Here is a 46,127-nt window from a genome sequence, read left to right on the forward strand (position 1 = left end):
GTCCACGCGGGCGTGCGGGCAGGTGGTGGCCCCGCGCCAATATCGACGAGTTCACCGAGACCACCTCGCACGCCATCGAAACCGTGGGTGGTGCCGAACGCGGCAAGGCGGTGATCATCCTGAATCCGGCGGAGCCGCCGCTGATCATGCGCGATACCGTCTTCTGCCTGGTGAACGCCCCCGACGAGGATTCCCACGACCGGATCAAGGCGTCGGTGGTGAAGATGGTCGAGGATGTGGCCGCCTACGTCCCGGGTTATCGGCTGAAGCAGGAAGTGCAGGTCGACGCGATCCCGGCCGATCAGCCGGTGCACACACTGCTGGCGAAGGACAACGACAAGTTCCCGACCCACCGGGTGTCGGTATTCCTCGAGGTCGAGGGCGCGGCCCATTATCTGCCCGCCTACGCCGGCAACCTCGACATCATGACCTCGGCCGGACTGCAGGTCGCCGAGCGAATCGCGCAGAACAGCCAGACCGCGTGAACGCCGCGCCCGATACTCAAGGAGAATCCACGATGACCTCGACCGAAGCGGCGCCGTCGGTTTTCGTCCAGGACGTGACGCTGCGTGACGGTATGCACGCCATCCGGCACCGGATCACCCCGGAGAACGTCGGCAAGATCGTGGCCGCGCTCGACGACGCGGGCGTCGACGCCATCGAAGTGGCCCACGGTGACGGCCTCGCGGGCGGTTCGGTGAACTACGGTCCCGGCTCACACAGCGACTGGACCTGGCTCGAGGCCGCCGCGGCCAACCTGAAGAACGCCCGGCTCACCAGCCTGCTGCTGCCGGGTGTCGGCACCGCCGAGGACCTGCGCCGGGCGTGGGGGCTCGGGGTGCGGTCGGTGCGGGTCGCGACCCACTGCACCGAGGCCGATGTCGCCGCCCAGCACATCGCGACCGCGCGTGAGATCGGTATGGACGTCTCGGGATTCCTGATGATGAGCCATATGGCCGAACCGGCGCAGCTGGCCGCGCAGGCCAAGCTGATGGAGAGTTACGGCGCGCACTGCGTGTACGTCACCGATTCGGGTGGCCGCCTGACCATGAACGGTGTGCGCGACCGGCTCCGCGCCTACCGCGATGTGCTGAACCCGGAGACCGAACTCGGTATCCACGCGCACGAGAATCTGTCGCTGTCGGTGGCGAATTCGGTGGTCGCGGTGGAGAACGGCGTCCGGCGCGTGGACGCCTCGCTCGCCGGTCACGGTGCGGGCGCGGGTAATACGCCGATCGAGGCGTTCGTCGCGGTCGCCGATGTGCTCGGCTGGCAGCACGGCTGCGATGTCTTCAAGCTCCAGGACGCCGCCGACGATCTGGTCCGGCCGCTGCAGGACCGGCCGGTGCGGGTGGACCGCGAAACCCTCACCCTCGGCTACGCGGGCGTGTACTCGAGCTTCCTGCGCCATGCCGAGGCCGCCAGCGAACGCTACGGCATCGACGTCCGCACCCTGCTGATGGAGGCCGGTCGCCGCCGCCTGGTGGGCGGGCAGGAGGACATGATCGTCGATATCGCGCTGACGATGGTCGCCGACCGGGAGAAGCAGGCGGTCTGAGTTCTGTCCCGGATTGCCGCCGGGGTCCGCGGTCGACGACCATAGGCCCCGGCGGCTTCCGCGTTTCCGGGCCGTCTCGGTGCCTACTCGTGAGCGCCGTGGGCCAGTTCGTACTCCCGGACGGATCCGCCATCCGTAAAGAGTCGGCGCGCGGCCGTTAGGCTCGCGTCAGGAATCCTTCCGGCGGGCTGGATTCCCGAAATAGCTTGAAGTGTGGGCATTTTCGGGTTCACCTGGGCCGACGGCGGTGCGTTCGTCGGCGGCGCGCTGGGCGCGGCGTTCTTCGGGCCGCCCGGCGCGATGCTCGGCTCTGCGGTCGGGTCCTTTGCCGGGGGCGCGCTGGGCGACGACAAGAGCGCGGGCGCGGCATTCGAAGAAGCGCTGGTCGCCGGTATCGGCGCCGCCGGTGGCGCGTGGGCGACGAATCTCGGCGGGAACCTGCTCAAGGACGGGATCACCTCGGCCGCTACGAAAACGCTCTCGGCGAACGCGGCGCAACGGGTCGACGGGATCGCGTCCAGGGCGCTGCTGCCGTGGAACAAGCACGGCGGCGGGCCGGTCGCGGCCTTCGGCGGCGCGTTCGGCGGATACGAGGTGTCGACGCAGGCGCGGCCGCTCGTCCAGGTCGCCACCACCGATATCGGTAACGGGGGTTGTCCCGCGCAGATGTCGAATCTGCGGATGCCGGCCGGCCTCACCGGCAGCGTCGGCGAACTGTATATCGGGCTGCCCGGATATCTGTGCGAGGTGTGGCGCGGTTTCGGTACCGGGACCAGGAAGGCGCCACCGGCGCCGAAGGTGCCGAAAGAGATGGACGGCGTGGCGGCGAGCGGTATCGCCGGCTATCGCGCGAAAGCGCGACGCCTCGACACCGTGATGGCCGGATTCGCGGACCTGGACGCGCGGGCCGTGGCGCTGATCGGCCGTGACTCCGAGCGGATCTCGCGTGAGGGGCGGCTCGCGGTGGGGTCGTTGATCGACACCGTCAACACCCGCGCCGCCCAGACCCCGGCCGAGGGCGTGGCCGGGGAGATCCACGCGATGGATCTGCTCGACGCGGCATTCGGCCGCGGCAGGGAGATCCTGAGCCAGGCGGTGACCGCCAGCGATCGGGTGGCGGCCGAGGTCGACGATCTCTCGAAGGAACTGAAGGCGCTGCGCGACGAGTTCGCCGATTACCGTGAGGAACACGAGCGTGAACACCCGCCGGGCGGCCGGCCCGTGCTGCCGCCCGCCCCGGTGTACCCGCTTCCGCCGGGCACACCCGCGCCGATGCCCGCGCCCACGCCCGGCGCGACGCCTGGCACCGCGTCCGCGCCCGGGACACCCGCGACCGGGGCGGCGTCCGGCACCTCACAGCCTCCCGGAACGGAAGTCGGACCGGGAGCCGGTACGTCGTCAGGTGTCCCGGACTCCTCCCCGGCCTCCGGTACCGAAACACCGGGTCCGGTCGGCGTGCTGCCGACTCCGTGGGCGCAACGGCCCGGAACCGATTCCGCCGCTGCGCAACCCGGCGTGTCGCGGATCGCGGCTCCGGAAGCCGCGTCCGGTGGGGTGACTTCGGCCGATCGGGCCACGCGCTGGACGGTCCCGTCCTATGTACCCGCCGGATGGTCCGGTGCGGAAGCCGCGGGAGCGGCTCCGGCCGGTCCGCGAACGGCGGGCCCGCAGGTGGCCGGTTCACAGGTGGCCGCCCCCGCCGGCCGCACCCCGTGGACGGATCTCGCGGCCGTGAGCGCGCGCTCGGATCACGGGGCGCTCTGGGCTTCCGGACCGGTCCCGCCGGGAACCCGTTCCGGAGATTCCGGAGCGCGGACGAAGACCGCGGAGACCCCGGCTATCCCGGTCGAGTCGCCGTCCTACGAATACGAACCGGAGCCGTCGCCGGTCGTCTCCGTCGTCCCACGGTGACGGCCACCGGAATCGGCTACAGCTCGCGCGACCAGTTCTGGCCGAGGAGATCCTGTCCGAAACTGTGGTGGCGGTTCTCGTCGACCAACCGGAACCCCTGGGACCGGTAGATCCGCCGGGCCGAATCCAGCACGCTGTTGGTCCACAGGGTGATGCGCCGGTAACCGGCCGTGCGGGCGAAGTCCAGGCAGGTCGTCACCAGCCGCTCGCCCAGGCCGTGGCCGCGGGCTTTCGGGTGCACCAGCAGGATGCGCAGTTTCGCGGTCTCGTCGTCTTCGCGCACACAGAGGACGCATCCGACCCGTTCGCCGTCGAGGGTGGCGATCCAGCCCGCGTCCCGATCGGGGACCGAGTTCTTCGCGTAGTCCGCGACGATCCCCGCGACGAGGGCCTCGAAATCGGTGTTCCAGCCGAACTCGGTCGCGTAGAGCTCACCGTGAGCCTGGATCGTCCAGCCCAGATCGCCGGGTTGGCCGATCGGCCGGATCTCCGGCCGTGCCCCGGTGGCAGCGTATGCCTCGGTCATTCGTCTCCTCCTCGTTCGGCATCATCGCCACCCGCGCCGAAACGCAGTTTCACCATTCGGTCCGAACGCCGTTTCACGATTTCGGTCGTAACGCGGCTGTACCGGGTCGATCGAACGCGGTTTCACCAACCCGACTGAAACAAGTGTTTCAGTAGTGTCAGAATGCTCCTATGGCGGACTCCGGCGCAACTCCCTCGGCTCGGCGCACCGAACTACTGGACGCCGCTTACCGGTATGCGCTCGACCACGGGCTCGCGGAGTTGTCGTTGCGGCCGCTGGCCAAGGAGATCGGGTCCAGCCCGCGGGTGCTGCTGTACCTGTTCGGAAGTAAGGACGGGCTGGTCCGGGAACTGCTCGGCCGCGCGCGGACCGAAGAGCTCGCGCTGCTCGGGGAACTCGGCGCCGGCGACCCGGCCGGGGATACCGACCGGCTACCGGTGGTCGCCGGGCAACTGTGGACCTGGCTCGCCGATCCCCGGCACCGGCCGCTGCTCACCCTGTGGCTGGAGGGTTACACGCGGTCGCTGGTGGAGCCGCGGGGTACGTGGGCGGGGTTCGCGCGCGCGACGGTCACCGACTGGCTGGCGCTGCTGGCCTCGGCCCAGCCGGCCCGCATCCGCGATACCGAGGCGGGACAGGCCGAACGCACCCGTGTGCTGGCCCTGCTGCGGGGTGCGCTGATCGATCTGCTGGCCACCGGCGAGGCCGAACGGGTGGGTGCGGCGGTTCGCCGCGACCTCGCCGGTTCGCCGGCCGGGCCCGGCGTGCCTGAATGAATCGGTCTCGATTCCCCGGTTCGCCGGTTATGCGTCGCCGCTCAGCGCGGGCCGAGGAAGAGGGTCTGGGTGCTGCGGCCCAGCGGGCCCTTCTCGTCGAAGAGTTCCGATTCGGCCAGTCCGATGCCGTGCGGCTGCGGGTGGGTCACCGCGTCGAGGCAGACCCATTCCCCGGCCGGTTGCCGGTGCAGCGTAACGGTCAGATCGGTGTTGATGAACAGATAGCGGTTCCAGTCCAGGACCGAACTCACGCCGTTACCGGAGTCGGCGGCCGCCAGGGTGCGTTCCAGCGGGCTCGGGGTGGTGCCCGCGACGATCGGGTAACGCAGCCGGATCCAGCAGACCGCGGGCCCGGGTGCGGCGAAGGTGCCCGAGACGAAGCGGTATTCGATACCGGTGTGGAAACCCACCGGCTGGGCCGAGGGGAACGGTTCCGGGTCGGGTGCGCGATCCGGGCCGGGGCGTGCGCCGGTCGGCAGGAACTGCTCGGGTAGCTCCAGTTCCGGGTCGGCGAGTTTGAATCGCCACGCGTTCGCCCGCATCACCGGGCCGCGGTCGGTGGAGAGGGTGGCCTCGATCATCTCGACGCTGCGCCCGGGGCGCACCAGCCGGGCCTCGGCGGTGAGCGGCGCGAGTGGCACCGGGCCCAGGATCTCCACCGCGACCCGGCCGACCTGGAAACCCGGTCGCGGTTCGCAGCGTTCGATCACGTGGCCGAGCAGCGCGGATGGCGGACCGGCGTGCTGGGCGTCCGGTGACCACGGGCCGCGGGTCAGTTCGGTGGATTCGAACCGTCGCGGGTCCGCCGGATCGGGGAGGTAGAAGGCCTCGTGCACGTCGGTGTCCGTTTCTTCCGGTCGGCGCTCGCCGTCTGATGGGGACTGTGACACGACCGTACCGATGTCTCACCCGGGTCCGGTGGGCGGCGTCCCGGTCCGGATGGAAAGCGTGGAGTGAGCTGGCGTACATGCTTGCATACAAGCTTGCATCTATGGTTACAGTGGCGGGGTGCGTAAATCATCGGATGAATCGGCTGCCGGCACGAGCGCGGCCGAGCGGGCATACGCGCTCACCAAGGAGCTGGTTCTCTCGGGCGAGTTGCCGGGCGGTCATCTCTTCAGCGAGACCGAGATCGCCGGCCGGCTGGGTCTGAGCCGGACGCCGGTGCGGGAGGCGTTCGTCCGGTTACAGGCCGAGGAACTGCTGACCCTGGTGCCCAAACGCGGCGCGATCGTCGCGCCGGTACCGCCCGGTGAGGCCGAGGATGTGCTCGACGCCCGCGAAGCGGTGGAAACCGCCGCCGTGCGCCGGCTGCTGCGCACCCCGGAACGCATCCCGGCCGCGGTCGCGGAGTTGCGCGCGGCGCTCGACGTCCAGCGCGACCGCGCCGCCGGTGACGATCTGCACGCTTTCGCCGAGGCCGACGAACGCTTCCATCGCACCCTGGTGGAGGCCGGCGGCAACGCGCTGCTCATCCGCTTCTACACGAGCCTGGCCGACCGGCAGCGCCGGATGAATGTCGCCGCGCTGGGGCCGGTGCCCGGCCATATCCCTGTCATCCTGCGCGAGCACGCCGCACTGATCGAGATCATCGAATCGGGCGACGCCGCCACCTTCGCCACCGCACTCCGGGCACACCTGGACGGGACGCACCGGCGATGAGAAACGGTTCCTGGCACGCGGCGGTGGCCGCGATCTTCGTCTGCGCCTGGGGCGGTAACCAGTTCACGCCGCTGCTGGTGATGTACCGCGACGCCGGCTATTCGCCGCTCGTGGTGAACGTGCTGCTCGGCGCGTATGTGCTCGGGCTGGTACCCGGTCTGCTGACCGCGGGGGCGCTGGCCGCCCGGTTCGGCAGGCGGCCGGTCGCGGTCGCCGGTGTGGTCGCCTCCATGCTCGCCAGTCTGCTGCTGGCGGGCGGCGCGGCCGGTATCGGCTGGATCGCCGCGGGGCGGTTGGTCACCGGGTTCGGGGTCGCCGTGGCGATGGCGGTGGGCACGACCTGGGTCACCGAACTCTCCGTCCGGGCCGGCGCGCCCGCGGCCACCGGGGCCCGGCGGGCCGCACTGTGGATGACCCTCGGGTTCGTCTTCGGGGCGGGTGTGGCGGGTGTGCTGGCGCAGTGGGGCCCGGCGCCGATGGTGCTGCCCTACCTCGTGCACGGGGCGCTGGCCTGCGCGGTACTGCCGATGGTGTGGCGGGCGCCGGAGACCGGTGGCGCCGGAATCCGCGCCGGTCACGGCTTCTCGGGACTGCGGCATCCGCGGTTCCGGCGGGTGGTTCTGCCGATGGCGCCGTGGATCTTCGGCTCGGCGGGCGTGGCCTACGCGATCATGCCGCAACTCGTCGGCGACCGGGTCGGTGAATGGGGTCTGCTCTACGCGACCGCGATCACCGTCGCCACCCTGGCCGTCGGAGTGCTCGTGCAGCCGTTCGCCAAACGGCTGGACCGGACCACCAGCGCGCGGGCGGTCGTCGTCTCCATGACGCTGGTGCCCGCCGGGCTCGGCGTGAGCATTCTCGCCGCCGCCGTGCGCTCGCCGGTACTCGCGTTCGCCGCCGCGCTGTCGCTGGGATGCGGCTACGGTATCGCGCTGGTCTCCGGCCTGCTCGAACTCCAGCGCCTCGCCGATCCCGCCGAATTGGCCGCGCTGACCGGCGCCTACTACGCCCTGGCCTACCTCGGCTTCCTGCTGCCGTCGCTGCTCAGCCTGCTGGAGCCGTTGGCCGGATACCCCGTGCTGCTCGGGGGACTGGTCGTGGTGGCGCTCGCCGGTACCGCGGTGATCGCGCGGCACTCCCGATCCCACCTGCCGGTCGCGGAGCCGGCCGGGCGGCAGCTCGTCCGCGCCGGATAGTCCGATCCCCGGCCCTCCGCCGAACCCGGCAGGCCGTATCTCCCGGGCGAACCGGCGGGCCGGTCCTCTTACACCCGTTCCGGTTCGCCGAGCCGCCGGACCGAGAACCGGTAGTCGGCCTGCCGGAGCAGTTCCTCCGGGTCGTCGGTGGGGGGATAGATGAACAGTTCGTTGACCTTTCGCTTCCGGGCCTTGGCGGTATCGCCGGTGGCGACCACCCGGCGGTCCCACCCGTTGGTGAAGACCGCTCCGGCCGAACCCAGATCGAGGCAGGTGACGTACGGCGTCGCGGTGAACGGTGCGGCGGGTAGACCCAGTGCGTTCGCGGCGGCGTTGTGGCCGGCGTATTTGCCCAGTTGCAGGGCGTGCTGGCAGCACTGCAGTACCCGGTGGCCCGGTTCGGCCTCGGCGGCGGCGGTATCGCCGGCCGCGTAGACGCCGGGCACCCCGGTGACCTGGAGGTTCGCGTCGACCTCGAGCCGGCCCAGCCGGTCGTGGGTGCCGGGGATCGCGGCGGTGAGCGGCCCGGCCTGCACCCCGGCGGTCCAGATCACCGTGCGGGCGGGCAGCGAGGTGCCGTCGGAGAGCGTGACGCCCGCCGGGTCCACCGCCGACAGGCTCACGCCCAGGCGCCGCCGCACCCCCAGGGCATCCAGGGCGTCGAGGATCGGCTGCCGGGGTCCGGGGCCCAGCTCCGGGCCGACCACCTCGGACCGCTCCACCAGTACCACCCGCGCCTGCTCGCCGTCGGCCCGTGCCGCGGCGAGTGCGCCCAGCCGGTCCGCCAGCTCGGTGGCGATCTCGAGCCCGGTGAACCCCGCGCCGACGACCACCGCGGTGAATCGTCCGGCGCCGGAGGGCAGTTCCGGGAGCCGGTTCAGGTGGGCGTCCAGTGCTGCCGCCGACGGGAGGGTGTCCACATCGTGGAGCAGTTCGGCACCCGGCAGTGCGGGCCGGACGAGTGTGCTGCCGGTGGCGAGAACGAGCCGGTCCCAGCCGATTTCCTCGTGACGGCCGCCGGTGCCGGCCACGGTCACCGTGCGGTGGGCGGTATCGATCGCGGTGGCGGCGGCCGTGGTCCGGTGCACGCCGATGGGGTCCAGGACCCGGTCCAGCGGGACCCGCATTCGATCGGGTCCGGCCTGATACAGCCGGGGCCGGATCACCAGATCGGCGCCGGGTGAGATCAGGGTGACCGGTAGGTCGCGACCGGCGCCGCGGGCGAGCCGCACGGCCGCGGCGGCCGCCCACACTCCGGCGAAACCTCCACCCACCACAACGATTCCGGGCATGTGCTCCTCCTCGATGGATCGTGCTTCCGGTGCCTTCCGGCCCCGGTCGGCCGGCCGGGGTACGAGCGGATCACGGGTCGACCAGACCGCGCCGGGTGCGTTCGGCCGAAGCGACCGGCGCGGCGGCCGCGAGATCGGCGATGGTCTGGGCCGCCAGTTCGCGCCGCCAGGCCAGTTCCGCCCGGCGCATCGCGACCGCGATACCGCAGGGCGCGGTGAATTCGGTGTCCGCGGTCGCCCCGCTGCGCCCGCGCTGCCTGATCTCGGTGCAGCGGAACGGGTCCACGCCCCCTTCGACAGCGGTCACCACCTCGAGCAGCGTGATCCGCTCCGGCGGCCGGGCCAGCCCGAACCCGCCCCGCACGCCCGGGGTGGAGGTCAGGATTCCCGCCCGGACGAGGGTCTGTAGCCGTTTCTTCAGGTACTCGGTCGGCAGATCGAACCAGGTGGCCAGCCGTGCGATCGAGACGGGCCACAGCTGTTCGGCCCAGGTCAGCGTGACACAGCAGTGCAGGCTCCATTCGACGCCCTCACCCATTTTCATAATGGGGATAATAAATGTCCCGGTTTATTCGGGCAAGTAGGCTGTCGGCAGGTTCGGTCGGTGGGCCGACCGGAATTTTCGATTCCTCCGGGACCGCGACGGTCCCGGCGTGTGGTTCGGGGGTGACGGAATGTCTCCGGTCCTGATGGGTGTCGTCCAGATCTGTGTGGTGGCCGTGGCGGTATCGATTCGCTGGACGTCGGCGGGGTGGTTTCTGATCATCGGTTTCGTCGCCACCCTCGGGCTTCTTCCGGCGATCGTCCTGGGGCCGCTGATCTTCGCCGGTTTCGCCGCCCCCGCCGAAGCCTGGCCGCTGCTGCTGCTCGCCGACGTCCTGCTGGTGACCAGCGCGCTCACTCTCGTCGACGGAGGTGACAACGGGCCGCTGGTTCCGGTGCTCGACAGCAACAGGGCCGACGGACGCACCGTCGACCGTGTGGGGCGCATCGGGCTGTTCGCGGGAGCCGCCTACCTGCTCACCCTGGTACCGCTGCTGATCTGGTCGGTGGTCGGCTGATCGCCGGGAACCGGCGCGTCAGCTGGCGGCGGCCAGTGCCCTCCATACCTTCCTGGAACGCGAGCGGGCCTGTGGGGTCGCGCATTCGATTCGCCGGCGCGCGTCCTGGGCGCTGATACGCAGCAGATCGGTCAACAGCTCCACGGTGTCTCCATAGCCGGTGTCCGCGGCCAGGCCGCGCCGCTCGGCCTCGGCGACCGCGGCGCGCATGACGGCGTTCAGCTGCCTGCGCCGGCGTTCGGTTTCGACGAGGGCGCGCAGTAGATCGACATCGGCCAGATCCGGCCATCCTGGGGTTCGGGTATCGGGTGCCGGCGCGGTCGAATGTATGTTCACCCGCGTCACGCTACCGCACGATAGAACGTATGTTCGACACTTGTCCTTGTCGGTCATGCCCGTGTCGGCGATCCGGCCGGTGCATTGTTGCTGGTCCGACCGCGCCGCCCGGGGGTGAGTGTTCCGCTCGGGCGTTCAGGGCGGTTGACTCCGCATCATCCTGTGCCGGATGACCGTCCGTGCTCCGCCGCCGTGTGGAGCTCAGCGGTTCGGCCCGGTCTGCGCGTCGAGGCCTTCCGATGCGACCGATGATCGGCCCGGCGGTGAACAGGGCTTCTGATTCGCGCTTCCCGTGCCTGGCGATTCGGCGGCGCCTGTGCGCCATAAGCTGCGGTATCGGCTCGCGCGTACGGCCCGAGCGACGGAATAGGCGGCCGAGGAGCGCGGCGTGAGCATCTCGGTCACCGGTATCGCCACGGTGCTGGCGAATATCGCCCACCGGGCGATCTACTCGGGGAAGATGGTCGGCGACTGCCTGTCCACCGACGTCAGATCGGTGAGCGCCAATCTGCGGCACACCGATTCGCTGGTCCGGGAGGACGGCGCCGGGGCCGACCTCCTCGGTGGGATGCCCGCGGGAACCGGCTTCTTCTCCGAACGGGGGGATACGGCGGGCGATACGTTGCGGTCGCGGCTGGACAGCGGGCGGATCGAATTCCGGGATTTCTACGACTACGTGCAGCGCACAGAACTGTCCGACCGGTCGGCACCGGACGCCGCGGATCGGACCATCAACCGGGCGTGGGGCCGGGCGGTCGCCGCGAAGCTCGACCATCTCCGCGAGCTGGGTGTGACAGGCCGCCCGGCCGCCCAGGCGATGTGGAAGTGGAAGGCCGATATGGAACGCCAGGCCCGTGATATGGACGGCACCCTCGCGTTCCCGGCCGAAACCGCCCGCCGCGAACCCTATCTGGGCAGGCTCTACCGCGGTGACAAACGATCGACCGAGGTCATCTACGACGAGGGATTCCGCCCCCGCAGCACGATGACCGACTCCACTCACTCGTGGGTGCCGCTCGACGGGCCGGGCGCCGACGACTGGATCTGCATGTCGAAGGACCCCGAAGTGGCCGCGCGCTTTCCCTTGCGGAGCCGATGGTTCCAGTCCGAGGCCGAAGGTGAGGTCTATGTGGTGCGGGATGCGGTGAATGCCCAGGACAAGACGGGGGAGTCCCTCCCGAACGCCGCCGAGGAGCTGGTGGTGGTGCATGGTGGAATCCCGGCCGACAAGATCGAGGGCGTACTGGTCGACCGGGACGATCCCGCCAAGGGCATGGTTGCCAACCCGGGTTTCGTGCCGTACGAGCCGTCGCCCGTCCGGCCGCCCCGCGAGGACGACGGTTGGGACAACGTGGTCCGCGACCCGTCGTGATCGTCAGGCCTGCGGCCGCTCGAACCAGGCGGGTTCGGAGGCCAGGCTTTGATCGATGCGGAAGCGGTGGGACTCGGAGAGACCTTCGGGCAATTCGTCCGGCCCGAACCATCCGACCGCCAGTGATTCGTCGTCGTTGACGCGGGCCGCGCCGTCCACGGCGCGGGCGGCGAAGCAGATGTTCACGAACTGGCAGACGTCGCCGTTGGCGTAGGTCATCGGCTGTTCGGAGTGCACCGCGACCAGACGCTCGATCACACAGCGGACGGCGGTTTCCTCGAACACCTCGCGGACGGCGGTGGCCGCCGGCTGCTCGCCCGGCTCCGGGATACCGGAGATCAGCGCCCATCTCCGGTCATCCGCGCGCTGGTGCAACAGAACCCGGCCCGTCTCATCGAAGACGACGACGCTGACTCCGGGAAGCCAGAGCAGGTCGTTGCCGATATCCGCGCGCAGCCGGCTGATGAAATCAGGAGTGGGCATGCTCCGACCCTATCGCCGGGCCGGTGCCGGGCTCGGGTAGTCGACCTGCTGTACCGCGGCACTCGCCCGTGACTGGTCTTGCTGCGGAGCTGCCGGTGGCAACGCGGGGGTTCATTCGCCGGAGCGCAGTAGACCGGTGATCACCGCGTCCAGAAGCAGGCGCGGATCCATGACCGGCACGCCGAGGGCGATGCGGTCCAGTGCGATGCCGGTGAAGACCGAGCCGAGGGCGTCGATCTGTTCGTCGGTGGCATGCGGATAGCGGGCCCGGAGGGTGGCGGTGAGTTGCCGGAGCGCGCTGGCGCGGAGGCGGCGCATGAGGTCGGCGAGTTCGGGGTCGCGGGCCGCGGCCAGGGTCAGCTCGGTTCGGGCCAGGAGGCGGTTGCGGGCCACGCCGGAGTCGGGATCGGCGAGGCCGGCGAGCAGATCCGCCGGGTCGCCGTCGGCGGCTGTGGCGAGCCGGTCCATCTCGGTGAGTTGATGTTCGAGCAGTCGCTGCGCGATGGCCTGGTACAGCGCGGCCCGGGTGCGGAAGTAGTTGGAGGTGGTGCCGGCCGGGACGCCGGCGGCGGTGTCGATGGCGCGGTGGGTGACCTGTGTCAGGCCTTCTCGATCGATGAGGTCCAGTGCGGTATCGGCGAGTAGTTCGCGGCGCGACGTCTTTCTCGGCATGCCCTTGACACTACTACGTTGTAGTACTACATGTTAGTACTACAACGTAGTGAATCGATTTTCGATGAGGAGTATCTCATGAACACCACTTTTGTCGTCGTCACGGTGCTGGCCGCCCTGTGGGTCGGATTCTCGGCCGTCTCGACCTTCATCGGTGCCGAGTGGGTCGTGAAACCGCTCGCCGAATACGGTGTGCCCCAATCCTGGTGGCCCTGGCTTGCCACGGTGAAGACCGCGGGCGCCCTGGGCATGCTGGCCGGCGTGTTCGTGCCGGCACTCGGCGTGGCGGCGGCGATCGGCCTGATCGGATATTTCCTCGGGGCGGTGGTCACGGTGCTGCGAGCGCGCGCGTACTCGCATATCGCATATCCGCTGCTGTACCTGGTGCCGGTGGCAGCCGCCCTCGCGCTGGGTTACGCCGCCGCCTGAGTGCCCGGCCTTGTGCGCGGAGGCATGGCAACCACCCGGCCCACGCGCCGCCGGGGCCGGGGGCCCGGCGGGCGTGGGCGTCGTTGCGGAGGGCGCGGGCCGCTATTCGAAGGCGGTGGCCCGGGAAACCTTCTCCCATTCGGTGATTTCCCCGCGCACGGCGTCGAGATGCCCGAGCAGGGTGTCCACCGAATCGGAGCCCAGCGGCAGCCGCAGCGGTGTGCGCTCGGCATCGAGGGCGGCGCGGATGGCGGCGGCGGCCCTGGCGGGGTCGCCGGGCTGGGTGCCGTTGTTGTTCTCGACCATTCGGCGCGTGGCCCCGGCGGTCTCGGCGTAGGTGCCGGTCTCCGCGCTGAAATAGGCCGCGCCCGGGCCGAACAGGCCGGTGCGGAAAGCGCCGGGTTCCACCACCAGAACCCGGATGCCGAAGGGGGTCACCTCGTCGGCGAGGGCTTCCGCGTAACCCTCGAGTGCGAACTTCGTGGCGCTGTAGGCGGAGAAACCGGCGAAGGACATCTGCCCGCCGACGCTGCTCATCATGACGATCGCGCCCGACCCCTGGGCCCGCATATGGGGCAGGACCGCGCGGGTCAGGGCGGCGGGGCCGAAGAAATGCAGATCGAACAGGTCGCGCAGTTCCCGGTCGGTGGTTTCCTCGGCGGCGCCCACCTGGGTGCGGCCGGCATTGTTGACCAGGACGTCGATGCGGCCGTGCCGCGCGGCGATATCGGCGACCACCGCGTCGATCCGGTCCACGGCGGTGACATCGAGCGCGATGGCCTCGACCTGATCGGGATGGGCGGCCACCAGATCGTCGAGCGCCGCGGTACGTCGCGCCACCGCGACGACGGTATCGCCGGCATCGATGGCGGCCTGGGAGAGCGCGCGGCCGAAACCGCTGCTCGCGCCGGTGATCAGCCAGATCTTCGGATTACTCACTGCTGTCTCCCTGGTTCGGTGTGCTGATAACGATCGTGATCCGCGGTGGGGGCGATGTCCAAGACCTGCTGTGATAACCATTGGTTATGGATGTCCACGGTCGGGATCTGCGCTACTTCGTCGCGGTCGCCGATGAATTGAACTTCACCCGGGCCGCCGCGGCGCTGTTCGTCTCGCAGCCCGCGCTGAGCAAGCAGATCCGGGCCCTGGAACGGCAGCTCGGCGCTCCGCTCTTCGACCGGGACGGCAGGTCGGTCCGGCCGACACCCGTGGGCGAGGCGCTGCTTCCGTATGCCCGGCGCGTGCTCGCGGTGTGGGATGAGGCGAGCGGCGAGGTGGAGGCGGCCAAGGCACGGCAGCGTGCGACGCTCACCATCGGTATCAGCACGAGTCCCCAGCGGGGGCTGCTCCCGGCCATCCGGTCCCGGTTCGCGAGATCGCATCCGGGGGCGAAACCGGTGCTGCGCCAGGTGGGCTGGCCGGACCCGACGGCCGGTCTGGCCGACGGTTCGAGCGATGTGGCCTTCGTCTGGTTGCCGTTGCCGGGCGCGGAGCGTTTCGACCGGGTGGTGGTGGCCCGCGAGCCCCGGGTGGTGGCGCTGCCCGAGACGCATCCGCTGGCGGGTCGCGACGCGATAGATTTCGCGGATCTGCTGGACGAACCGTTCCTCGCGCTACCGGAATCGGCGCGGGAACTACGCGACTATTTCCTGGCGGTGGACGAACGCGGCGGCCGGGCACCGATCATCGGTGGCGAGATCGCGAGTACCGAGGAGACCTACGAATCGGTGCTCGACGGCGACGGTGTGGTGCTGCTGGCGGCGGGCAACGCGCCGCTGGTGGCCCACGACGGTGTGGTGGTGCGGCCGGTGCGCGGGGTGAGTGCGAGCGAACTGGCCCTGGCCTGGCGCGCCGACGACGACCGCCCGCTGGTGCGCGGGTATGTGGCGGCCTGCCGGAGCGTGGTCGCGGGTGCGGCCGAGTCCGCGGGATCCACTCCGCCGTTAAAGTAGAACGTGTTATAGTTTTGGCGGTTTGCGAGCCCCGGTGGGCGGTTCGCCTGCCGCGGTGAGGCGACGACGGCCCCCGAGGTTCGGCGGCCCCGCCGGAGCACCGGTCGATATCGCTGGGCCGTCCTGCGGGCCGGCCCGAAAGGCAGACGAATGAACACTGAACCGCACGTCGACGACACCGCCCTCCTGCACCGCGAGCCGCTGGCCGTGGACCTGCTGGGCAAGGCCCTCGAGCGTTATGCCGACCGCACCGCGGTCCATATCGACGATGCGACGCTGACCTACCGCGACGTGCGAGATCAGATCAGCCGCTTCGCGCAGGCGCTGGCCTCGGCCGGGCTGGGTGTCGGTTCGCCGGTGGCGGTGCTCTCGGCCAACCGGCCGGAGGTCATCTTCGCCCAGGGCGCCAACAACGTGAACGGTTCGCGGGCCATGGCGCTGCATCCGATGGGCTCGCTCGACGATCACGCCTACGTCCTGGAGGACGCCGGTGTCGAGACCCTGATCTATGATCCGACCGGTTTCGACGAGCGCGCCGCGCAGTTGCGGGAGAAGGTCCCGGGGCTGCGGAACCTGTTCTCGTTCGGCCCCTCCGAGGCCGGTACCGACCTCATCGAACTGGCGGCCGGTTTCACGCCCGCGCCGGTGCGGGGGCCGGACGTGGACCCCAACGCCACCATGAGCCTGGCCTACACCGGCGGCACCACCGGTAAGCCCAAGGGCGTGGAGATGAGCTTCCGGGGTAGCACCACCATGCTGCGCATCCAGATGACCGAATGGGAATGGCCCGACGAGGTCCGGTTCCTGGTGTGCACGCCGCTCAGCCATGCCGGCGCCGCCTTCTGGAACCCGACCGCGCAGCAGGGCGGTTCGATCGTGGTGCTGCCGTACTTCCATCCGACCAAGGTGCTCGAGGCGATCGAGAAGTACAAGATCACCGCGACCATGCTGGTCCCGACCATGCTCTACGCGCTGCTCGACAGCCCCGACCTCGATAAATACGATCTGTCCAGCCTGAAGACCGTGTTCTACGGCGCCTCCGCCATCTCGCCTACCCGGCTGGCCGAGGCGATCCGGAAGTTCGGGCCGATCTTCTTCCAGTTCTACGGTCAGGCCGAGAGCCCGATGACCATCTCGGTGCTGCGCCGCGGCGATCACGACCTGGACAAGCCGGAGCGGCTGGCCAGTTGCGGGCGCCCGGTGCCGTGGCTGAATGTCGCGCTGCTGGACGAGAAAGGCAACGAGGTAGCGCAGGGCGAGCCGGGCGAGGTCTGCGTGCGCGGGCCGCTGGTGATGAACGGGTACCTGAACAAGCCCGAGCAGACCACGGAGGCCACCGAATTCGGCTGGCTGCATACCGGCGATATCGCGCGGCAGGACGAGGAGGGCTTCCTCTACATCGTCGACCGCAAGAAGGACATGATCGTCTCCGGCGGGTTCAATGTGTTCCCGCGTGAGGTCGAGGATGTGCTCTCGGCGCATCCGGCGGTGAGCGCCGCGGCCGTGATCGGCGTCCCGGACGAGAAATGGGGCGAAGCGGTCAAGGCCGTGGTGGTACTGCGCGATGGGCAGACCGTCGCCGTCGAGGAACTGCAGGCGCTGGTCAAGGATCGCAAGGGCGCGGTGTACACACCGAAGACCGTCGATTTCGCGGACAGCATCCCGGTGAGCCCGCTCGGAAAACCGGATAAGAAGGCCCTGCGCGCCCAGTACTGGGGCGAAGGCCGTCAGGTCAACTGAGCCGGACCGCTCGGCCGGCCGGGGACTCCACGCTCCGGCCGGCCGATGTGGGCCGTGGTCCTCAATCGCCGGAAACGGCGCGGGCCCGCTCGTACTGGGTGGGACTCAGGGCCCCGGGCCGGTAGAAGCGATCGTAGAACCGCTGATCCAGATCCCCGGCCTGGTAGGCGAGTACGGTCCGGAACGGGCCGCTGTTGGTCGGGATCCGGCCGTAGCGGCGGTAGAGATATTCGCAGTAGGCGATCGTGGCGGCGATGGCCCGGTCGGAATGGCGCGGGATAGCGGATTGCACCGCCGCGCCGTCGGTCCAGCCCGTCTGCGCGCCGCCGTCGCGGAGCGTCCCCCGGCCCGGCGCGAATTTGTGGTCCACGAACGCGAGGACCGCCTCTTCCATATTGCGGTGGTAGGGCGGGCAATACGGCCGGATGAGCGGTTCGCCGCCGTGCTCGAAGCCGACCGCCGTCGGCATCGGCATATCACGCCCGGTCAGGCGCAGCACCGTCGTGGTGACAGGACCGGCGCCGATGGTCCGGGAGAAGCGCAGATCGGCCATCCGGAAGCCCAGCGCCTGGAACCAGGCGTAGGGGTGTGCGGCGAAATGCGGGAAGCCACCGAGCCCGAGCGCCTGGGTCATGAGCCCGAGATTCTGCAGTATCGCGCCCTGTTCGATCGCCGCGAACTCGGCCAGCCAGGTATCCAGGAAGCCGACGGTGACCACCCGGCCGGAGCCGAGGTCGTCGTCGAGGTGGCCGCCGCGCGAGCGGGCGAATTTCGCCAGGCCCGCCGGTTCGAACCGGTTGCGTTCGTCGAGGACATAGAACGCGAACTCGTCGTCGAACGCCGAGAGCAGCAGGTTGATCATCAGCGCGGTGGTCTCGGCGACCGGCAGGAAGTACGTGGTGCCCGCGACATTCGCCGAGTACTGGTTGAACGGCGGTACGAACGGCAGCGCGCGCTCCACGTCCGGCCGCTCATCCGACACCCGGACCCGCACGCGCTCGTAGAGTGTCCGCAGTTCCCGGTCATGGGCGAGCCGGATCAGCTCCGGGATCTCGGCGCGGTCCAGATCCTGCGGTCGCCGCACCCAGGAGACACCGTCGTCGTCGATGACGAACAGTGATACCGCGTGGATCCCGTCACCGCTGGGCACGGTCCGGCCGGTGAAGCGGGCGACGATATTGCCACCGCCCGCTCCGGGGATACCGCCGTCCTCGTACGGCAGTTCGGCCAGCGTGTGGCCGGTGATTCCGCACGCCGCGAAGGCCAGAGCCGCCTGTTCGTCGGTGGACAGCGGGCGCGGCGCCGCGGTGCTGTGGTATTCCAGCGGTCCGCCGTTCAACCGCATACCCGGGGCGAAGCGGCGGGAACGCCGCCAGAGCAGGGCATCCATCAGGGGATACCCGGAAAGGGCCGTGGTGATGTTGGACCGCTGTCCCGCGGCCGGAGAAGTCCCGAGCACTGAAACCACAACCTTCCTCGACATCTGTTGTCGCGGAGGAAGTTAGCGGGCTCCGGTGAACCGTGAGATTCCCCGTTATGAGCAGGTGGTAACGAGTGCGGGCGGCCGCCCGCACAGGTCTGTCGGATTACCGGTCCGGGGGGCCGGTGAGAATGGCGGTGACGGTGTCGATGAGTTCGGTGAGCAGTTCGTCCGGGGAGAGCCGGGTCCCGCTGAGCGCCAGCATGCCCCGCAAACCGTCCGGGTCGCCGAGGGTTTGGAAGGTCAGGTTCATCGCCTGGGTGAGGCGAAAGCGGATGGTGCGGGAACTCGCGCCGGGCGCGGTCTGTTCCAGCAGGGTTTTGAACCGCAGGGCCTGCGGGGCGAAGCCCTCGGTGAGCCGCGCGAGCGCCGGATGGTTACCGCTCATGATCCCCGCGACCAAGCGGATCCACGGGGTGCCGCCCGCCGCCGCGAGTTCACCGACCGGGCGGACGAAGGCATCGGCCAGCGCGCGGGCGCCGGGCGTGCCGGCCGCCTCGACGGCATCGAGCAGTTCGGCCCGCCGGGTGTGCAATTGTTCGCTGCGCCGGCTGATGAGCGCCTCGACCAGGGCATCCTTGGAACCGAAGTGGTAGTGGACCGAGGCGACGTTGGCCCCGGCTTCCGCCATCACCGAACGCAGCGAGACCGCGTCGATACCGCGTTCGGCGAAAAGCCGTTCGGCGGCCAGGATCAGCCGCTGATCGGTGGGGAGATCGGCCTCGGACGAGGGCCCGTGGCCGGGGTCCGGGCTGCCCGCCTCGCCGCCGGCTCCGGCCGGACCCCGGCGCGGGGATGCGGCGGGCGGGTGTGCCACCCGCCCGGTCCGCACCCGGCTTCTCGTCATGACCGGAACTCTAGGAGACCGCGCCCGGAGCGCCGTACAGGGTCACCACGCAGGCCCCGCCGAGGCCGAGGTTATGGGCCAGACCCAGCCGCGCGCCGTCCACCTGACGCTCACCCGCCGCCCCGCGCACCTGAGTGACCAGTTCCGTGCACTGCGCCAGACCGGTCGCGCCCAGCGGATGCCCCTTGGAGATCAGGCCACCCGACGGGTTCACCACCCACTGCCCGCCGTAGGTGGTGGCACCCGATTCGACCAGCGGGCCGGATTCGCCCTCGCCGCACAGGCCGAGCGCCTCGCAGGTGAGCAGTTCGTTGATCGAGAAGCAGTCGTGCAGTTCGAGCACATCGATATCCTCGATCCCCACCCCGGCGGTCTCGAGCACCCGCTGTCCGGCGATCCGCGCCATCGGCGCACCCACCACGTCGATCATGGAACCGGATTCGAACGAGGCGCCGGTATCGGTGACCAGCTCCTGGGCCAGGATCGGCACCGCGCGGTCGAGTCCGTGTTCGCGGACATACCGTTCGCTCACCAGCACCGCCGCGCCCGCCCCGTCGGACATGGGGGAGCACTGGGAGCGGGTCAGCGGATCGGAGACCGGCTTGTCGTCGAGTACCTGGTCGAGGGTGTAGGCATCCTGGAACTGGGCCTTCGGGTTGCGGGTGGAGTGTTCGTGGTTCTTCACCGCCACCTGGGCGAGCTGTTCGCGGGTGGTCCCGTATTTCTTCATATGCTCGTTGGCCGCGGCACCGAAGAACTGGGCGGTCATCGGGGCGGCGCTGAAACCGGCGGCGGCCTTCAGGGCGTCCATATGCCAATCGACCGTGGTGACCTTCGGGACGGTGCCGTCACCGGACATCGCCTGTTTGGTCATCTGCTCGAACCCGACCGCGAGCACGATATCGGCCAGCCCGGCCTGCACCCATTCGCGCGCGAGGACCAGCGCGGTCGATCCGGTGGCGCAGTTGTTGTTCACGTTCACCATCGGGATACCGGTGAGGCCGATATCGTAGAGCGCCCGCTGCCCCGCCGTGGACGGCTGGAAAACGTAGCCGACGGCGGCGCGCTGTACCTGGTCGTAGCGCACTCCGGCATCGGTGAGCGCCTGGCCGACCGCCTCGGCGACCATCTGCGGATAGGTCCAGTCCCGCGACTGGATCTTCTCGAACTTCGTCATGCCGACACCGGCGACGTACACCCGCTCGGTCATCTGTTTTCTCCTCGTCCGGTGCGGGCCGTGTATCCCGCGTTGTGGTGTTCGCCGGGCATCGTCGCTGCCCGGCCGGCTGCCGTATCGGCGATCATCGGTGCGGTCAGGAGGCCGGCGGTTCGGAGCCGACCACCCAGAGCGCGTGGAACTGGGCCGCGCCACCCATGGCGTGCCCGATAGCGCGCCGGGCGTCGGGTACCTGGTGTTCGCCCGCGGTACCGCGCACCTGCATCGCCGCCTCCGCGAACCGCAGCAGACCCGTCGCGCCCGTGGGGTTTCCGGAGAGCACCCCGCCGGACGGGTTGATCGGCAGCGTGCCGCCGAATGCCGTACTGCCGGCATCCACCAGCTTCCAGCCCGCGCCCACCTCGGCCAGACCCACGTTCTCCAGCCAGATCGGCTCGAACCAGCTGTAGGGGATGTACAGCTCGGCGGTATCGATCTCGCGGACCGGATCGGTGATACCGGCCTGCCGGTACGCCTCGGCCGCGCACTGCCGTCCGGCTTCCGGGTTCACCTCGTCGCGTCCGGCGAAATGCCCGGTCTCGGTGCGCCAGGCCATCCCGTGGATCCACGCGGGCGGGCGGCCGGTGTGGTGCGCGTCGTCCTCGCCGGTGATCACCACCGCGCACGACCCGTCCGAGGAGGGGCACGATTCCAGGAACCGGATCGGGTCCCACAGCATCCGCGATTCCCGCACCTGATCCACGGTGATATCCGGAAGCTGGATATGCGCGTAGGGATTACGGGTCGCGTTCAGCCGGTGATTCACCGCGATCTGCCACCCGATGTGCTCGGGCGCCTCGGAGCGGCGGATGTATTCACGGATCACCGGCGCGAAATGCGCGCCCGCGCCCGCGCCGAGCTGGGCGCTGAACGGCAGCCCGCGTGAGAGCGCCCAGGTGAAATCCCCTTCGGATTCCTTGGAATACGCGACCACCAGCACCCGGCGCGCCAGCCCCGCCTGCACCAGATGCGCACCGTAGATGGCGGCGTGCCCGCCGACGCTGCCGCCGGTGAACACCCGGGTCACCGGGAGGCCGCGCGCGCCCATCGCGTCGGCGAGGTACAGCTCCGGGTTCATCACCCCGTCGAACAGGTCCGGGGTTTTCGACAGCACGATCGCGTCGATATCGCCGAACTCCAGTTCGGCGTCCGCCATCGCCTCGTCCACGGCCTCGCGCACCATCGCGCCGATGGTGACCTTGCGTTTCTTGGCCTGTTTGCTCTGTCCGATTCCGACGACCGCGAGTTTCACCGGTCTCCCTCCATAAGGCAGATCATGTTCTGCTGGAGCGCGGGCCCGTTGGTGGCATGCGCCAGGGTGCGGTCCGCGCGACCGGTCAGGATGTGCCGCGCCGCCGTACCGATCCGGATCAGCCCGGTCGCGGTGGTGGGGCGGGCGACCAGCGGGCCGCCGTCGGGGTTGATCTCGGCACCGGAGAGGCCGAGCGCCCCGCTCAGCAGGGGTTCCTGATAGCTGTACTCGGTATGCAGTTCGGCGATCCCGACCTCGCTCGCGCCGAAACCGGCCTGCCGCGCGGCCTTCTCGGCGGCGACGGTCACGGTATCGACCCGGGTGAGATCGCGGGTGCCCGGATAGTGCGAATCCATCCGGTGATCGGCGCCGCGCACCCAGGCCGGGCGTTCGGCCAGCCGCCGGGCGGTATCACCGGCGGCCAGCACGATCACGGCCGCGGCGTCGCCGATGGGACCGCGATCGTGTTCCCGCAGCGGCGAAGCGAGATACGGCGCGGCCAGTAGTTCGTCCACCGTCACCGCCCCGGAGACCTGCGCCGCCGGGTTACCGACCGCACCCGACCGCGCCCGGGCGACCACTTCGGCCATCTGCTTCTCCTCCAGCGCCCCGGCCGCGATCAGGGCCTGCGCCTGCAGGGCGGCGATCGCGTCCTGATGCGGCCGCAGCGGCGCCAGATAGTAGGGGTCGAGCTGGGTCGCGGTGACCTGGTCCAGATCCGCGGCCAGCGAACCGCGCCCGATCCCGTACACCACCGCGATCTCGCCCTCGCCGAGTTGCAGCCACGACCACGCCTCGTAGGCGGCCCACGCGGCGTCCATCTCCACATGCGATTCCGAGATGGGCGGCCAGGCGCCCACCGCGTCCAGCGATTCGATATAGGCGAAGGTGCGGCCTTCGTGGAAATCGTGGCTGCCCGACGCCCAGAAATCGACCTCGGTGCGGTCGATTCCGGCTTCCGCGAGCGCTTCCCGCATCACGGGCAGCAGGATCTCGGCCATATCGTCGTCGCGATCGGCCGCTGTTCCCGGTGACTGGGCGAATGCCACCACCGCGATATCACGCATCGGTTCCTCCTGCGATCGGCCGGTAGTAGCGGATGCTGTTCATGGAAGTGTCGAGATCGGAGTCGGCGCACCACACCGGTTCCACCCGCATACCGATATGGACCTCGCCCGGTTCGGTCTCGCGGATCAGGTGCATGAGGGTGGTGTCGGCGCCGTCGACCTGGATATAGGCCACCAAGTAGGGCGGGTCGATCATCTGGCCGGGGAACGGGAAGTTCACCACGCAGAAGGTTTTCACCACGCCGGTGCCGCCGAGTTCGAACGGTTCGGACAGTTCGTTCAGGCAGCGGGAGCAGAACTCCGGCGCCGGCAGATACACCCGGTCGCAGGTGCCGCAGCGGCGGGCCAGCAGGGTGCGGTGCGCGAGTCCGCGCAGGAAGGTCGACCGTCCGGTGCCGGCGACGAAGGTGTAATCCACCTTGTGCGGGCTGGTGAACGATTCCACCGGAGTGGGCAGGGTGCTCATGACGCCTCCGCCGGTTCGAAGCAGACGATATCGCGGATACTGCCCACCCGTTCCGCGCGCCAGCGGGGCTGTACCCGCAGGCTGGCGGTGAGGCGGGCCGGGTCGCCGCCGGTATCCACGGCGTGGAAGAAACCGCACTCGGCGCCGTCGATGGTGATCAGGGCCCAGGCGTAGTGGTCGGCATCGATGTCGTCGCCGGGACGGGTGGGGACCCAGGTCCAGTGCGTGACGGTGCCGGCGGGCGCCAGGCGCACCAAGTCGCCGGTGTGGGCGCCGGTGGCCGGATCGAATTCCAGCACCGGGCACAACACCGCGCCCGAACCGGTGCGCACGCCGTAGAGTTCGCCGTCGCGCAGACCGCCCAGGAAGGTGCCGATCTTCTCGCCGACGGTTCGGTTGTACGGGAATTCGATGGTGTAGGGCGCGGTGAGACTCGCGTCCGGGGATTCGGCTGACATGCCTCTCCTGCCGACGGGTGACACGGTCCGGGAACCGGACCGCGCCTCGATAGTGACCCCCGCCACCCGCCTGTGTCAATCACTTGATTGAATCAGTTGATAGTTCGGTTGGCCCGTCGATAGCGGAAGCGCGCCGAGCGCCTGGGCGATCCTCGGTGCGCGGCTCGCGACCATGACGTAAGCTCCGAATTAAAGTAGAACCTGTTCCAATTCCTCGGTGAGGAGAGTTCACCATGGCCATCGTTGAACAGCTGGAGCCGACCGCCGACGGACGTCGCCGGCTCGAGCTGCGCAGCCCCGCTACCCGCGAACGCGTCGGCGAGATCGAGGTGAGCACGGCCGACGATGTGGCGGCGGCCCTGGCCACGGCGCGTGCCGCGCAGCCCGGCTGGGCCGCGCGCCCGGTCGCCGAGCGTGCCGCGATCATCCGCAACGCGGTCTCGGTACTGCTGACCCGCCGCGACGAGATCGTCGAGACGGTGATGCAGGAAACCGGTAAACCCCGGGTCGAGGCGCTGGCCGTGGAGATGGTGCCGGCCTGCGATTTCCTGAACTACTGGAGCGGTCGGGCGCCCAAGGATCTGGCCGACGAGAAGCGCCGCCTGCACGGCTATATGCTGCCGCTGAAGAAGCTGGTCATCAACTATCAGCCGCTCGGCGTCGTCGGTGTCATCACGCCCTGGAACGGCCCGTTCATCCTCTCGCTGAATCCGATCGCCCAGGCCCTGCTGGCCGGCAACTCGGTGGTGCTCAAACCGTCCGAGGTCACCCCGCATTCGGGTGAGTGGGCGGTCAAGGTGCTGCACGAGGCCGGGGTTCCCGAGGACGTCCTGCAGGTCGTGCACGGTGACGGCGAAACCGGCGCGGCCCTGGTCAACGGCGATATCGACAAGATCTCCTTCACCGGCAGCGTCGGCACCGGCAAGAAGATCGCCGCCGCGTGCGCGCAGCGCCTCATCCCGTGCACCCTCGAGCTGGGCGGTAAGGACGCGATGATCGTCTGCGCCGATGCCGACCTGGACCGGGCCTCGCTGGGCGCGGTGTACCTGTCCATGTTCAACACCGGGCAGGTGTGCGTTGGTGTCGAGCGCATCTACGTCGTGGACAGCATCGCCGACAAGTTCATCGAGGAGGTCCGCAAACGCGCCGCCGAGGTGACCTACGGCCCCTCCGGCAAAGATGTCGGCCCACTGTTCTGGGACCGCCAGCTCGAGATCGTCGAGAAGCATGTCGAGGACGCCCGCTCCAAAGGTGCCACCATCCTGCTGGGCGGTGAATCCGATACCGCCGAGGGTGTGTTCTTCAAACCGACGGTGGTCGTGGACGTCACCCACGATATGGACATCATGCAGGAGGAGACCTTCGGCCCGATCGTCTCGATCATGCGCGTGAAGGACGAGGAAGAGGCCGTGCGCATGGCCAACGACTGCCAGTACGGGCTCAGCGGCAGTGTGTTCACCAAGGACAAGGACAAGGTCCTGCGGCTGGCCAAGCAGCTCAAGACCGGTTCGGTGGTGCAGAACGACGCCTCGGTGATCTACGGCGTGGCCGAGGCCCCCTTCGGCGGCCGCAAGGACAGCGGGATGGGCCTGGTGAACGGCCGCGACGCCCTGCGCGGGTTCACCCACCCGCAACCCGTGCTGCTGGATCGGTGGGGCCTGAAGAAGGAGAACATCTGGTACCCCTACAGCGAGGCCACCGCCGCCACGCTGGAGAAGACCATCGGCACCCTGTTCGGTAACAAGATCCTGCGCCGCCTGGTGCGCTGAGCTCCGCGCGACACCCCGCACAGCACTGTGGCCCGGTCTCCACCGGGCCACAGTGCTGTTTCCGTTCGTGTCGCCGACCGAGTCGATGCGCCGCCCGGGTTCGTCCCCGGGAACCGCGTGCCCGGCGCCGGGGCGGCCCGCGATGACGCGGGCCGTGGCAACCGGCCTACGCCGGGTGGTCGGCCGGTTCGTCCTCGCTGTCGGCCGCCGGGCTCTTGCGACCCGAGCGGTACCGCTTGAAGACCTCCCAGACGATCGGCAGCACCGAGACGAACACGATCAGCAGGAAGATCAGATCGACGTTGTCGCGCACGATCGCGATCTGCCCGAGTAGATAGCCGAGCATGGTGACGCCCGCACCCCACGCGATACCGCCGACCACGTTGTAGGTGAGGAATACCGAGTACCTCATATTCGCCGCGCCCGCGACGAGCGGCGCGTAGGTGCGCACGATGGGCACGAACCGGGCCAGCACGATGGTGATGGGTCCGTGTTTCTCGAAGAACGCGTGCGATTCGTCGATATAGGACTTCTTGAATATCTTCGCGTCGTCGCTCTTGAACAGCGCTGTCCCGCCCCGGGCGCCGATGAAGTATCCGACTTGGTCGCCCAGGATCGCCGCGATGGGTATCAGGACCAGCAGCACCCCGATGGGTGCGAACGGTTCGATTTCTGCCGATTTGGACGCGGCGATGAGTCCGGCGGTGAAGAGCAGCGAGTCGCCCGGAAGAAGCGGGAACAGCAGACCCGACTCGATGAACACCACGAGCAGCAGACCCAGTAGGACCCAGGTGCCGAACGAATTGAGCAGATTGACCGGGTCCAGGAATCCCGGCATCAGGGCAAGTTCGGTGGTGGCCGCTGCGGCGGCTGAGTAACTCACCCCGCCGAAGATACCGCAGGCCGCCCTGGGCGATGTTTCCGGATTGCCCGATTAGTGAATATGTAGCGAACCGGTAGCCGATCAGGCCGTACCGGCCCGGCGCATCGACTCCTCTATCAAAGCTACCCGTTCCGCCGGAATACCCCAGGGCCGGTCGATGCCCAGCCGCGAGTCCAGATCCCAGAGCACGCATTCCTCGTCCGGCCCGGCGACCAGCGACCACGCCACCACCGTCCGGCCGAGTTGGCTCCCCATATCGCCCGTCCCGGCCGCCGGTTCGTCCGCGCCGTCCGGGTAATGGTGCAGGAACCGCCCATAGGCGCGCTCGCAGAAATCCGCGTACCGCCGCGTGCACAGGATGAACCCGTGCCAGGCCTCGTCCACGGCATGCGACGGCATCCCGATCACCTGATCGTCGGCCAGCGCCGGACCGCAGCAGCGCAACCATTGCCGCAGCCCGGTCTCGACGAGTGCGCGGGGCCGCCAGGGGCAGGTCTTGAATACCGCGTCGGGGAGTTCGAGTTCGCCGACCGCGCGTTCGACCGCGGCGAGGTCGATACCACGACGGCGACGGGATGCGGTGAACGTGAACACCTCGCCATTATCGCCCTGGGTCGTTTCCGGCCGTTTCCGGACCGGCGGCCCGGGTGTGATCGATCCCGGCTTCACCTGCCCGGAGGCGAATTCCCCGATACCGTTGGGAAATGGAACTTCTGCTGGGCTTGTTCGTGCTTTTCGTATTCGGGGCCCTGTGCATCGGGGTGGTGGCGGGAATCATCTACGCGATCGTCAAGGCGGTCACCAACCGAGCGCCGCGGCTGCCCGGCGGGACCTTCACCGCCGGAACCTATAGCGGTACCCATCATCGGACCGGCGACAGCGGTTCCGTGCCCTGGGAGTACGGCGATTCCGGATCGAGTGGCGGGAGCGGCGGCTGCGGCGGGGGAAGCAGTTGTGGTGGCGGGAGCAGTTGCGGCGGTGGAAGCAGCAGCAGCTGTGGTGGCGGGGGGAGTAGTTGCGGCGGTGGGAGTTCTTCCTAGTGTGCGGCTCGATCCCCGCCGACGGCGAAAGAGAGCCCCCGCGAGGCCATTACGTGCGGCTTTGGATGTAACTCCAAGTTGCGTGTAATATTCGGTGCGGAGTACGCGAAACCTTTTGTGGGACTGCACAGAGTTTCGCTCGCCCGATTGGATTTCCTTCCCTGGGGTGAGAGCATTGTCTCCTCTGGCGCGTCCCACATCGGTACCGATTCCATATCGTCTGGAACTGCGTGATTTCACACTCTCACAAGGCTATTCGTGAGATGTATCAAATTATTCGGCACGAAGCGGCGTAGGGCTTAAATCCGTCATATCCGACAAAACGGTCTAGAGCGATCGGGCACCTCCGGCGCGCACCATAGACCGTTCTCGGGTGCGGCGTCTACCCCCGATCATTACTGTGCTGCGCGTGGTTACCGCATTGGTAGTACTCGCAATCCTGATTCTCGTTGCCTCCGTAGTCCATCTCGCCAGCCGGCCACCGGCGGATCTGACGGCGCGTAGAGAGCGGGTGCGGGCCGGCTCGGAGAGTTACTCCGACTGACCCTCGGCATCCGCGGGAGTCAACACCACCACCGCAATCGGACGCTTCGTCTTCTTCTGGTACTCGCTGTACCGGCCCTGGTTCACGGCGTCCACCAACCCCCAGCGGCGCGCGTAATCCGGATCATCGGGCAGAGTCGCCCGGGCCCGAACCGGTAACGCGCGCCGCCCCACTTGGATCTCACATTCCGGCCGCGCCTTCACATTCGCCAGCCACCCCGGTGGCCGCGGTGACCCGCCGTTCGAGGCGGTCACCAGAAAATCCGCGCCGTCCTTCGCATAGGTCAGCGCCGATGTCCGCGCCAGCCCCGTCTTCCGTCCCACGGTCCGCAGCAGCAGCGTCGGATTCCCGAACAGCAGCCGGTGCCCCACCAGCCCGCCGCTCTTCTCGTACACCCACTGATGCGCCTGCAGCGCCCGCACGAACAACTTGGTCACGACCCCTCCTTCGCCGACAACAGCCTTCGCGACGCATTGTGGCATCATTCTGCGGCCGGGTTCAGAGAGGGATTCACGCCACATGCTCGAGACGACGTCGTTCGCCACCGCACTCACCGCCACTGCGGCCCTACTGCTCTTCCTCCCCGCCGCCCCCGCCCAGGCCCAATCCCCGCTCTGCGACCGGGCCATCGAGTTCGTCAACGCGGCGGTCGATATGAGCGGCGGCACCATGGACGCGGCGACGGCCACCGCCCTCTCCGACCGCCTCCACGGCCTCGCCTTACTCGCGCAGGGCGAGGAGAAAGCCGTCATCACCGGCTACGCGAACGCCCTGGTAGACGACAACATCACCGACCTCGGCCCCTACACCGCCGAACTCAACCGGGTCTGCGGCCGGGGATAGGAGTCCGGGGGCGGTGGGCCACCCGCCGACCGCCCCGACCCACCACACTCCGCCCGGGGCCGACTGCGCACCTGCCCCGGCACCGGAGATTGGCGACCCTCTCACCGAACGGGTACCATCCGACACTTGCGACCCCTGGTCGCGACGAGGGGCGGTAGCTCAGTCGGTTAGAGCCGTGGACTCATAATCCATTGGTCGTGGGTTCGAGCCCCACCCGCCCCACAAATCCCTCTCACCTGGTGTTATATGAAACGGGCGAGAGGTTTCGATCTAGAACAGCGCTCTTGGACCAATGGATTATTGCGGCGCGGGTGTGGACCGCGACCGGACCGCTCACCTGAGGTGATCGCAGTGCGATCGCCGGACCGAGTCGGCCGGTTGTCCATCGCGACGAGGGTCGTGGGCTGCCCGGGAGCGTCTCCACGACCCGAATACCACGACCAGCCATCAGGTGGTTGCCGGGAGCTCAGTCGTCGTTGAGCATCGGCTCCCACTTCGAGTAGGCCTCGAAGTCACGGAAGTGGCGTGCATACAGGTCGCCGCCCTCGGACAGGTCGTCGATCAGTGCCGCCACGACGTCGATCACCGCGGTAGGAGTGACGGTGACGTTGTAGCCGGCCGCGCTTGTGTAGGTTTCTCCGTCGCTCCGGAAGTTCTCCTCGGCGAGTTCGCGCGCTTGCGCTTCGGAATCTGCGTACAGAAGGGTCACATCCTCCCTGTACAAGGGCACATGGTCCGGAGCGTCGGAGGTGAACTCGAACAGTGTGATGGCGATGTACGGGCTCTTGGCCACCAGGCAACTCCTACCTCGACTTCTTATCCTGTCATTTACGCGATCCCGCGCTCGATCCTTCACCGTCGACGGCGCGGCCTCGTGTGATCCCCGATACATTCGGATCATCGGCGACCTCGGCCGTATCACCTTCGCGGGCCTTGCCCAAGAAAGTCAGGGCTGGAACGGGTTTGAAGGATCCTGCCATTCTGTCCTCGGATACTCCGTCGCTCGGAACGGCGGGGTTCGAGGATGCCGGAAAAGCCGACAAGATCGGGAATTTCATGAAACGCCGCCTGGCGACAATGTTCACGTGCACTGCAGTGGTTCTCGCCGTAAGCGCGTGTGGGGAGGACTCCGCATCGCATGAGAATCACGAGACGACCTCCAGCGTAACCGCGACCAGCACGACAGCCCCTTCGAGCGTTGCGTCGACCACCCCGATGCCGCCGAGCCCGGCACCGGCTCCTCCCGCTGCCGCCGAGCCTTCACCCGCGCCGGTACCGCCGGCTGCCGATGCTCCGGCCGTCGAACCTCCGGTGGCGGCGCCGGCCCCGGAACCTCCGGCCCCGCAACCCCCGGCTGAGCAGCCGGCGCCCGCGCAACCCGCGCCGACGCTCACCCTGCCCGATTTCGATCCCCAGGCCGGCTACTGAGCGACAGGAAAGTCTTGATCCACAAACTCTTTCGGTGTCCCGCCGTAGTGGCCGGCGCCGTAGTGGCCGCAGCGCTCGCTGTGACCACCATGTACTCGCCGGCCGCGGCGGCGCCGGCCGAGAGCACCCTGCCCGCGGGTAAGACGCTGGTGGTGCTCGGTGATTCGTTCACCGCGAACTACCCGAAGCTGTTCTCGAACACCAAGGAGTGCCTGCACGCGGCCACCTCGTGGCCGACTCGGCTGAGCGAGCGGATGGGGCTCGCGGGCTCACCGGATTTCGTGGACGCCTCCTGTAGCGGGTCGACGATCTCCTCGGGGCAGGGCTGGTGGCTGGTGCACGAGGCGGCCGAGGCGGCCGAGCAGCAGGCGTTCGGACCGGAGACCGAGGTCATCGCCATTCAGACCGGGATGAACGACGTCTGGTCCCGGACCAATCTCGAGTCGTTGATGACGTCGTTCCAGTCCTGCGTGTTCAATTTCGTCGACGGATGCGGGCTGGAGGCCGCCGACCAGGGACGGTTCCCCGAGTACCGGAACGTCACCGGCCAGATCTACGCCAAGCGCATCCTCGAGGTGATCACCTATCTGCGCTATCACGCGCCGAACGCGCGGATCATGCTCGTCGGGTACCCGGAATTGTTCCCCGCGGCGCAGGAGCACGTGTGCGTGAACGTGGTCGGCGCCGGGCAGATCATACAGCCGAGGGGCCGCGCGGTGACCGAATACCTGGACCGCCTCGACACCGCGCAACGGGAAGCGGCACAACTGCTGAACCTCGAGTTCGTCGATCTTCGCTCGGTGACCGCGGGTCATGGGTTGTGCTCACCGGACCCATGGCTGAACGGTCTTTTCGATCCCGCCGCGGACGCGGCCGGGATCCCGTTCCATCCCTCGGCGCACGGTGACGCGGTGGCCGCCGAGGCCGTGTACCAGCAGATCCTCCGGTGAAAATGGCGCCGACCCGGATCGGGTCCGGGCCGGAACTCCTCGATGCGGCGGCGGCGCGACCGGCGCTGCCGTCGCTGACGGGGGCACGATGGTGGGCGGCGTTCGCCGTATTCGTTCTGCATGCCCTGGTGTTTCTGCCGGTGTATCCGTTCCAGAAATCGGAGTTGTTCCGGCAGATCCATCAAGTGATGCCGATGCAGCTGGGTGCCGCGGGAGTGACCTTCTTCTTCGTCCTGTCCGGTTTCATCATCTATTGGTCATTCCGGCCGGGGAGTTCGGTACCGCGCTTCTATTGGCGCCGGGTGCTGAAGATCTACCCGACCCACTTGGTCGCGGCCGCCGCATTCATCCTGGTGGCGAGCGTCCCGTTGACGCGGGCAGTGGTGTGGGCACCGAACCTCGCGCTGATCCACACCTGGGTGCCGAAATGGACGACGGTCGGCGGACTGAATGTTCCGTCCTGGTCGCTCGCCGCGGAAATCCTGTTCTATCTGAGCTTTCCTCTGTTGCTGCCGCTGGTGCGCCGAATCAAAGGGCATCAGGTGCTGTGGGCACTGGCGGGGTTGCTGATCGCGATCCTGTTGCTGCACACCGCGTTCTACCTGTGGGTGCCCGGGCCCAAAGGGATCGCGAACACCTTCGCGCCGCGACTGATACCGGGTGAGGCGTCACCGTACTTCGAACTGCATGCCGATCCGATCTGGTTCGCGCAGCCGGATATCCCGGTGGCCCCGTCCTATTGGCTCAGCTACAACTTCCCGCTCTCGCGGCTGCCCGAGTTCTTCCTCGGGGTGCTCGCGGCGCGACTGGTGCTGGAGGGCCGCTGGCGAAACACCCGGCTGGCGCCGCCGGTGCTCCTGCTGCTGATCGCGTACGCGGCGACCTGGGTGGTGCCGCCGAACTACAAGATGTCGGCGCTGCTGCTCGCGCCGATGACGGCTCTGGTGGCCACACTGGCAGCACGCGACCGGGCGGGCATCCGAGGATTCAGTGCCTCTCCGCGGATGGTCTGGCTGGGTAACATATCCTTCGCCTTCTATCTCATTCAATTCCCGGTAATGGTGTTGATCACCAGATTCCTCATAGGTGGAAAGCAATTCGGGTTGCTGGGCTGGCTGGGGTTCGCCGGACTGAGTCTGGTCGTGTCCACGGTGCTGGCGGCGGCGATCTATCACTGGATCGACGACCCGCTGATGCGCCGGTTCGCCGGTCGCCGCACCGCGGAGCGGGAGAAGCCGGGCCGGGAGGGGAATTCCGATATCCCGGCCGGTGCTACTCCGGTGAAGGAGAGGAAATTGTGAATCCCTGGTCGGCCGAGAGCATCCGGCGTTGATGTGCCGATGGCCGTTCATCGGCCCATCTCGCTGGAATGCTCTATGCGAGAGTGATTTCAATTGAACAGCTGCTGCCATGCATCGTAATCGGGGCCGAGGGCGGGCGATCAACCGATCCAGTCGAGAGTCTGCCCGTGTGCTCCGGCCAATGCGAGTGGTTCGCCGTTCAGAGAAACGACGAATCGGCCGGCGACCCGGTCGGCGGTGATCGGGAGCTTTCGCGTGATATCCGGGAGTACGGTGGGCCCCTCGTTGGCTATCCAGTGGCAGGGCAGGATCCGGATGGTGGCTTCGAAGGTCGATCGTGCGTCTGTCTCGAGGTAGTTGAGGACAGCGCTGTGGAAGACGACCACGGTGGTGTCCGTGGATTGTTGGTGTACCAGGCCGGTGACTGCGGCATTGAGATCACCGCGGACAAGACGCGGGCGATCGTCGCGCGCGATTGCGGCGGCCTGGTGCAGTCGCGCGCGGCGAGTGTGGTGTTCGGGCCAGACGAGACTGTCGAGCCAGGCCATATCGTCGTCATTGGTGATATCGATCGGGTCGAGATCGACGCCGGTGCGGGAAGCTATGGCGGGTAGCCGGTCGGGAATCGGTGGATTTCCGGAGGTGGCGCAGGTCAACAGCACCGGGGACGGCCCTTCGGCCGGGTCCACGCGAAGTCGCTCGTCGTAGCGGTAGCTGTAGCGGTCCGGGTAGAGGCACAATCCCGCGGACGCGCCGACCTCGATGAGAGACAGCGGCCCGTCGATCAGCCCGAGTACCGGTAGTAACACCGCGGCCCGGCCGGCTTCGTTGGTCTGGGTGGATCGGGAGAGCACGATCTGCCGCACGGCGCACCAGTTGTCGAAGATCCAATCCCGGAAGACCGGGTACGAGCCACCGGGTCCGCCGAGGTGACGGACCGCGCCCAGGACGAGGTTCGGTTGACGCTTGTGCTCGGGAAGCTCGTCGATGAGGGCCAGAATCTCGTGGTCGTCGGCGATGCTCAGCGCGAGTTGTTCGTAGGTCGGGGAGGACCCGTGCGCCTCGAGTTGGGCGAATCGTCGGTATCGCTGCGCGGTTCCCATTGCCGATTCCTACTACGAATCCTCCGGTCGCAGAACAGTCGCGATGAGGCTGAATACCAGGGTGGGGATGGATCGCAACGTCTTCGGCACAGCCTTGTACCCATGGACCTCGGAAACGGCTCCAGAGCATTCGTAAACGACGCGGCCTCACCCAGCGTGAGGCGACGACGCCGACGTGGTCGCTCGCTTGCTTCCCGCACGCGATGATGTCCGGGGGGCCTCGAGTTACTGTCGCCGGGGAGTAGAGCTACGCGGGGGCCGGGGGTTCCTCGATGCGGAACGGTAGAAGATATCGCGTGCTTCGCGACGGGGATGGACGTGGTGCGGCGCTGCTACGACGAGCCGTTCGACGTCCGGAATCCGGACGCGGGCTGCTCAGTGGCTCCGCCGGGTGCACCCCGGTGACGGCGGCTCCGCGAACGAGATCCCCGCTCGGGGGATACTTCGCCTCCAGGTCGCTCGCTCTCACCGGAGGCGCGGTCGCCGAGGCGATCTTGCCTCTGATTGTCGTCATCACACTGGACGCCGGTTCAACTGCGGTCGGCGCCGTCACAGCCACAACGATTGCGGTCAGCCTCCCGACCCGGGTGCCGCTCTCGGCCTGGGTCGATGCGCGGAGCCGCCAGATAACCCTGCACGCGTTCGGTCAGGTCGTGTCCGCCGGCGGCGCCTGTGTCGTTCCGCTGCTGTGGGTGCTCGGCGTGCTGAACATGCCGACTCTGCTGGCAAGCGTCATCGTGATCGTGCTGGCGAAAACGCTGGTTTCGAGTTGTGGTCACTCGACGGTCAACCAGTTGGCCGCGCCGGAGCAGCGGGTCCGCGCCATCGGGACACTGAACAGCATCGGCAGCGCGGCGGACGTCATCGGCCAATCCGCCTGAGCTGCGTTGACCCGGGTGATGCCTGCTCCGCTGGTCCTGCTGGTCGATACCGCGCTGAACCTCGTATCCGCCGCCGTCATATGGCGATTGCGACGCTTCGAATCCGGACGGGCCGGCGACGCCGATGAGGTGAGCGCGCACGAGACGGCCGCAGCGGAGAAGACTCCGGTATCGGCGATCGTACGGCGGGTCATCGGGCAGCCTCCTGTCCCGCTGCTGTGGACATCGGGCGTAGTGGGCAGCCTGATCGCGCCGGTGACACTCGTCTACCTGATCCATGAACTCGATGTGCCGTCGGCCCTTGTCGGAGTGCTTTACGCGTTCGGAGCCCTGGGCGGCATCACCGGTGGTCTGACGGCTCATCGCGTGCTGGCGAGGCTCGGCATGCGGCGGCTGATCGTGGTTTCCTGCCTGCTGTCATCCGGTGCTGTCTGCTGCCTTGTCGCGGCGGCGGATCTCCGCTCGATCATCTATCCGCTGGTCATCGGCTTCGAGCTGCTCGCGGCGCTGAGCGGAACACTCCTCGTGGCGGGGGTGTACGGCACTCTGCAGGTAAGCACCTCGGTTTCCGAGGTGTCGCGTGTAATGGCAGTCGCCGGTACCGGGATGGAAGGCCTTGCTCTGCTGGGGATCGGGGCAGGCGTCGCGATCGCCGCCGTCTACTCCGAGTACGTCACGATCGTTGCGGCCGCTATCTGCTATCTCGTACTCGGGTGCGTCGCGGCGTGACCGGGAAGGCGAACACAGATCCTCATTGCCGCGTACCCCGGAGGAGGCTGTGATGGCGGAGCCCGAGACCAGTGTGAATGAACTGATCGGTTCGGTGATCCGTGCCGGGTCGGCCGAACTCGCCCGGAAGCATCCGGCGTGATGTGCCGATGGCCGCGATGTGGCTGGATCGCGAGGCGCAAGGCATTTTCGCGGGCACCGATGAGTACTCGGATGACGCGCCGTCTCATCGGTTGAACGCGCTACCAACCCGGCGCGACCGACCCGAAGGACCCGATATGACCACCGCCAACCCCACCGCCGGCTACTCCGACACCACCGCCCATCGTCCGGGGCAGGTTCGCAACCGGGTGTTGTGGACCCTGCAGATCCTGCTCGGCCTGTTCTTCATCATCGCCTCCGGCGGGCCCAAGCTGGTGATGCCGAACTCGCTGGCCGAGAACGCGCCGGAAAATCTGACCATTCCTTTCGCGCTCCTGATCTTCATCGGGATCGTGGAGGTCGCGGGCGGTATCGCCCTGATGGTGCCGCGCCTGAGTGCCCTGGCCGCCGCGGGCCTGTCGGTGCTCACGGTTCTGGCTGCCGGAACGCAGGCGTTCCTCGCCGGTGAGCCGGCGATGGCGATCTTCCCGCTGGTGCTGGCAGTGATCTTCGCCTGGATCGCCTACGAGCGTCGCGCCACGGTCACCGATGTGCGTAACGCGTTGTTGCGGTGACGATTCGCTGAGTGCGAGCGGCGGCCGGTGGTTCATCCACCGGTCGCCGATCGCGCGTTCCCGGATCGGTTGTCTGTCGGGTTGGCGGCAACCGATCACGCGGCCATCTGGTCGGCGGCGCCTCTGTGCGGCGCCGCGCCAGGTGGCCGCGCCTGTATCGGGCGTACCTCGTGGTCCAGGCGGAACTGTTGCGCGAGGTGAAGTGTGGTGCGGCACCAGCCAGCCGCCTCGATCGACCTCCCACAGCTGGCCCCGGTGTTCGCTGTAGGTATTGCGGTACTCGAGGAGATCGGCCTCGTCCAGCAGCCGAAACCCCAGCGGTTCGCGGAAGACGATATGGGCGAACGAGAAGCCGCGACCTTGAATGGCGACGGTGAGGTTGCCGTCGTAGCGGAGCGCTCCGCCGGACACACGGGAAAGAAATCGCGGGAATTCTCAGCGGCGGCCCGCTGGGGTGGTCTTCGATATCGGTGAAGACGAGGGGAGTGCGGCTTGCGGCTGAATCGGCTTAGCCTTGTAGCTATGGACCTCGGGGAACGGCTCCAGAGTATTCGTAAGCGGCGTGGTCTTACGCAGCGTGAACTCGCCGAGGCCGCAGGTGTGTCCCTATCGCTCATCCGCAAGATCGAGCAGGGCGAGCGTGACGCCCGGATCGATACGCTGCGCAGGCTTGCTGTCGCTCTCGGCCGACCGCTCACAGCCCTGCTCGGTCCCGACCCGGCCATTCCGGATTCAAGCGGCGCCGGCAAGCTGTGGGGACCCACGCGAGACGCGCTCACAGCCTCGGCGGATGGTGAGCCGGGACCTGGTCTGGAGGCTGCGCTGGCATATGCGACGCGGTTGTACCACGACAACGAGTACGAGAAGCTCTCCCGGGTTCTGCCCCGGTTGATTCGGGAGGGGAATGCGGCGGGGCCGCTGTTGCGTTCGCGGGTGCTGCAACTCGCGGGTTCGGTGCTGGTACAAACTCGCCAGCCGGAGCCCGCGCGGTTCGCCTTGGATCGATCGCTGGCGGACGCGGAATCCAGCGGAGATGTGCTGGACGCTGCGTCTGCCGTGATCACCCTGTGCTGGCTGTTGATCGTGGAGCGGCGCTTCGATCGGGTGCGTGGCCTGGCCGCGGAGTGGGCCGATCGGGTGGAACCGCGGTTGTCGGTCGCGACGACGCGGGAGATATCCACCTGGGGCTGGCTGCTGCTGCGGGGTTCGGCGGCAGCCGTGCGCGACAACCGGGCCGACGAAGCGGACGAAATGATGCGTCTCGCCGGTGCGGCCGCCATGGCACTGCGACCCGAACGAACGCCCTATCACCAGTACTGGACGACATTCGATTCCGCGACGGTCGCGATGAAGCGAGTCGAGAACGCTGTCGTGGATGTTCGGCCGGACCTCGCGCTTCGCTTGGCGCGGGGCATCCCGCAGGATCTTCGGCCGACGTCGGACAACCGCAACCGGCATCTGCTGGATGTCGCACTGGCCGACGTCGAATTGCGCCGCTACGACCTGGCTTTCGAAGTCCTCGAAAGGCTGTCCCGGGAAGCGCGGCCGTGGTTCGTGGAGCAGCGGGCGGCGCGCGACATTCTCGGCCGCATCATCGCGAAGCGGCGGACGCTCACACCGGAGATGCGCGAGCTGGCCGATGTGATTCGCCTCGAGTGCTGAGGCGGTACTCCCTGCCTCACACGGCCGACAGTCCTACGCGGGCACCACGCCCACCCGCCGGGCCAGCTTGCCGAGGTCGCCGGTGGTGAGATCCCGACGGGCCGTGCGCATCATGTGTCCGACGAGTTCGCGAACCGGTGTCATGGTGCGGATGTGTTGCGGGGCGGCGTGCTCGGCCCGTAGCAGTGCGTACAGCGAGTCCCGGTGGTTCCGCTGCATCGCGTGCGCGCGACCGATTTCGACGAAATACTGAGCCCTACGGCCCTGATTGGGCAGTTCGGCAGGGTCGAGACGCGGGGCGAGTTCGAGTACCTGTCCCGGTTCGCGTCGTTCGACAGCTGCCGACATGCGCCACAGTGTCACATTCGCGGGGCCGAAGGACTCGTTGCGCGCCTCGGAGGTGTTCGGACGTGCATCGTCGAGACGGCCCGCTTGCTCGGCCGCCTCGATGAGATGCGGCTCCGGGTCGCTGCCCATGGTGGCGGCCACGATGGATGCTTGCAGGTGCAGCATGCCGTAGGTTTCGATTTCGCCGACCGTACGGATATCCGCGGCGATCTTCTCGGCGGTTCCCAGCGTGGTCGCCAATGCGGCGGGTAGCGCGCCGGGCCGGGACAGCATGATCTGTCCCTGGCTGAACGCGGCCGCGGCGAGCTGTGCGGGGGCGGCGACTCGGTGGGCGGCGCGCTCGGCTTCCTGGGCGGCGCTCCAAGCGAGTGCGTGATAGCCGCGTGCGCGCAACGCCGATGCCACGCCGTAGGCAACTATGCCGAATACGTCGTAGGCCCGCGCGGTGTCGCTGGTGTTCGCGTCGCGGATATGCCGGTACGCGTCGGTGAGCATCGGTGCGAGCATCGGGCCGATGGCGGCGTAATCGCAATCGTTGCGGAGTTCGGTGACGGTGTGGGTCAGCGCGGCCAGTTCGTCGAGAGTGCGTGGTGGGCGGGTGTCGGTCACATTGCCCTTGGTCCACAGCACGGTTTCGATATCCGGAACTGCCGCATGGAAACCGGCAACGGTGGGGTCGAGCTTCTCTTGTTCCTGGCTGCCGGTCAGATCGCCGACGGTGACTCCGAGCGCCGAGGCGAGTGCGAGCAGGGTCTTGCGCGAGTCGATCGGCCGTAGCCCGGTCTCGAATTTCGCGATGGCGCTACGGGAAAGCCCGGCGCGGTCGGCCAGCACCTGTTGTGAGATTCCGCGCCGGGCGCGGATCGTGCGCACCTGACGACCGACGTAGCGGTCGTCCTCTGGCTGGAAATGGCTCATACCTCCACTGTTCCACAGAGGAACAGGTTGCGATGGTCGAGCTGTCAAGGTTCCCGATCACGCCCCGCCGCCGGGTGAGCATGCCTCGGCGGCAGGTGCGGCCAGTCAACGCAGGGGACAAGAACAGGGGAATTCGATGCGAGACCGGCCGACCGCGCTCGGATATGTGGATCTCGACGCGAGTACATCACTGGCCTGGGATCGGGCGCAGGTTCGACGACTCGCACGCCGTCTCGGCTATCTCGTCGTCTGGCCCGACCTGTCGTCGCTGCTCCCGTTGTTCGATCAGGTCCGGGCTGCCGATGTGGACGCGGTGGTCGTGCCGGGTCCGCACCACCTCGGTCCGATCGAGCTGAACAGGGTGATGGGTATCGCCGACGTGGAGACCGTGTTGCCCCGCTTGTCGTTCGCGCGGTGGTCACTGGTGAGGCATGAGCGGTGATCGTGCTGGGGTATGTGATCGCGATCGGGTTGCCGTCGGCCGTGCTGGTCTGGGCTCTGGTCTGGCCGGAGCCGGCAGAACGCCGGACCGTGCACGAGGCGACGACGGGGGTTGCGAGAGGTGTGGGCTCAGAAGCGTTGGCGGAGGGGCAGGTCGGTGGGGGTGCCGCGGTAGATGCCGCGGTCGATGAGGCGGGGGACCACCTCGTCTATGAATTCTCGGATGGCTGTGGATCCGGTCGCGAACATCAGGTTGAAGCCGCCGATATTGCCGTCTTCGTACCAGGTGGTGAGGTCGTCGACGAGGGCGTCGTAGGTGCCGACGAATTTGCGGTGGGTGGCCCCGCCCCGGCCGACGGCCTGGGCGGTGACCTCGCGCACGGTGACGTCCGGGCGTTCCTGGATCCAGTTGTAGAGGCCGACGTAGTTGCCGAAGGTGCTTTTGATGGTGTGCTCGACGTCTTCCGGGCGCGGCAGCAGGTGGGCGGGGAACGGGTCGTCGATATCGCCGAGGGGTAGTTCGATGCCGAACTGGCCCATGGCGTGTGGTGCGAGGGGTGCCCAGTCGACGTAGCTGTCGAGTTCGCGCAGTTTCTCCTCGGCTTCTTCGGTGGTGCGGCCGAGGTAGGGGATGAGTCCGGGGATGGCGGGGACGGTGCCGGGGGGCCGGCCTTCTTCGATCAGGGCCTTGTCGAGGGTTTGGCGGTAGGCGGCGGCGCTCGCGCGGGTGGAGGAGTTGGTGAACACCATCTCGGCGTGTTTGGCGGCGACCTTGATACCGGGACCCGAGCCGCCGGCCTGCGCGATGAGTGGGCGTTGCTGGCGGCTGGGGGCGATGTTGAGCGGCCCGGACACGTTGAACAGCGGGCCCTGATGGTCGATGGGCTCGGCGTGGAAGCGGGGGCGGCCGTCGGGATCGGGGCGCATGGAGCGGTTGTCCCAGAGGGCTCGCAGGACCTGCAGGAACTCGTCGGCGCGGTGGTAGCGGGCTTCGCGGGAGAGGTGTTCTCCCAGGCTGTAGTTCTGGGCGAACCGGTCGATCACCGAGGTGACGGCGTTGTATCCGGCGCGGCCGTCGGAGGCCTGGTCGAGGGAGGCCAGTAGCCGGGCCAGGTTGTAGGGGTCGTAGAAGGTCGTGGACGCGGTCGCGATGAGACCGACGCGGCGGGTGTGTTGTGAGATCGCGGTCAGGGCGGTGATGGGTTCGGCGGGGCCGCCGTCGAACGCGGGGGAGCTCTGCATACCGGGGATGTCGCCGACGAACAATGCGGTGAACAGGCCCTCGTCGCCGAATCTCCCGTATTCGAGGAGGCGCTCGAAGGCGCTGCGCTCGGGGACGCCGTGGGCTCGTTCGTACCGGTGGGCGCCCTGGTGCAGGTTGAGGTCGTTGGCCACCAGGTTCAGGTGCAGATAACGTCGCTCCGCCATCGGGAGGCTCCTTCGTAGAACTCTTCGGGTAGGCGCACCCTCGCGGTTTCGGGTGGGCCCGCGCCCGGTCCGGAGGCCGCTCGGGGTGTCTACCGCGCGGCTGTATCCGGCATGTGCCGCTTGCTGATTCGAGCACGAATCCGCGATCACCGCCGCAGGCTAGCGGCGCTAGACAACTTAGCGAGGCAATGTTACTGTTGCTCTGGTTTCTAGCGACGCTAGATATCAGTGCCCGAAGATGTCACCTGCCGACCGGCGGGATCACGAGGAGTAATCGAGATGACCTTCACCAGCAATGAGCAGCAGTTCCTCGCGGAGGCCGGGATCGGGCGGCTGGCCACGGTATCGCCCGACGGCGTCGTGCAAAACAATCCGACCAACTACCGGGTGAACGCGGACGGCACGATCGATATCGGTGGTATGCGGATGCGCGCCAGCCGGAAGTACCGCAATGTCGAGGCGGGCAGCACGGTGTCGTTCGTCATCGACCAGCAGGTTTCGGTGGAGCCGTATGTGATTCGCGGTATCGAGGTGCGCGGCACCGCGGAGGCGCTCGACGACGTGGAGCCGCCCTTCCCCGCCCCAGGAACGCGCGGTGATCCGGATCCGGCCGGAACGGGTCATCTCCTGGGGTATCGACGGCGGATCCTTCGACTTCACCAGTCGCGGTGCCGAATAGGCGTGCGCGTGGTCGCGGGGCTACTTCAGCGGAGGTTCGTGGATCGCGGTGAGGAATTCGTCTATCGCGGTGCGCACCGAGCGCACCGAGACGAAATCCGCACCGCCGGGGGAGGAGCCGTTGAGCGGACGTTCGATCGCGATGCTCGGGCGGATATCGATCTGCTTACGGGAATGGCCGTCGAGCCAGTCGCGGAGTCCGGGGAGCGCGGCGGGGGTGATGTGGCCGCGGTCGACGAGCCAGTGGCCGAACGCGGGGTCGGCTATCACCTCCCGTGGCCGGCGGCCCGCGAACTCCAGATCCGCGGACCACCGCTGGGTGTACTCGCGCGCCTTCGAAGCCATCGGCGGATACCAGCGCTGGAACGGGCGGGCGTTGTGGTAGGCGAGATGCAGATTCGCCGCGACCGTCCAACCGCGGTCTTCCAGGGCGAGGAGTCCCTCGATCGCCGTCGGGTTCGAATAGAAGGGCACGTACTGGGGTTTGAGCTCACCCACCCAGGAGCCGAGCCGGATACCGCCGGCGGTGGCCCACATACTCACCCGTTGCGCGGTGACCACCCCGTGGGTGAATTTCACGGTGGCGTAGACGTCGTGTTCGGTGCCGGAGCCGCCGGTGGCCTGTTCGAGCAGGAGTCGCAGGCGGCTTCTGACGACGAGGTCGTGTTCCATCGACGGAGGATAGCGGCGCGGTCCGACACGGCGGGTGGTCGTGCTCTTCCGCGAGCGTTTCCATGATCTCGTGGCCCGGCGATGATGGGTCTCGTGGAGAAATTTCTGGTGCTGGTCAACGGATTACCGGGCTCCGGCAAGTCGACTCTGAGCCGGGCTCTGGCACCCACACTGGGTGCCCAGTTCCTCTCGAAGGACGATGTGAAGGAGGCGCTGGCCGCGAGGGTGGACGATCCGGCGATCGTCGCCGGTAACGGTGGGGTCGCGATGGACGCGGTCTGGGCGATGGCGCGGGCGTCGTCGGTATCGGTGGTGATCGACTCCTGGTGGTTCAGGCCGCGCGACCTGGCGTTCGCCGCGGCCGGTATCCGCCGGGTGCGGGCCGACCGCGCCGTGGAGGTGTGGTGCCGGGTGCCGGCCGAGACGGCCCGGGCGCGGTATGCGGGGCGGCGTCGTGCGGCGCTGCACCAGGACGACCGGCGGCTCGCCGAGGACTGGGATCAGTGGGCCGAACAGGCGGCTCCCCTGGGGATCCTGCCCACTGTTGTCGCCGCGTGGCACCACGCTTGCGCTTAGCAGGTCGTCGCCGTTGCCCGAGGGGAGGGGCACCGACGAGCCGGCGGGGGCCTGGCGCGGGAATTCGGTCAAGCGAGCGGGCGTCTCAGCTCGGGCGTTCGACCATGGTGATATCGGTTCGGCGCCAGTGCTGGTTGTACTTGACCTTCACGACCTCGAACCTGGTGCCGGGAGGGAACAGGACTTCCTTCTCGTGCGGCTTCGCCGAGTACCCGCCCAGTCTGCTCCCCGTACTCGACCGGATCTTGAAATGCGTATTGCCGCCGAAAGCCCGGCTCTTGGTGCGGCTGGTGCTGGTGAAGGCGGCCTCGGTGACGATGGCGCCGGGCTTGTAGCGGGCGAGGGCATCGGCGGGGAGGTGGGCACCGCGGAAGACGGTGCCCGAGTAGCTGCGCAATTTGGCGATGGCCGAACGGAGGTCTTCGGCGAACCTCCTGTCCGCGGGGTCGAGTGTTCCGGAGCGTAAGCCTCTGTTGATGCGCTCGAAGAAACCGGTCCCGGCGGTCATCGTGTGGATGACCTCGGCGTCGCGGGTGGTTATGGGGGCGGGACGCGGCCTGGACCTCGGCGTATCCGGGGCCTGCCGGTTCGACGGTCCGGACGGGCCGAAGCTCGTCTTCGAGATGGCGTCATATCCCGTCCGTTCGACCTCCCGGGTCTTCCGATCGAGGTCACGCAGGATCTCGGTGTTGCCGCCGGTCGCTTTCTTGGCGCCGGTGCCGATTCCGTGGGTGGCCTCCACCAAGCGGTTACGAATGCGCTGCCCGAGCCCTGCCAGAACCCCGAATGCCACCACCACTCCCGACCGGTGGTCAGAACGCTTCACTACACCGATCCGAATCCTGACGCATCCCCAGCACAGGGGAGGGGTCTTGCCCGCGACCGGTTCGGACCAGCGAGGGCGTCTGCGCAAGAGGCCGGTGGGTTGCCGCGGTGACTATTGCGTGCCTGTCTGCGGGGCGACCCGGTTGTACACCAGGTCGTAGACGCGGGTGCCGGTCGTGTCGTACCAGCCGTCCGCGCCGCGCGTGTAGAGGGTGTTACCTGCCGCATCTACCCAGCGGTCCCCCTCCTGACGCTGGCCCTCGTTCTCCGGTGTGACCATGTCGTTGGCGCGGGCGCGCAGCTTTTTCAGCAGTTCGGGATCGATATCGTCGATCGTCTCCCGGTTCGGATCGGCCTCGTAGGCCTCTCTACGCTCCTGGATCTCGGTGTTGAGCTGGTCGAATATGGCCTGGTTGCGAGCGTATTCCTCGCTGTTGAGATAGTCCCCGGCGCCGGGCATCTGTGTTCGTCCCTTCTTGATGCGGCCGATGAGTCGTCCGAACAATGATTCCTGCCTAGATTTCGGTCATTTGGATGATGATCTTGCCGTCCGGTCCGGGGAACTTGTTGTGCACCATGAACGGTGTCCCGGACCCGAAAAGTACTTCGTCGTCCAGACCGGAGTGGTCTCCGACCGGTTTGCCGGTTTTGCTCACGATCTGGAACTCGACATTCTGGGTGTCGGCGAATGCTTTACTCGCACCGTCCGGTTTGAGGCTGGAGGAAACGAAACCGTTTTCGGTGATCGGCTGGCCGGGCTCGTAGCGGGCCAGCTGATCCGTGGACAGGTTCATATGCCGGACCACCGGTCCTTCATGTGCCGGCAACTTGGCCAATGCATCGTTCAGCGCGCGGACCTGCGCCTGCTCTTCAGGGGTCAAGGGCGTCCCACGGTAGAGCAACTGGTTGAGCGTCGTCCCGTCGGGCCGGGACGGCATCTGGCCCATTTGCAAGGCTTTGATGTCTTCAGGGGTCAGTGACCAATTCGTGCCGGTAGGCCGGTATCCGCCCGGTGTCTTCTTGTTGATCATCTGCCAGATCTGGTCCATCCGCTGTTTGTGGGTGGACCAGTCCGGAACGTCTTTCATGCCGCGGCCCAGCCCGCGCAGCTTGAACAGGCTGATCAGTGGTTTGATCTTCGGGCCGTACTTCGCACACAGGGCGGCGAGCCGGGACGCGGTGACACCGGCGGCGACCACGCCCGCGGCGCCGAAGGTGACCAGGCTCGCGGCGATGGTGACCGCCGCCCCGACCGCTGCCTCCACCGCGGCATCGATGGCGAGCTGGATGAGGAAGCCCTCGATGTCCTTTCGCATCTTGACCAGTTCGTCGTGGTGCTCGCCAGTGGTCGTGGCCATCGCGCCGAAGCCGTTCGACGTTTCGGCGGCCGCGGCCGACAGGGCTTTCAGATCGTCGTCGATATGGTCGAGTTCGGGTGCGGTGATCGGCGCGAACATGGCGGCGGCGCGGTCGATTTCGGCCACGAGCCCGGACACCGCGGGTTCGGCGGCGATATCGCGCCAGATCGCCGCGACCGTCCACAGCTTGTCCGTGTCGCCGTCGGGTACCGTGACCCCGATTTCGTCGAGTAGCCCGATCCCATCCTCGATCAGGCCCTCGCCCGGTCCGCCGGACGATGGTAGTGGCGGTCGGCAGCCCGCTCCGAACGTCAGCATCTGATTCACTGGTTCGGTCGGCGGTGGTCCGGGGCTCATATTGGCGTTGTGGTCGCCGAGGGCGTGCAGATAGCCCAGCTCACGCAGCACGTTTCCGTAGCCGTTGACGTTGTTCGCTATCGCCTTGACCTGTACCAGCAGATCGTTGGCCTTGGTGTCGTAGGAGGCCGCCCAGGTTCGGGCCTCCTCGTAGGAACCACACATGGATTCGCCGGTATCGGCCAGTTTGGACCAGTGCTTGTCGACGGCGAGGTAGTAGTCGTCCGCGGCTTTCAGCAGAGCGGTCGCCGCCTGCTCGTAGACGTCGGTATCGACGTCGAGCACCGTCACTGCGCACTGCTCGCGGGAGCGGGACTGCGATCGAGGCGGGCCAGGATCACCGCACAGGTGGCGGTGTAGGAGTCGTGGGCCGCCTTGCTCGCGGCCTCCATCGTGGCCAGACCGTCTCGCATCTTCTGGGCGCCGGCGTTCCAGGTGTCCATGGCGGTGTGGGCGGCTTCGGCGGTTTCGCCGGTCCACGGCCCCGAGGTGCCGTCCCCGTTGTGCAGCGCGTTCATTCGTTGCCGTAGTTCGACCAGCTTGTCTTCGGTGAACCCGAGCAGCCCCCGCAGTTGGGCATTGAGGGCATCCAGCGCCTCGGTGTCTACACGGTGCTGTGACATGTGGGTGTTCCTCTTGATACGTGCGTCAGATGTTGAGCGAACTCGGCCGTGGTTCGGTGGCGGCCAGTTCGTCGCGCAGCGACTCGTCGACCTCGGCGAATTCGCCGGACTGTACACCGAGGAGCTGGGCCATCGCTTCCAGTGACGACAGCAGTTGCACCGCACCGGCGCTGGCCTCCCTCCATCCGTCGGTGAAACCGACGGCGGCCGGGCCCGACCAGTAGGCGGCCATACCGTCTATCTCGGTATCCATCCGGATGAACCCGTTACCGAGTGTGCTGGCAACCTCTGACAGAAAGGTT

48 protein-coding genes, 1 tRNA gene and 3 pseudogenes are annotated in these 46,127 nt (G+C 68.0%); 24 read left to right on the forward strand and 28 right to left on the reverse strand.

All coding sequences use genetic code 11. The features are described 5' to 3' along the window. The 3 genes and pseudogenes from ACWDU1_RS02380 to ACWDU1_RS02390 form a co-directional block, all read left to right on the forward strand. A pseudogene (locus ACWDU1_RS02380) lies at positions 1-485 on the forward strand (acetaldehyde dehydrogenase (acetylating)); the annotation flags it as partial. A gap of 32 nt (positions 486-517) precedes the next feature. Next, a complete protein-coding gene (gene dmpG, locus ACWDU1_RS02385; RefSeq protein WP_449995207.1) occupies positions 518-1,558 on the forward strand; it encodes a 4-hydroxy-2-oxovalerate aldolase in 1,041 nt (346 codons plus the stop codon). Positions 1,559-1,771: 213 nt separating this feature from the next. Next, positions 1,772-3,469, forward strand: coding sequence for a hypothetical protein (locus ACWDU1_RS02390; protein WP_449995208.1), 1,698 nt, complete (start codon positions 1,772-1,774; stop codon positions 3,467-3,469). A 16-nt stretch (positions 3,470-3,485) separates the two neighbouring features. On the opposite strand, the pseudogene ACWDU1_RS02395 reads toward ACWDU1_RS02390, so the two are convergent. Then, positions 3,486-3,998, reverse strand: a pseudogene (locus ACWDU1_RS02395) (GNAT family N-acetyltransferase); the annotation flags it as partial. Positions 3,999-4,165: 167 nt separating this feature from the next. On the opposite strand from ACWDU1_RS02395, the gene ACWDU1_RS02400 reads away from it, so the two are divergent. Next, positions 4,166-4,771: a TetR/AcrR family transcriptional regulator gene (locus ACWDU1_RS02400; protein WP_449995209.1), complete on the forward strand. Its 606-nt coding sequence runs from the start codon at positions 4,166-4,168 to the stop codon at positions 4,769-4,771. A gap of 41 nt (positions 4,772-4,812) precedes the next feature. On the opposite strand, the gene ACWDU1_RS02405 is transcribed toward ACWDU1_RS02400, so the two are convergent. After that, a complete protein-coding gene (locus ACWDU1_RS02405) occupies positions 4,813-5,607 on the reverse strand; it encodes a thioesterase family protein (protein ID WP_449995211.1) in 795 nt (264 codons plus the stop codon). Positions 5,608-5,779: 172 nt separating this feature from the next. Between ACWDU1_RS02405 and ACWDU1_RS02410 the strand changes: the two genes are divergently transcribed. Together ACWDU1_RS02410 and ACWDU1_RS02415 are read left to right on the forward strand one after the other, a co-directional pair. Continuing rightward, positions 5,780-6,433 carry a GntR family transcriptional regulator gene (locus tag ACWDU1_RS02410; protein WP_449995213.1) on the forward strand — a complete coding sequence of 218 codons (654 nt, stop codon included), beginning with the start codon at positions 5,780-5,782 and terminating at the stop codon, positions 6,431-6,433. Next, on the forward strand, positions 6,430-7,629 hold the full coding sequence (locus ACWDU1_RS02415; RefSeq protein ID WP_449995215.1) for an MFS transporter: 1,200 nt from the start codon (positions 6,430-6,432) through the stop codon (positions 7,627-7,629). The genes ACWDU1_RS02410 and ACWDU1_RS02415 overlap by 4 nt, the downstream gene beginning before the upstream one ends. Before the next feature lie 68 nt (positions 7,630-7,697). Here the strand turns inward: ACWDU1_RS02415 and ACWDU1_RS02420 are convergent, their stop codons facing one another. Beyond that, positions 7,698-8,921, reverse strand: coding sequence for an NAD(P)/FAD-dependent oxidoreductase (locus ACWDU1_RS02420; protein ID WP_449995217.1), 1,224 nt, complete (start codon positions 8,919-8,921; stop codon positions 7,698-7,700). A 70-nt stretch (positions 8,922-8,991) separates the two neighbouring features. Further along, complete coding sequence (locus ACWDU1_RS02425; RefSeq protein ID WP_449995218.1) at positions 8,992-9,465, reverse strand: RrF2 family transcriptional regulator; 474 nt, start codon at positions 9,463-9,465, stop codon at positions 8,992-8,994. A 130-nt stretch (positions 9,466-9,595) separates the two neighbouring features. On the opposite strand from ACWDU1_RS02425, the gene ACWDU1_RS02430 reads away from it, so the two are divergent. Next, on the forward strand, positions 9,596-9,982 hold the full coding sequence (locus ACWDU1_RS02430) for a hypothetical protein (RefSeq protein ID WP_449995220.1): 387 nt from the start codon (positions 9,596-9,598) through the stop codon (positions 9,980-9,982). An 18-nt stretch (positions 9,983-10,000) separates the two neighbouring features. Here the strand turns inward: ACWDU1_RS02430 and ACWDU1_RS02435 are convergent, their stop codons facing one another. Next, entirely contained in the window at positions 10,001-10,318 is a 318-nt protein-coding gene (locus tag ACWDU1_RS02435) for a DUF222 domain-containing protein (protein ID WP_449995221.1), read from the reverse strand. A 388-nt stretch (positions 10,319-10,706) separates the two neighbouring features. Between ACWDU1_RS02435 and ACWDU1_RS02440 the strand changes: the two genes are divergently transcribed. Further along, positions 10,707-11,690 (forward strand): hypothetical protein, encoded by a 984-nt coding sequence (locus ACWDU1_RS02440; protein WP_449995223.1) that lies wholly within the window; start codon positions 10,707-10,709, stop codon positions 11,688-11,690. Positions 11,691-11,693: 3 nt separating this feature from the next. Here the strand turns inward: ACWDU1_RS02440 and ACWDU1_RS02445 are convergent, their stop codons facing one another. Both ACWDU1_RS02445 and ACWDU1_RS02450 read right to left on the reverse strand, forming a co-directional pair. After that, positions 11,694-12,173 (reverse strand): NUDIX hydrolase, encoded by a 480-nt coding sequence (locus tag ACWDU1_RS02445; protein ID WP_449995224.1) that lies wholly within the window; start codon positions 12,171-12,173, stop codon positions 11,694-11,696. A gap of 111 nt (positions 12,174-12,284) precedes the next feature. Next, positions 12,285-12,845, reverse strand: a complete 561-nt coding sequence (locus tag ACWDU1_RS02450; RefSeq protein ID WP_449995226.1) for a TetR/AcrR family transcriptional regulator — start codon at positions 12,843-12,845, stop codon at positions 12,285-12,287. Positions 12,846-12,923: 78 nt separating this feature from the next. Here ACWDU1_RS02450 and ACWDU1_RS02455 point away from each other — a divergent pair, with 78 nt between their 5' ends. Next, positions 12,924-13,274, forward strand: coding sequence for a DoxX family protein (locus ACWDU1_RS02455; protein ID WP_449995228.1), 351 nt, complete (start codon positions 12,924-12,926; stop codon positions 13,272-13,274). A gap of 102 nt (positions 13,275-13,376) precedes the next feature. Here the strand turns inward: ACWDU1_RS02455 and ACWDU1_RS02460 are convergent, their stop codons facing one another. Next, positions 13,377-14,213 carry an oxidoreductase gene (locus tag ACWDU1_RS02460; protein WP_449995229.1) on the reverse strand — a complete coding sequence of 279 codons (837 nt, stop codon included), beginning with the start codon at positions 14,211-14,213 and terminating at the stop codon, positions 13,377-13,379. 86 nt (positions 14,214-14,299) lie between these two features. On the opposite strand from ACWDU1_RS02460, the gene ACWDU1_RS02465 reads away from it, so the two are divergent. Next, positions 14,300-15,226, forward strand: a complete 927-nt coding sequence (locus tag ACWDU1_RS02465) for a LysR substrate-binding domain-containing protein (RefSeq protein WP_449995231.1) — start codon at positions 14,300-14,302, stop codon at positions 15,224-15,226. A gap of 150 nt (positions 15,227-15,376) precedes the next feature. After that, the gene (locus tag ACWDU1_RS02470; protein WP_449995233.1) at positions 15,377-16,966 is read left to right on the forward strand and encodes an AMP-binding protein; all 1,590 of its coding nucleotides are present in this window, start codon (positions 15,377-15,379) and stop codon (positions 16,964-16,966) included. Between the two features lie 61 nt (positions 16,967-17,027). Here the strand turns inward: ACWDU1_RS02470 and ACWDU1_RS02475 are convergent, their stop codons facing one another. The 7 genes from ACWDU1_RS02475 to ACWDU1_RS02505 all read right to left on the reverse strand — a co-directional run bounded on the left by ACWDU1_RS02475 (position 17,028) and on the right by ACWDU1_RS02505 (position 23,752). Further along, the gene (locus ACWDU1_RS02475; RefSeq protein ID WP_449995235.1) at positions 17,028-18,434 is read right to left on the reverse strand and encodes a hypothetical protein; all 1,407 of its coding nucleotides are present in this window, start codon (positions 18,432-18,434) and stop codon (positions 17,028-17,030) included. A gap of 118 nt (positions 18,435-18,552) precedes the next feature. Then, positions 18,553-19,293, reverse strand: a complete 741-nt coding sequence (locus ACWDU1_RS02480) for a TetR/AcrR family transcriptional regulator (RefSeq protein ID WP_449995237.1) — start codon at positions 19,291-19,293, stop codon at positions 18,553-18,555. Positions 19,294-19,303: 10 nt separating this feature from the next. Then, complete coding sequence (locus ACWDU1_RS02485) at positions 19,304-20,503, reverse strand: thiolase C-terminal domain-containing protein (protein ID WP_449995238.1); 1,200 nt, start codon at positions 20,501-20,503, stop codon at positions 19,304-19,306. 103 nt (positions 20,504-20,606) lie between these two features. Beyond that, on the reverse strand, positions 20,607-21,761 hold the full coding sequence (locus ACWDU1_RS02490) for a thiolase domain-containing protein (RefSeq protein ID WP_449995240.1): 1,155 nt from the start codon (positions 21,759-21,761) through the stop codon (positions 20,607-20,609). Then, on the reverse strand, positions 21,758-22,828 hold the full coding sequence (locus ACWDU1_RS02495; RefSeq protein WP_449995242.1) for a lipid-transfer protein: 1,071 nt from the start codon (positions 22,826-22,828) through the stop codon (positions 21,758-21,760). The genes ACWDU1_RS02490 and ACWDU1_RS02495 overlap by 4 nt, the downstream gene beginning before the upstream one ends. Then, positions 22,821-23,294, reverse strand: a complete 474-nt coding sequence (locus ACWDU1_RS02500; RefSeq protein ID WP_449995244.1) for a Zn-ribbon domain-containing OB-fold protein — start codon at positions 23,292-23,294, stop codon at positions 22,821-22,823. The genes ACWDU1_RS02495 and ACWDU1_RS02500 overlap by 8 nt, the downstream gene beginning before the upstream one ends. Continuing rightward, complete coding sequence (locus ACWDU1_RS02505; RefSeq protein ID WP_449995246.1) at positions 23,291-23,752, reverse strand: DNA-binding protein; 462 nt, start codon at positions 23,750-23,752, stop codon at positions 23,291-23,293. Before ACWDU1_RS02505 ends, ACWDU1_RS02500 begins: the two co-directional genes overlap by 4 nt. Before the next feature lie 233 nt (positions 23,753-23,985). Here ACWDU1_RS02505 and ACWDU1_RS02510 point away from each other — a divergent pair, with 233 nt between their 5' ends. Continuing rightward, positions 23,986-25,521, forward strand: coding sequence for an aldehyde dehydrogenase family protein (locus ACWDU1_RS02510; protein WP_449995248.1), 1,536 nt, complete (start codon positions 23,986-23,988; stop codon positions 25,519-25,521). 166 nt (positions 25,522-25,687) lie between these two features. Here the strand turns inward: ACWDU1_RS02510 and ACWDU1_RS02515 are convergent, their stop codons facing one another. From ACWDU1_RS02515 to ACWDU1_RS02525, 3 genes are all read right to left on the reverse strand, one after another. Then, the gene (locus tag ACWDU1_RS02515; protein ID WP_449995283.1) at positions 25,688-26,359 is read right to left on the reverse strand and encodes a VTT domain-containing protein; all 672 of its coding nucleotides are present in this window, start codon (positions 26,357-26,359) and stop codon (positions 25,688-25,690) included. A 126-nt stretch (positions 26,360-26,485) separates the two neighbouring features. After that, positions 26,486-26,998, reverse strand: a complete 513-nt coding sequence (locus tag ACWDU1_RS02520) for a hypothetical protein (protein ID WP_449995249.1) — start codon at positions 26,996-26,998, stop codon at positions 26,486-26,488. A 977-nt stretch (positions 26,999-27,975) separates the two neighbouring features. Continuing rightward, on the reverse strand, positions 27,976-28,425 hold the full coding sequence (locus ACWDU1_RS02525; protein ID WP_449995251.1) for a nitroreductase family deazaflavin-dependent oxidoreductase: 450 nt from the start codon (positions 28,423-28,425) through the stop codon (positions 27,976-27,978). Between the two features lie 82 nt (positions 28,426-28,507). Between ACWDU1_RS02525 and ACWDU1_RS02530 the strand changes: the two genes are divergently transcribed. Then, positions 28,508-28,831 carry a hypothetical protein gene (locus tag ACWDU1_RS02530; RefSeq protein ID WP_449995252.1) on the forward strand — a complete coding sequence of 108 codons (324 nt, stop codon included), beginning with the start codon at positions 28,508-28,510 and terminating at the stop codon, positions 28,829-28,831. 148 nt (positions 28,832-28,979) lie between these two features. After that, a tRNA-Ile gene (locus ACWDU1_RS02535) sits at positions 28,980-29,053 on the forward strand. Between the two features lie 244 nt (positions 29,054-29,297). On the opposite strand, the gene ACWDU1_RS02540 is transcribed toward ACWDU1_RS02535, so the two are convergent. After that, on the reverse strand, positions 29,298-29,624 hold the full coding sequence (locus tag ACWDU1_RS02540; RefSeq protein ID WP_449995254.1) for a DUF4288 domain-containing protein: 327 nt from the start codon (positions 29,622-29,624) through the stop codon (positions 29,298-29,300). 724 nt (positions 29,625-30,348) lie between these two features. Here ACWDU1_RS02540 and ACWDU1_RS02545 point away from each other — a divergent pair. Beyond that, a complete protein-coding gene (locus ACWDU1_RS02545; RefSeq protein WP_449995285.1) occupies positions 30,349-31,209 on the forward strand; it encodes an SGNH/GDSL hydrolase family protein in 861 nt (286 codons plus the stop codon). Between the two features lie 2 nt (positions 31,210-31,211). Next, positions 31,212-32,510, forward strand: coding sequence for an acyltransferase family protein (locus tag ACWDU1_RS02550; protein WP_449995287.1), 1,299 nt, complete (start codon positions 31,212-31,214; stop codon positions 32,508-32,510). Positions 32,511-32,650: 140 nt separating this feature from the next. Here the strand turns inward: ACWDU1_RS02550 and ACWDU1_RS02555 are convergent, their stop codons facing one another. Beyond that, positions 32,651-33,613, reverse strand: a complete 963-nt coding sequence (locus tag ACWDU1_RS02555; RefSeq protein WP_449995256.1) for a DUF2332 domain-containing protein — start codon at positions 33,611-33,613, stop codon at positions 32,651-32,653. Between the two features lie 494 nt (positions 33,614-34,107). Here ACWDU1_RS02555 and ACWDU1_RS02560 point away from each other — a divergent pair, with 494 nt between their 5' ends. The 5 genes from ACWDU1_RS02560 (at position 34,108) to ACWDU1_RS02580 (ending at position 37,601) form a co-directional block, all read left to right on the forward strand. After that, positions 34,108-34,494 (forward strand): hypothetical protein, encoded by a 387-nt coding sequence (locus tag ACWDU1_RS02560; protein ID WP_449995258.1) that lies wholly within the window; start codon positions 34,108-34,110, stop codon positions 34,492-34,494. 6 nt (positions 34,495-34,500) lie between these two features. Further along, positions 34,501-35,223, forward strand: a complete 723-nt coding sequence (locus ACWDU1_RS02565) for a hypothetical protein (RefSeq protein WP_449995259.1) — start codon at positions 34,501-34,503, stop codon at positions 35,221-35,223. Between the two features lie 278 nt (positions 35,224-35,501). Further along, positions 35,502-35,939, forward strand: a complete 438-nt coding sequence (locus tag ACWDU1_RS02570; RefSeq protein ID WP_449995260.1) for a DoxX family protein — start codon at positions 35,502-35,504, stop codon at positions 35,937-35,939. Between the two features lie 204 nt (positions 35,940-36,143). Further along, on the forward strand, positions 36,144-36,413 hold the full coding sequence (locus tag ACWDU1_RS02575; protein WP_449995262.1) for a hypothetical protein: 270 nt from the start codon (positions 36,144-36,146) through the stop codon (positions 36,411-36,413). A gap of 48 nt (positions 36,414-36,461) precedes the next feature. Further along, positions 36,462-37,601, forward strand: a complete 1,140-nt coding sequence (locus ACWDU1_RS02580) for a helix-turn-helix domain-containing protein (protein ID WP_449995264.1) — start codon at positions 36,462-36,464, stop codon at positions 37,599-37,601. A 33-nt stretch (positions 37,602-37,634) separates the two neighbouring features. On the opposite strand, the gene ACWDU1_RS02585 is transcribed toward ACWDU1_RS02580, so the two are convergent. Then, positions 37,635-38,867 (reverse strand): helix-turn-helix domain-containing protein, encoded by a 1,233-nt coding sequence (locus tag ACWDU1_RS02585; protein WP_449995266.1) that lies wholly within the window; start codon positions 38,865-38,867, stop codon positions 37,635-37,637. Between the two features lie 136 nt (positions 38,868-39,003). On the opposite strand from ACWDU1_RS02585, the gene ACWDU1_RS02590 reads away from it, so the two are divergent. Further along, positions 39,004-39,309, forward strand: a complete 306-nt coding sequence (locus ACWDU1_RS02590; RefSeq protein WP_449995268.1) for a hypothetical protein — start codon at positions 39,004-39,006, stop codon at positions 39,307-39,309. Positions 39,310-39,437: 128 nt separating this feature from the next. Here ACWDU1_RS02590 and ACWDU1_RS02595 read toward each other — a convergent pair whose 3' ends face one another. Further along, on the reverse strand, positions 39,438-40,736 hold the full coding sequence (locus ACWDU1_RS02595; protein ID WP_449995269.1) for an NtaA/DmoA family FMN-dependent monooxygenase: 1,299 nt from the start codon (positions 40,734-40,736) through the stop codon (positions 39,438-39,440). 279 nt (positions 40,737-41,015) lie between these two features. Here ACWDU1_RS02595 and ACWDU1_RS02600 point away from each other — a divergent pair. Continuing rightward, positions 41,016-41,264: pseudogene (locus tag ACWDU1_RS02600) on the forward strand (PPOX class F420-dependent oxidoreductase); the annotation flags it as partial. A 171-nt stretch (positions 41,265-41,435) separates the two neighbouring features. On the opposite strand, the gene ACWDU1_RS02605 reads toward ACWDU1_RS02600, so the two are convergent. Further along, positions 41,436-42,086: a hypothetical protein gene (locus tag ACWDU1_RS02605; protein ID WP_449995289.1), complete on the reverse strand. Its 651-nt coding sequence runs from the start codon at positions 42,084-42,086 to the stop codon at positions 41,436-41,438. 93 nt (positions 42,087-42,179) lie between these two features. On the opposite strand from ACWDU1_RS02605, the gene ACWDU1_RS02610 reads away from it, so the two are divergent. Next, positions 42,180-42,662: an AAA family ATPase gene (locus ACWDU1_RS02610; RefSeq protein WP_449995271.1), complete on the forward strand. Its 483-nt coding sequence runs from the start codon at positions 42,180-42,182 to the stop codon at positions 42,660-42,662. Positions 42,663-42,747: 85 nt separating this feature from the next. Here the strand turns inward: ACWDU1_RS02610 and ACWDU1_RS02615 are convergent, their stop codons facing one another. From ACWDU1_RS02615 to ACWDU1_RS02635, 5 genes are all read right to left on the reverse strand, one after another. Then, entirely contained in the window at positions 42,748-43,455 is a 708-nt protein-coding gene (locus ACWDU1_RS02615; protein WP_449995273.1) for an ADP-ribosyltransferase domain-containing protein, read from the reverse strand. A gap of 144 nt (positions 43,456-43,599) precedes the next feature. Continuing rightward, the gene (locus ACWDU1_RS02620) at positions 43,600-43,992 is read right to left on the reverse strand and encodes a hypothetical protein (RefSeq protein ID WP_449995275.1); all 393 of its coding nucleotides are present in this window, start codon (positions 43,990-43,992) and stop codon (positions 43,600-43,602) included. Positions 43,993-44,002: 10 nt separating this feature from the next. Continuing rightward, positions 44,003-45,493 carry a hypothetical protein gene (locus tag ACWDU1_RS02625; RefSeq protein ID WP_449995277.1) on the reverse strand — a complete coding sequence of 497 codons (1,491 nt, stop codon included), beginning with the start codon at positions 45,491-45,493 and terminating at the stop codon, positions 44,003-44,005. After that, a complete protein-coding gene (locus tag ACWDU1_RS02630) occupies positions 45,490-45,825 on the reverse strand; it encodes a WXG100 family type VII secretion target (RefSeq protein WP_449995279.1) in 336 nt (111 codons plus the stop codon). The genes ACWDU1_RS02625 and ACWDU1_RS02630 overlap by 4 nt, the downstream gene beginning before the upstream one ends. A gap of 25 nt (positions 45,826-45,850) precedes the next feature. After that, positions 45,851-46,127, reverse strand: a 277-nt coding sequence (locus tag ACWDU1_RS02635) for a WXG100 family type VII secretion target (RefSeq protein ID WP_449995281.1), incomplete at its 5' end; no start/stop codon positions are given.

The organism is Nocardia sp. NPDC003345 (assembly GCF_053589395.1).

What these genes read in the sequence shown, in the direction of transcription:
- dmpG (WP_449995207.1), top strand. Translation starts at nt 518, where the DNA reads ATGACCTCGACCGAAGCGGCGCCGTCGGTTTTCGTCCAGGACGTGACG.
- ACWDU1_RS02400 (WP_449995209.1), top strand. Translation starts at nt 4,166, where the DNA reads ATGGCGGACTCCGGCGCAACTCCCTCGGCTCGGCGCACCGAACTACTG.
- ACWDU1_RS02415 (WP_449995215.1), top strand. Translation starts at nt 6,430, where the DNA reads ATGAGAAACGGTTCCTGGCACGCGGCGGTGGCCGCGATCTTCGTCTGC.
- ACWDU1_RS02420 (WP_449995217.1), bottom strand. Translation starts at nt 8,921, where the DNA reads ATGCCCGGAATCGTTGTGGTGGGTGGAGGTTTCGCCGGAGTGTGGGCG.
- ACWDU1_RS02425 (WP_449995218.1), bottom strand. Translation starts at nt 9,465, where the DNA reads ATGAAAATGGGTGAGGGCGTCGAATGGAGCCTGCACTGCTGTGTCACG.
- ACWDU1_RS02430 (WP_449995220.1), top strand. Translation starts at nt 9,596, where the DNA reads ATGTCTCCGGTCCTGATGGGTGTCGTCCAGATCTGTGTGGTGGCCGTG.
- ACWDU1_RS02445 (WP_449995224.1), bottom strand. Translation starts at nt 12,173, where the DNA reads ATGCCCACTCCTGATTTCATCAGCCGGCTGCGCGCGGATATCGGCAAC.
- ACWDU1_RS02450 (WP_449995226.1), bottom strand. Translation starts at nt 12,845, where the DNA reads ATGCCGAGAAAGACGTCGCGCCGCGAACTACTCGCCGATACCGCACTG.
- ACWDU1_RS02455 (WP_449995228.1), top strand. Translation starts at nt 12,924, where the DNA reads ATGAACACCACTTTTGTCGTCGTCACGGTGCTGGCCGCCCTGTGGGTC.
- ACWDU1_RS02465 (WP_449995231.1), top strand. Translation starts at nt 14,300, where the DNA reads ATGGATGTCCACGGTCGGGATCTGCGCTACTTCGTCGCGGTCGCCGAT.
- ACWDU1_RS02470 (WP_449995233.1), top strand. Translation starts at nt 15,377, where the DNA reads ATGAACACTGAACCGCACGTCGACGACACCGCCCTCCTGCACCGCGAG.
- ACWDU1_RS02480 (WP_449995237.1), bottom strand. Translation starts at nt 19,293, where the DNA reads ATGACGAGAAGCCGGGTGCGGACCGGGCGGGTGGCACACCCGCCCGCC.
- ACWDU1_RS02485 (WP_449995238.1), bottom strand. Translation starts at nt 20,503, where the DNA reads ATGACCGAGCGGGTGTACGTCGCCGGTGTCGGCATGACGAAGTTCGAG.
- ACWDU1_RS02495 (WP_449995242.1), bottom strand. Translation starts at nt 22,828, where the DNA reads ATGCGTGATATCGCGGTGGTGGCATTCGCCCAGTCACCGGGAACAGCG.
- ACWDU1_RS02500 (WP_449995244.1), bottom strand. Translation starts at nt 23,294, where the DNA reads ATGAGCACCCTGCCCACTCCGGTGGAATCGTTCACCAGCCCGCACAAG.
- ACWDU1_RS02505 (WP_449995246.1), bottom strand. Translation starts at nt 23,752, where the DNA reads ATGTCAGCCGAATCCCCGGACGCGAGTCTCACCGCGCCCTACACCATC.
- ACWDU1_RS02510 (WP_449995248.1), top strand. Translation starts at nt 23,986, where the DNA reads ATGGCCATCGTTGAACAGCTGGAGCCGACCGCCGACGGACGTCGCCGG.
- ACWDU1_RS02515 (WP_449995283.1), bottom strand. Translation starts at nt 26,359, where the DNA reads ATGCCGGGATTCCTGGACCCGGTCAATCTGCTCAATTCGTTCGGCACC.
- ACWDU1_RS02530 (WP_449995252.1), top strand. Translation starts at nt 28,508, where the DNA reads ATGCTCGAGACGACGTCGTTCGCCACCGCACTCACCGCCACTGCGGCC.
- ACWDU1_RS02545 (WP_449995285.1), top strand. Translation starts at nt 30,349, where the DNA reads ATGTACTCGCCGGCCGCGGCGGCGCCGGCCGAGAGCACCCTGCCCGCG.
- ACWDU1_RS02550 (WP_449995287.1), top strand. Translation starts at nt 31,212, where the DNA reads ATGGCGCCGACCCGGATCGGGTCCGGGCCGGAACTCCTCGATGCGGCG.
- ACWDU1_RS02555 (WP_449995256.1), bottom strand. Translation starts at nt 33,613, where the DNA reads ATGGGAACCGCGCAGCGATACCGACGATTCGCCCAACTCGAGGCGCAC.
- ACWDU1_RS02570 (WP_449995260.1), top strand. Translation starts at nt 35,502, where the DNA reads ATGACCACCGCCAACCCCACCGCCGGCTACTCCGACACCACCGCCCAT.
- ACWDU1_RS02580 (WP_449995264.1), top strand. Translation starts at nt 36,462, where the DNA reads ATGGACCTCGGGGAACGGCTCCAGAGTATTCGTAAGCGGCGTGGTCTT.
- ACWDU1_RS02585 (WP_449995266.1), bottom strand. Translation starts at nt 38,867, where the DNA reads ATGAGCCATTTCCAGCCAGAGGACGACCGCTACGTCGGTCGTCAGGTG.
- ACWDU1_RS02590 (WP_449995268.1), top strand. Translation starts at nt 39,004, where the DNA reads ATGCGAGACCGGCCGACCGCGCTCGGATATGTGGATCTCGACGCGAGT.
- ACWDU1_RS02595 (WP_449995269.1), bottom strand. Translation starts at nt 40,736, where the DNA reads ATGGCGGAGCGACGTTATCTGCACCTGAACCTGGTGGCCAACGACCTC.
- ACWDU1_RS02605 (WP_449995289.1), bottom strand. Translation starts at nt 42,086, where the DNA reads ATGGAACACGACCTCGTCGTCAGAAGCCGCCTGCGACTCCTGCTCGAA.
- ACWDU1_RS02630 (WP_449995279.1), bottom strand. Translation starts at nt 45,825, where the DNA reads ATGTCACAGCACCGTGTAGACACCGAGGCGCTGGATGCCCTCAATGCC.